Genomic DNA, 53,573 nt, shown 5'->3' with positions numbered 1-53,573 from the left:
CCAGCCCGAGCCGGGGATCGCCTTGAACCCACCCGTGCCCCAACCGCAGTTGATGAAGCAGTTTTCGACGGGCTCATTTAATCCTTTAAAAACCGCGGCTTGTCCCGTAGCGGGATTGCGAGGGAGATAGTTCAAGGTCAGCATTCAGTTTAACCATTCACGAATCAGATCGCCAGCGCCGGTCTGAATAGTGCCTATGACCACAAGAGTGATTTCTGCAAGGACCACAGTCCGCCCCGATTGCTCAACACTTGACCTCAATGCCGTGAGACGGTCAGTAAATGCTTGCGCTTCTTGATGTCTGTCAGAGTTTGAGCTTGCAGTGGATTGAAGAACCCAAAGCTTCAATTCCAACTCCGTTATCGAGCGTTTCTGATCGTCGACGATGTTCCTGTATCGAAAAAACAATACAAGGGCAGCGGCGATACAAAGAACTCCAAGTCGATTGAGTTGTTCGAGGTCCTCAACTTTCCAGGCAATGACTGTCAGGTACAACCAAGCCAACAAGACAAGAACACCTAAACCGGTGAGCAGACGGCCAATCAATGTGCGACCCCGGCGGCGACGGATTCGTCGATGAACCGGCCTTCGCGGAAGCGGGTCAGGGAAAACTCCTCGGCCAGCGGCGAGTGGCCCTTGGCCATCAACTCGGCCATCGCCCAGCCCGAGCCGGGGATCGCCTTGAACCCGCCTGTGCCCCAACCGCAGTTGATGAAGCAGTTTTCGACCGGCGTGGTCGAGAGGATGGGCGAGCGGTCGCCGGTCATGTCCACGATCCCGCCCCACCAGCGCAGCATCTTGAGGCGGCTGATGATCGGGAAGGTCTCGACCAGCGCGCGCACGGTCTCCTCGACATGGTGGAAGCTGCCGCGCTGCGTGTAGTTGTTGTAGCCGTCCGCGCCACCGCCGATGACCATCTCGCCCTTGTCGGACTGGCTCATGTAGCCATGCACGGTGTTGGCCATGACGACCACGTCCATGCAGGGCTTGATCGGTTCACTGACCAGCGCCTGCAAGGCAACCGACTCGATCGGCAGGCGGAAGCCCGCCATCTCGGCCAGCACGCCCGAATGACCGGCGACGACGATGCCCAGCTTGGTGCAGCCGATGAACCCCTTGGTCGTTTCCACGCCGATAACCTTGCCGCCGTCGCGGCGCACGCCCGTCACCTCGGTCTGCTGGATGATGTCCATGCCCATGTCCGAACAGGCCCGCGCATAGCCCCAGGCAACCGCATCGTGGCGCGCCGTGCCGCCCCGCGCCTGCCAGAGCGCGCCAAGCACCGGGTAGCGCGGCCCGTCAAGATTGATGATCGGGCAGAGCTCCTTGACCTTTTTCGGGCCGATGAACTCCGTCTCGATGCCCTGCAGCTTGTTGGCATGGGCCGTGCGCTGCCAGCCGCGCAGCTCGTGCTCGGTCTGGGCCAGCATCATCACGCCGCGCGGGCTGAACATGATGTTGTAGTTCAGGTCCTGGCTCAGGGTTTCGTAGAGGCTCCGCGCCTTTTCGAAGATCGCGGCCGACGGATCCTGCAGGTAGTTCGAGCGGATGATCGTCGTGTTGCGGCCCGTGTTGCCGCCGCCAAGCCAGCCCTTCTCGATCACCGCGACATTGCGGATGCCGTGATTGCGCCCGAGGTAGTACGCGGTTGCCAGGCCATGCCCGCCGGCCCCCACGATGATGGCATCGTAGGACTTTTTCGGCGCGGGGCTTTTCCACGCGCGTTCCCAGCCCTGGTGATGGCGGGCGGCTTCGCGGGCGATGGCAAAGGCGGAATAACGGCGCATCGACGACCTCCTGAGACTCTCGCCCCCGTTTGCGGCAGGCTGGCGTGATTTAGGATACTCTTCCCGACACCTCTTCTGCAAAATGCGACCCCGCTTCAAGTTGTCCCGGTGCAAGGGGCCACCCGCGCGCCTTTGACGGGTTTTCGCGGGCGCGCTGGCAGCTTACATGGAGGGCACGACCGGACAAGGGAGAGAGACCCAATGATATTCTGGATCGCGGCCGGCGTTGTCTCGCTGCTGGTAGCCCTGATCATCCTGATGGCGTATCTGCGCCCGCGCGAAGCCGCGACGCCCGCAGCCGCCTATGACCTGCGCGTCTATCGCGATCAGTTGAAAGAGGTCGATCGCGACCTCGACCGTGGCGTGCTGACCGAGGAAGAGGCCGCGCGCGCCCGGACCGAGGTGTCGCGCCGCATCCTGGAGGCCGACAAGGCCCTGCAACGCGCACAAGCCAAAGACGCGGCGGGGCGCGGGGGCCAGTGGCTGATCGCGACCGGTTTGGTGGCCGTGATCGCGGGCGCGGTCGGGGTCTATTACTGGATCGGCGCGCCCGGCTATCCGGACCTGCCGCTGCAAACGCGCATCCAGATGGTCGAGGAAGCCCGCGAAGGCCGCCCGCTTCAGGCCGAAGCCGAGGCGCAGGTCGATATCCGCGAAGGCATGCCCGAACAGCCCGAGCGCGAGGCGCTGGTCGTGCAACTGCGTTCGATCATGGAACAGCGCCCCGATGATGTCGAAGGCTGGACGCTGCTGGCCCAGAACGAGGCGGCGCTCGGGAATTTCGTGGCGGCCCATCGCGCCCAGGCCCACCTGATCGGTTTGCTGGACGAGGATGTGAGCGCGCAGGAATATGTCGACCTGGCCGAGATGATGATCCTCGCGGCGGGCGGCTATGTCTCGCCCGAGGCAGAGGATGCGCTGCTGCGCGCGCTGGAGATGAATTCGCGCAACGGCACGGCGCGCTACTATGCGGGCCTGATGTATGCGCAGCAGGGCCGCCCCGACCTCGCCTACCCGATCTGGCGCAACCTGATGGCCGAAAGCCGCGCCGATGCGCCATGGCTGGACCCGATCCGCCTGCAGATCGAGGAGGTCGCGGCCCTCGCCGGAGATCCGGTCTCGCTGGCCGAACTGCCCCAGCCGGGGCCGGCCACCACGGATCAGGGCATCATGCCGCCGATGCGCGGCCCGACCGACGAAGATGTCGAGGCCGCCGGCGAGATGACGCCCGAACAGCGCGCGCAGATGGTCGAGGGCATGGTCGCCAACCTCTCGGAACGGCTCGCCACCGAAGGCGGCCCGCCCGAGGAATGGGCGCGGCTCATCAACGCCTACATCGTTCTGGGCCGCGTGGAGCAGGCCCGTGCCATTTACTCCGAGGCGACAACGGTTTTCGCCGACGTGCCCGAGGCGATGGCGGTGCTGGAACCGCTCGGCGCGCGCCTGCCCGCGCCTGCCGAAGCCGGAGACGCGCCTGACGGGGCCGACGAGGCCAGCGAGTGATCTTCGACGAGATCGAGGCTTTTGCCGCCGCCCTGCCAGCGCATCGCGGGATCATGGGGCTGGACCTTGGCACCAAGACCATCGGCGTGGCCGTCTCGGACCGGATCCTTTCCGCCGCCACGCCGCTGGAAACCGTGAAGCGCAAGAAATTCACACTCGACGCCGCGCGCCTCGCCGAACTGGCACAGGCGCGGGAGATCGGGGGCCTGATCCTTGGCCTGCCGCGCAACATGGACGGCTCCGAGGGGCCGCGGGCGCAATCGACCCGCGCCTTTGCCCGCAATCTCAGCCATTTGCCTGCCTTCGCGGATCTGCCCATCGCCTATTGGGACGAGCGGCTGAGCACGGTCGCCGCCGAGCGCGCGCTGCTGGAGGCCGACACCACCCGCAAACGCCGCGCCGAGGTGATCGACGCCGTCGCGGCGGGGTATATCCTGCAAGGGGCGCTGGACCGGCTGCGCCATTTGCGCGAAGGATAAGGCCATGAGCGACGGTTTCCCCAAACGGCCCGACACGGATGCGATCTGGACGCGACAGGAGGTCGAAAGCCCCTGCGTGAAGATCTGCGTCATTCACCCCGAGGCACGGCTGTGCACGGGCTGTCTGCGCAGTATCGACGAGATCACCCAGTGGACGAAGATGGGCCCCGAGCGGCGCGCCGAGGTGATGGCGGATCTGCCGTCGCGCCGTGCGGCGCTCAGCAAGCGGCGGGGCGGGCGGGCCGGCCGGCTGAACCGGGCGACACGCGCCGATTGAGGCGCGCCGTCAGAGGCCGAACGCCTTGCGCAGCATGTTCAGCGCCATGATCATGATGAAGATCGCGAAAACGCGTTTCAGCGGCTTGGGGTCCATTGCATGGGCGAGTTTCACGCCGAGGGGCGTTGTGACCAGTGTCATGGCGATGACGGCGACGAAGGCCACGAGGTTGACCTGCCCGATGGTGAACGGCGGGCGGTTCGGCCCCTCGCCCTGGATCATCAGGAACCCCAGAACGCTTGGCACCGCAATGATGACGCCAAAGCCCGCCGCCGTCGCCACGGCGCGATGGATGGGCGTGTTGTAAAGCGTCATCAGGGGAACCCCGAAGCTGCCGCCCCCGATGCCCATCAGGACCGACAGGAAACCGACGATGGGCGAGGCGACGGCGCGCCCGACGCCCTTGGGCATCTCCTGTCCCAGGCGCCAATGCTCGCGTCCAAAGGCAAGGTAGAGGCCCACGATCACGCCAAGAACGCCGAAGATCACCATGAGGACTTCGTTGCGCAGGCCCGATGCCGCGACCACCCCGAGCGCCGCACCGATGGCTATGCCCGGACCCCAGCCTTTCAGGATGTCCCAGTCCACCGCACCCTTCTTGTTATGCGACAGGACCGAGCGGAACGAGGTGACGGCGATGGTCGCCAGCGACGTGGCAAGGCAGATCTGCATCAGGTCCGGCCTGACATATCCCAACCCCTCGAAAGCAAAGTAAAAAGCCGGCACCAGAACGATGCCGCCGCCCACGCCGAGCAGCCCTGCAATCACACCGGCAAATGCGCCGATGGCCAGAACCAGTGCAAGCATCGGCAAGAAGTCCGCGAGTTCGGGCATGTCCCCTCCTGTCCCTGTTCGGCGGCAGCAGGTAACCCATGGCGGGGGCGGGTAAAAGGCCTACCAGGGAATTTGCGTGACCGCCTGCCAGATGAGGCGCAGCGAGATCAGGATCAGAAGGATATCGAGCACGCGGCGGAACCCGTGATCGGTCATGCGCCCGAGGAAAACCTTGCCGATCGCGGTTCCGGCCAGCCCCGCGAGCGACAGGGCGATGATGACCCAGGCCCAGGCCCCGAAGGCGAAGCCAAGCGCGCCGAACACCACCAGTTTCAGGCCATGCTGCACCGTCATCAGCGCGGCGTGAGTCGCGACATGGCCGTGGCGCGGCAGGATCAGCGACTTGGTATAGCCAGCCACGAAAAGGCCCGTCGCGCCGAAGAACATCGTCAGGAAGGACGAGATCGCCCCCGTGACCAACGGCCAGGCCGACAACCAGCGCGGCGGGCGGGCCAGCACGGTCCAGATCACGAAACAGCCGATGCAAAGCTGGATGACCCAAGGCGGCAGTTCGACCACGACAAGGCCGCCAAGAATGGCCCCCGCGATGGACCCGACCGTGAAGGCCTTGAGCGCCGACCATTGCACGTGGCCCAAGAGCAGGCTCATCCGTCCGGCATTCGAGGCCAGCTGCACCGCCCCATGTACAGGGATAAGCGCGGCGGGCGGCACGAGAATGGCCATGACCGCGATCATCAGCGCACCGCCCCCGATCCCCAGCGCGGCGGTGATGAGCGAGGCGATGAAACTGGTCGCCATCAATACCCAGAAGCCAAGCGCCGAAAGGCCCTCGGGCAAGGTGGTGAGCGCCTCAAGCATGGCCAGAGCGCCTCATCGCCCCTGGGCTTCGGGGTTGATCATGTGGATCGGCTCCCCTGCCGCGAAAGCGACGATCTGGTCGTAGATATCGGCAAACTGGGTGTCCAACTCGTCCTCGGTGACGAAGCCGATATGCGGGGTGCCGATGAAATTGGGATGGTTGATCAGCGGATCGTCCGGGTCGGTCAGCGGTTCGGTCTCGAACACATCCACGGCCACGCGTCCAGGGCGACCGGCCTGAAGCGCCGCCAGAAGCGCCCCCGGCTCGACCAGCCCCGCGCGCGAGGTGTTGATGAAGCTGGCCGTGAGTTTCATCGCAGCCAGATCGGCGGCGGTGATCAGGCCCCGGGTTTCGGGCTTCAGCCGGACATGGACCGAGACGAAATCGCTGTCGGCGAAGAAGGCTTCGCGGCTGTCCGCCACGGTCTCGCCATCGGCCCTAGCTCGCGCGCGCCCGTCCTCCGAGGCCCACCAGACGACCTCCATCCCGAAGGCGCGGGCGTATTTCGCGACCTGCCCCGCGATCTTGCCGTAGCCGTATAGCCCCAGCCGTCGCCCGCTCAGCGACTGGCCGACGCCCAACTGCCAGTTACCAGCCTTGAGCGAGGCCATCTGTTGCGGGATCTGCCGCGCGGAGGCGAGGATCAGGGCAAAGGTCAGTTCCGCCGCAGCCACGGAAAACCCGCCGCCGCCCATCTTGGAACAGAGCAGCACGCCGTTGCGGGTGCAGCCCTCCACATCGACATGCGGATAGACCGAGCGCTGCGAGATCAGTTGCAGCTTCGGCAGACGGTCGAGCAGCGCGCCGGTGATCGCAGTACGCTCGCGGAACAGGACCAGGGCCTCGGCCTCGGCCAGACGCTCGGCAAGCGTGTCGATATCCTCGGTATGATCGGTCCAGACCGTCACGTCGTGACCGTCGAGCTTGGCGAAACTGGGCAGGGTTCGCAGGGTGTCGAACCAATCGTCGAGGATATGGACCTTCATCTTCGTCTCTTTTCAGTGACCTTTGGGAGGATGCGCGCGGGCGATGAGCGGCGAATAGACCTTGTCCGAGACCGGCACATCCCAGACGGCAGCCCCGCCTGTCTGCGCGAATTTTTCGACCAGATCGGGGATCGCGGCAAGGTCGGTGATCGTCTCGCCCCCCATCCCGAAGCCGCGCGCGACGGCGGCAAGGTCGGGACGGCCGAACACGGCGCCCTCGTCGGACAGGCCCTCGGCGCGCAGCTTGTGGATCTCCGAGCCATAGGCGCCGTCATTCATCACGATGGTCAGTATGTTCAGGCCATGGCGGGCGATGGTCTCCAACTCCTGGATGTGCATGAGCAGGCTGCCATCGCCATCGAACAGCACCACCGTGTCGCCGCGGCAAGCGACGGCGGTGCCCATGGCGAAGGAGATGCCGTTGCCGATGGCGCCGAACTCCCGGATCGTGAGGAACTTCTCCTGCGGGCGGGCGGGCATATGCGCAAAGAAGAAGGAACAATGGCCGGAGGAGTTCACCATCTGCCAGTCCCTGGGCAGCGCGGCGTCGAGGGCGGCGACCACAGCACGCGGGTCATGCAGGCCCGGCTCGATCTCGAAGGCGGTGCTGTCAGGCGACGCGGTGGCGATGCGCTCGGCCATCTCGTCGCTGCGCCACTCCGCCGGTCTGGAGGCCAGTGCTGCGCACAGCGCCTCGACCCCCAGCTTCGCGTCGGCGCGCAGATGCGCGTCGGCAGCCACACGGCCCTGCGACAGGCTGATCGGATCGGTGTCGATCTGGAGCACGCGGGCCTTGGGCCAGAGGGTGCCGCCATCGGCATTATGCCGCGCCAGCGAACAGCCCACCGCAATCACCAGATCGGCCCCGGCGAAGCAGTCGCGCGCAACCTCGTGGCTGAACCCGCCCGCGACGTTCAGGTTGAACGGATCGTCATGGAAGAGGCCCCGCGCAGGCAGGGTCGTGGCCAGCAGCGCATCGGTTTTCTCGGCCAGCATCCGGCAGGCCGCGCCGGCCTCGGCCTCGACCGCGCCCATGCCGGCCATCACGACGATGCGCTTTGCGTCCGACACAAGTGCCACCGCGCGCGCGATATCGTCGGGATGCGGCGGCATCGGCGACACGATGGGCGCAATCTCGGACGAGGGCGGTGGCAGATCCCCTGCCCCGGTCCAGTCGCGGTTCTGGAGGTCGAAGGGAATGCCCAGCACGACAGGGCGACGTTCCCGTGCCGCCTGGGCGAAGGCGTCGCGGATCGCGACGGGCATCCGGTCGGGCCAGTGGAGGCTGTGATAGGCGGCCCCCGTGGCGGTGACGAAGGGCGCTTGATCAATCGCCTGGTTGTACCAGCCGGATTTCAACGGCGCCTCACCCGCCAACACGACCAAGGGCAAGCGCGCCCGAACAGCCGCCGGAAGGGCTGTCATCAATTGCGTCAGGCCCGGCCCGCAGGTCACCGTGGCAAAGCCCGTTTCCCCGGTCTTGCGCGCATAGGCCATGGCGGCGGCGACGGCGCAGTGTTCGTGGCGCACGTAGATCATCCGCGTGCCGGCCTCGGCCAGTCGGGTTGCGAAATTCATGTTGGCATCGCCCAGAAGCGCGAAGCAGTCGCGCACGCCCTCTTGCGCGACGGATTTTGCGATCACATCAAAGGTTTTCACGACGCAGGCCCCATCAGGGCCGGATCGACCATCACCTCGCCCCGCGCGATCAGGCGCGCGGTGCGGATCAGCCCCGCCGATTGGAAGCTGGGGCCATCGCCATAGGTCAGGGTGACTTCCATCTCGCCCATCGGGTGTTCGATCAGCACGCGGGCGGGCGACGGTGGAATGGGTTTCACGACGCCCTCGGCCACCGTCCCCGGCATCAGCGCGCAGGAGGCGAGGCATTGCGAGCCGGTGACCGCCAGGGTCGGGTGCGTGTCCCACGGCATGAAATAGCGCGCCGCGAAATGCCCGTTGCCCTTGGGCGGCGCGATCAGGCCGATCTTGGGCGTGACGGACTTGGTCACATCGCCCATTCCCATCATCTCGCCGGCCTTGAGGCGGATCGCCTCCATCCGCGCGAAGAGGTCCTTGTTCTCGTTCAGCGCCTCGACCGTCTCGTAACCGGTCACCCCGAAATCCGCCGCCCGGGCGATCATCATCGGCATGGCGACGTCGATGCAGGTCACTTCCACCCCGTCGATCACGTCGATACGGTTGCCGGTCGGAAACATCGCCCCGGTCTTGGAGCCGACCACGTCGAGGAAGTTCAACCCCACGGGCGCCGCCGTGCCCGGCACACCATCGAGCGCGACATCGCCGCGATACTCGACCTGTCCGCCCGGTGTCTGCACCAGCGCCTCGACCGTTGCCCCGGTGTTGACCGCACGGATGCGCACCGGGGTTTCGCCGTCGCGCGCCTCGACCAGCCCCATCTCGATGGCCGCCGGTCCGACGCCCACGAGGATGTTGCCGCAGGTCGGCCCATAATCGACAAGCTCTTCCTCGACCGCGACCTGGGCGAAGAAATAGTCCACGTCGATGCCCGGCTCTTCCGATTTCGACAGCATGGCGGTCTTGGTGGTCACCGCCACGCCGCCGCCAAGGCCGTCGATATTGCGCGGGTTACCCGCGCCGACCACCTGGCACAGCACCTTTGCCAGCTGGTCCAGATCCTCGGGCAGATCCGCGCGCCGGAAATAGGGTCCGCGCGATGTGCCGCCACGCAGAAACCAGAAGGGAACGGGAGTTTGCGTCGTCATGGAAACCTCAGGTGAAGGGCCAGGGGAGATCGAAGAATTCCTGCAACAGGCCAGCCGGGAAATCACGGCCAAGCGTGCCCGCAAGGATCAGCATCAGGGCGATCCCGGCGCCGGTCAGGATCAGGGTCTGGACCCAGCCAATGCGCGCCCGAATGCGCAGGAAGGTCAGAAGGAAGATCGCCAGCGCGATGATGAAGCCGAAAAGCGCCGAGAGCCCGAGCAGAAACGCGAACCAGCCAAGCGTGGCCCATAGGCCATACGGGGCCGAGCCATCCTCGCCGCCCTGCTCGTTATCGGCAAAGAGCGCATGCGTTTCCGGCGCCCGGCGCATCTGCAAGAGCAGCAGAAGCGCACCGATCAGCGTGATGGTGCCGACCGTCAGCGGGAACACCTTGTCGCCGGTGTAGCGGATCGTGAACGCGTCCCAGAGCGCGACCGCGACATAGACCGTCAGCGCCGCCAGGAAGATCACCGGGGCGCGTTTTGCACCGGTGGGGGGCTGGTCATTGCCCAACACGTGCTTGCCCTGCTTGATGCCGATGAAGATCGAAACCGCGGTCAGGGCGAGGATCGACAGGACCAGGGGCGAGGCAATGTAGTCCAGCATGCCCTCCATCCCCGAGGAGCGCAGGCGCGCGCCGGCGATCTGGTAGACCTGGTTGGCGAAGGCCTCGGCCTGGTGCGACAGCACGAAGCCGATCAGGAAGGCCGGGCGCGAGAACTCGAACCGGCGCAGCAGGATGCCCAGCATGCCGATGCCCATCAGCGCCACCAGGTCCCCGAGGGACTGGCGCGACTGGAACGCCGCGAAGGCGATGATCATGAACAAGAACGGCGCGACCAGCGTGAAGCGGATCGTCGTCAGCTTGGCGATCTGGTTGGAAAGCAGGATGCACAGGCCCGCGCCCACGACGTTCGCGAGGGCCAGCGACCAGACGATCGTGTAGGTGATGTCGAGGTTATGGCGCACCATGTGCGGGCCGGGATCGTACCCCAGAAGCGCGATACCGCCGAGAAACACCGCCATGGACCCCGAACCGGGAATCCCGAAGATCAGCGTCGGCACGAGGCCCCCGCCCTCCTTGGCGTTGTTCGAGCTTTCGGGGCCGACGACGCCGCGGATGTCGCCCTTGCCGAATTGCGACTTGTCCTTGGAGGATTGCACGGTGAAGCCATAGGCGATCCAGTCGACGACCGAACCGCCGAGGCCCGGGATCACGCCCACCAGCACGCCGATGGCCGAGCACCGGACCGACAGCCACTTGTTGGCCCACCAATCGCGGATGCCATGCAGCCAGCCCTTGCCGAGGTCCCCGGATTCCGAGATCGCTCGGTCCTGGCGCAACAGGGCCACGATCTCGGGGATGGCGAAGATGCCAAGGCCCACGATCACGAGGCTGAACCCGTCGAGGAGGTAGGGAATATCGTAGGAGGCCATGCGCAGCGACCCGCCCGCCCCGGCCTCGCCAACCGTTCCTAGCATCAGGCCAAGGCCCGCGGCGACGATCCCCTTCAGCGGGATGCGCCCAGCGAGGATGGCCACCATCGACAGCCCCAGAAGCGTCACGGCGAGCATCGCCGGGATTTCGAAGGCGAGGATCAGGGGCCGCGCGATCAGGATGAAGGCGGTCAGGACGATCGCCCCGAGGATGCCGCCGAAGAGCGAGGATATGAACGCCGCCGACAGGGCGCGGGCCGCCTCGCCCTTTTTCGACAAGGGAAAGCCGTCCAGCACCGTGGCTTGGCTCGCCGTCGATCCAGGGATGCCAAGCAGCACACTCGCAAAGGTGTCTGATGTCGGCACCACCGCGATCAAGCCGACCATCAGCGCAAGGCCAGAGACCGGGTCCATCCCGAAGATGAAGGGCAGCACAAGGCTGAGGCCCGCGATGCCGCCGAGACCGGGAAACACGCCCACGGACAGGCCCAGCAGGACGCCCAGCACGAGGAACGCCAATTGTTGCGGTTGGAAGATCAGAACAAGCGCATCACTCAGCGCCGGTCCCGCCGTAGCGAGCAGCTCCATCACGAACATCCTTGATCAGGGTCGACCCGGGGGTCAGCAGGTTGGCAGGGCACATCGCGCCCGCCCCACCGAAAGAAGGTCGGCCCGCGCAATGGTCGCGCGGGCCGGAAGGGTAAAACACGTCAGTCGAGGGTGACGCCGTAGCTTTCCTCGAGCCAGTTGATGACGAACTCGCGGGCGCTGTCATCAACCTGCGTGCCAAGGCGGAAGGCCGCCTGCGCCGCCGCCCCCGTCATCTGCGGGTAATCGCCGAGCGTGGTTTCCGCCATTTCCGCGAAATCCGGACGCGCGATGATCTCGTTCAGCGCATCGGTATAGGCATCGACGATGGCCTGATCCGTGCTGCCCGGCAGGAAGATCATCTTCTGAGCCGGGAAGCCGGCGGTGAAGAACGCCACCCAGGCATCCCATGCGGGGCCCTCGGTTTCGCAAGCCGGCGTCGCCTCGCAGACCTCGGCGAAGGTCGGAATGTCGGGGAAGGTCGGATCGCGGACGATATTGCCTTCGTCATCCAGCGCACCCCAGGTCATCATCGGCACGGCCATACCGGCCTCGACCATCGGCATCACGGACCGCAGGTAGGCCGACGAGGTCTGGTAGTCGATATTGGCCTCGCCGCGCTCGAACATCAGGCGCCCGTCGCCGCGGCCCTCGATCCCGAAGACAGGCTCGACATTCATGCCAAGCATTTCCCAGGCCAGGTTGGCCACGAGGTCGAGGCGGGTCGCCCCCTGGCTGCCCCAGATGAAGTCGGTGTCCTGCAGTCCGGTCGCGTCCAGCCCGTCCATCAGGCCGGCCAGTTCGTCAGGCAGGTAGGCCACGCCGCCGGTGCCCGAGACGAGCACGACCTGCCAGTCGTTGTATTCGTAGCGCACGCGCGGATCGCCCAGCAGGTAGGGGAACTGCGTCGAGCCCGAGGTGCCGAAGATCAGCGTGCCGTCATCGGTGGTCTGTTCCTGGAACCAGTTGGCGCCACTGGTCGAGCCCGCGCCCGGACGGTAGCGCACGACGACCGTCGGGTTGCCCGGCAGGGCTTCGCTCAGAAGCGGGGCAAAGAAGTTCGCCCAACGGGCCGACCCGCCCGACTCCGAGAACGGGATCACGTATTCGATGGTCTCGCCTTCGAAGCTGACGCCGCCATGGGCCTCGGCAAAGGCGGTGCTCGTCATCGCGGTGCTGGCGGCCAGCATGGCCACCGCGCCGGCGATCCGGCGCGTGGTGGAAATAGTCATTCAGTAGTCCTCCCAGTTACAGCCGGGGGCTCCCTCCAGCGGCATCGGGACAAGCGCCCGTTACCGTCAAACCCGGCTTGATGCGGAAACCCTGACCTGCCAACCTTGCGCGAAGCTTTCGCCGCGTTAAGGAATCTCGTACCCATGCGGATCGTACTTATTGAAGATAATCAGAGCCTTGCGAAGGGGATCACCTATAGGTTGCAGGATTTAGGTCATGCAATCGACGTGCTTTCCGACGGTTTGGCGGCGGATGAGTTCCTGCGCGGCGGTGGCGGCGAGTTGGTGATTCTGGACATCAACCTGCCCCGCATGGACGGGCTTTCGATCCTGCGCGCGATGCGCGCGCGCGGCGATGGGCGACCGGTTCTGCTGCTGACCGCGCGGTCGGAAACCCATGACCGGGTCGAGGGGCTGGACGCGGGCGCGGACGATTACCTCGTCAAACCTTTCGCCATGGCCGAGCTGGAGGCCCGGGTGCGGGCGCTCTCGCGGCGGTTGGATCGCAACCACCGCCCTGCCCTGCGCCTTGGCCCCCTCAGCCTCGATCTCGACGGGCGGCAGGTGGCGATCGCGGGCGAGATCCATGCCCTGCCCCGCCGCGAGATCAGTGTCCTGGAATCGCTGTTGTTGGCCGAGGGGCGGATCGTGCCGAAACATGACCTGCTCGACCACGTTTACGGGACCGGCGCGGATGTCGAGGAAAGCGCGATCGAGGTCCATATCTCCAGGCTGAGGAAGCGGCTGAAACCCCATGGCGTGACGATCCGGGTGCGTCGCGGGCTGGGCTACGCCATCGGGCTCGTCGAGGATACGGCGACCCCATGACAAGCCGGTCACTTCGTCTGCGCCTGACGCTCATCATCCTGTTGCCCCTCATGGCGCTCGGCGCCGCGATTGGCATCTGGCAGGTCGAGCAGTCGCGCCAGACGGCCAGGGATGTGTTCGACCGTTCGCTTCTGACCACGGCGCTGGCCATCGTGGGCGACGTGGCGCGCTCGGGCGGCGACGCGATTTCCATCGAAACGCGCGACCTGCTCTCCGACACCTCGGGCGGGCCGGTGTTTTACCACGTCTATGCGCCCGACGGGGTCTACGTGACGGGATACTCCAGCCCCCCGGTTCCGCACAGCGAGATCATGCCCGCCGACGGGATCCAGTATTTTGACTCCGTCTATAACGGGCGCGCGGTACGGGGGCTGCGCCTCGCGGACCTTGCCACGCTGGACGGGATCTCGGGCACCTATACCTACACCGTCTGGCAGGAGGTGGCGGTGCGTGACGCGTTCCAGGCCCAGCTGATCTGGGGCACCATCGTGATCCTTGGCCTGATCCTTGGGGCGTTGGCGCTGGTGGTCTGGTTCGGCGTGGTGATCGGCTTGCGGCCGCTGGTCGATCTGGAAGATGCGATTTCGCGGCGCGGGCTGGATGACCTCAGCCCCATCCAACGCGCCGTGCCGGAAGAGGTGCAGGGCCTTGTCCGACGTCTGAATGCCCTGTTCGGGCAGGTGACACACGCCATGGAGGCCCAACGCACCCTCATTTCCAACGCCGCGCACCAGTTGCGAAACCCGATTGCCGGAGTGCTGGCGATGGCCGAGGCCGTGCGATCGGCCCCCGATGGCGAACGCGCCCGTGAACGCGCCGAGGACCTCGTCCTGTCGGCGCAACACGCCAGCGATCTGGCCAACCGGCTTCTGACGCTGGAACGCGTGCAATCGGATGCCGCGCCGTTGGACTTCGGCGACATCTCCCTGCCCCATCTCGTGCAAACGGTATTCCGCCCGCACGAGGCCGAGGCCGCGCGCCTTGGTGTGTCGCTTGGGTGCGATCTGCCCGAGGATCTGCCGCCCATCCCGGCCGATCGCGTCTTGTTGGGCGAGGCCCTGACAAACCTGATCGACAACGCGCTCAAGCACGGTGGCCCAGGTCTAAGCCGCGTCGACGTCTCCGCCACCGCGACGCGCGGGCGCGTGACGCTCTCGGTGCGCGACGATGGGCGCGGCGTGCCGCGATCCCAGCATGCAGCGGTTTTGGCCCGGTTCGGTCAGGCCGAGGCCGGCGACGGCACGGGCCTTGGGCTGTCCATCGCCGAGGCCGTGGCCGAACGGCATGGCGGCAGGCTGGCCCTGCCCCCGACCGAGCGCGGGCTGGCCGTGGACATCACCCTGCCGCTGACGCCTCAGCGCCCCACGGCATAGGCCTGCATCAGCCGCGGCGTCGCCGCGCCCTTGACCACGCCATCGGGGCGGCGGGCCACGGCGCACAAGCGCCCGGCCGCCCAGGGGGCCGAAACCTCCAGCCTGTGACCCTTGGCACGCAGGCCCGCGATCGTCGCCTCGGGGAAGGCCGGCTCGACCAGCAAATGCCCCGGCTTGGTGCCACGCGGATAGAAGCTCGCCTGCAGATGCGCGGTGTGGAACAGCGGGCCGTCGATGGCCTCTTGCAGGTTCATGCCGGAATGGATCAGCCGCAGCAGGAAGATCGTCTGCCACTGGTCCTGCTGGTCGCCCCCGGGGGTGCCGAAGGCGTAATCCGTGCCGTCCGCGCCCTGCGCCATCGAGGGCGTCAGGGTCGTGCGCGGGCGCGCGCCGGGCATCAGCGAACTTGGCAGCCCCTCGTCCAGCCAGAACATCTGCGCGCGGGTGTTGAGCGGCACGCCAAGGCCGGGAATGACCGGGTTCGACTTGAGCCACCCGCCCGAGGGCGTGGCCGAGACCATGTTGCCCCAGCGGTCGACCACGTCGATATGCACGGTGTCGCCCTTCTGGTTCGTCAGATGCTCCATCGTGGGCTCGCCGGCCCCGACGCCCGCCTCGGGCGTGGCGCGGGCGGCGCGGTCGAGGAACGCCTTGGCGAGCGCCTCATACCCCTCGATCACGCCGGGCCGTTGGTCGAGCGAGGCCTGATCGGTGATGTCGGCGCGGTGCGCGGCGTTATGGTCCGCCGACAAGAGCGTGTCGATGGGAACATCGCTCAGGGCAGGATCGCCGTAATAGGCCTCCCGGTCGGCGAAGGCGCGTTTCAGCGCCTCGGTGATCAGGTGCACCGCCTCGGGGCCGGTCGGATCCATCGCGGCGAGGTCATCCTCGGCCAGCATCTGGAGCACCTGCAGCAGCACCGGCCCTTGCGTCCAGGCCCCGCATTTCCAGACGGTCCAGCCCGCGTGATCGACGGCCAGGGGCGCTTCGTAGGTGGCCTCCCACTCGGCCATGTCCTGCCCGGTCAGCACACCCTTGCGGCGTTCGCCGGTTGCGTCGATCACACAGGCGTCTTGCAGGTAGGTGTCGATGGCCTCGGCCACGAAGCCCTGCGAATGGGCGCGGCGCGCCGCCTCGATCTGTGCCTCGCGCCCGCCCTCGGCGGCCTCGGCCTCTGCAACGAGGCGCTTCCACATCGCGGCGCAGTCAGAGTTGCGGAACAATTCGCCCGCCTTGGGCGCCTTGCCACCCGGCAGCCAGACCGGGGCGGAGGTTGGCCATTCCTCGCGGAAGACATCGGCCAGCCCGGCGATGGAGTCCGCGACGGCGGCCAGCATGGGGTGGCCGTGTTCGGCATAGTGGATCGCCGGGGCCAGCACCTCGGAGAGCGGCAGGCGGCCATGGTCGCGCAGCATCACCATCCACGCGTCGAACGCGCCCGGCGTCACGGTGGACAGCAGCCCCGAGCCGGGAATGATCTCCAACCCCTCGGCGCGGTAGTGGTCAATCGTGGCCCCGGCGGGCGCCACGCCCTGCCCGCAAATGACGATCGGCGTGTCGGCCCCGGCGGGCCGGACCAGGATCGGCACATCGCCCAAGGGGCCGTTCAGATGCGGCTCGACCACGTTCAGGACAAAGCCCGCGGCGACGGCGGCATCGGCGGCGGTGCCGCCCGCCTCCAGCATCTTCATGCCCGCGCTGGATGCAAGCCAATGCGTCGTCGCAACCATGCCGAAGGTGCCCTGCAATTCCGGACGCGTTGTAAATGTCATTGATCCTTCCCCTCCCCTGTCCCTGATTGTCGTTCGCGCAGCCGGATCAGCCGCGCCGCGATGGGCGCGCCCGAGATCACCAGCATCACGCGCGTCAAATGATGCACGATGACATAGCCCAGATCCGCGCCGACGATAATGGCGAGAACCGTCATTTCCGCCTGCCCGCCCGGCGCGAAGGCAAGGAACCCCTCGACGCCCGGGGCGAGGCCGAAGAAGACCACGATCTCGGTGAAAACCGCCGCGAGGCCCGCCAGGAGGATCACGAAGATAACCCCGGCGGTCACGTCGCGCCGCAACTCGTGCAGCGTGACGCCGACATAGCCCACGCCGATCCCGAGGCCGATCATGAACTGCGCCGTCAGGATAGCTTCGGCGGGCGGGCGGAAATGGATGACGTCGAGCATGGACAGAATGCCAGTCACAATCATCGGCCCGAGGATGGAGGCGCCGAACAGGCCGATCCTCTCGCCCCCCTTCCACCCGAGCAGGGCGGCCCCGACCATGATAAACATCTCGTGGAGGGGAAGCTCGGCCGCAGGCGCACCGATGGGATTGTCCAGCGTGACCCCGAACCCCTGCGTCAGGATGATGGGCGCCAGCGTCACGATGATCAGCACCCGCGTCGCGTGGATCAGCGACAGCGCGCGCACGTCGCCCCCGGCCTCGGCGCCGAAAATCACCATGTCCTGCAATCCACCGGGCATGGAGGCATACCAGCTTGTCGCCCAGTCGAAGCCGTAGACTTTGCGAAAGAACGGAACTCCGACCAGCCCGATCGCCGTGATGTAGAGCGGGATAAGCGCAACCGAGGCCGCCATTTGCGGCAAGCGCCCGACGACCTCGGGCGTGATCGAGGCACCCACCGCCACGCCAAGGATCGTCCGTGCGCCTACCGAGATCTGACCCAGCCCTTTTAGCGGCGCGCCGATCAGCGCGCCGACAAGGCAGGCCGCCATCGGGCCGAATAGAAACGGCAGGGGCAGTCCGAAGATCCAGAAGGCGAAGGCGCCGACGCCCGCCATGCCCAGGGTCAGAGCGCGCCGTTTCAGGATCGGGATGTCAGGCTGGGGCATGTCGGACCTTTGGCAACTCCCTCTTGCATATGCGTGTATCCAGCCGTATGCAATCGCGAACATGAACGGAATTGCCATGGCACAGGACGCCCAACAGCAGGACAGCTCTCAGGGTCACGACACCTATGCCCGACTCCTCTCGGAGATCCGGCATGGACGGCTGTCGCCCGGTGACCGGCTCACCGAGACGGAGCTTGCCGCGCGCCTCGGTACGTCGCGCACACCCGTGCGCGAGGCGATCCGCCTGCTGGAAGCCGATGGGCTGGTCGTGCACACCCCGCGCGTCGGCGCCGTGATCCGTCAGCTCGACTACGCCGAGATCACCGAGCTTTACGAGATGCGCGGCGTGCTGGAGGGGACGGCCGCCCGCTTCGCCGCCCGCGCCGCCTACCCGTCCGAGATCGACGAGATGGAGGCGATCAACGCCGAGATGGCCGCCAGCCTGTCGAATGTCGATCAGCTTTACGAGGCGAACCGGCAGTTCCACGACATCCTGCGCAATGCCGCGCGCAACCGGTTCCTGCTGCGGGCGGTCGAGGCGGTTCAGAAGACGCTGCTGATCCTCGGCCCCTCGACCATGGAGGAAGGCAGCCGCGCCGAGGCCGCCGTGGCCGAACATGCCGCCCTGATCGCGGCCCTGCGCGCGCGGGACGGAGACGCCGCCGAAGCGGCGATGCGCGCCCATATCGAGGCCGCCCACAAGGCGCGCCAGATCCAACTGAGGAAGGGAGGCCCTGCGTGAGCCAGCTCGACCAGACCCATTGGGACCTTGTGATCGTGGGCGGCGGCAACGCGGCCCTCTGCGCCGCGATCGAGGCCGCTGAGGCCGGGATGCGCCCGCTGATCCTCGAAGCCGCGCCGAAACCCTATCGCGGCGGCAACTCCCGCCACACGCGGAACTTCCGCTGCATGCATCACGGCCCCCTGTCGGTCCTGACCGGAACCTATGACGAGGAGGAGTATTTCGACGACCTTCTACGCGTGACCAAGGGCGAGACCGACGAACACCTCGCCCGGCTTGCCATCCGCACCAGCGAGGACTGCCTGCCCTGGATGGAGGCGCATGGCGTTGCCTTCCAGCCGTCCCTGTCCGGCACGCTGTCGCTCTCGCGAACCAACGCGTTCTTCCTTGGTGGCGGCAAGGCCTTGGTGAACGCCTATTACAACACCGCCGAGGACCTCGGCGTCACCGTCGCCTACGAGGCCGAGGTGACCCAGATCCATGTGCAGGATGACCGGTTCGAGGGTGTGACCGCCAGGATCGGTGGCGAAGACATGCGGATCGAAGGCAAGGGGCTGATCCTCGCCTCGGGCGGGTTTCAGGCCGATCTCGATTGGCTGGCCCGGGCCTGGGGACCGTCGGCCAAGAATTTCCTGATCCGGGGCACCCCCTATAATCGCGGCGTGCCGCTGAAACAGATGCTGGACAAGGGCGCGGACAGCGTGGGCGACCCGACGCAATGCCATGCCGTCGCCATCGACGGACGCGCGGCCAAGTTCGATGGCGGCATCGTCACGCGGCTCGACTGTGTGCCCTTCTCTGTCGTGGTGAACCGCGACGGGGACCGCTTCTACGACGAAGGCGAAGATGTCTGGCCCAAGCGCTACGCGATCTGGGGGCGGCTTGTGGCGGCGCAGCCCGACCAGGTGGCCTACGCGATCATCGACGCCAAGTCGCTGGAACTGTTCATGCCCTCGGTCTACCCGCCCGAGAAAGCCGACACTCTGGAGGGCCTCGCACAAAAACTGGGCCTGCCGGGCAACAAGCTGCGCGAGACGGTCGATGCCTTCAACGCCGCCTGCCAGCCGGGCGCGTTCCACCCGACCGAGCTGGACGGCCTGGCGACCGATGGGTTGGAACCGCCCAAGACCAACTGGGCCAGGCCCATCACCGAACCGCCCTTTTACGGCTATTCGCTGCGCCCCGGGGTGACCTTCACCTATCTCGGCCTCAAGGTCGACGACACGGCCCGCGTGTCGGGCCCGCATGGCCGCTTCGCCAATATCTGGGCCGCGGGCGAGATCATGGCGGGGTCGATCCTTGGCCAGGGCTATCTCGCCGGGTTCGGCATGACCATCGGCACGGTCTTCGGACGCATCGCAGGACAGGAGGCCGCGCGCCATGTTTGACCAAGCCCCCAAGCTGAGTGCGACCGAGGAAGCGCGCCGCCAGATCGAGATCTGCAATGCCTGCCGCTATTGCGAGGGCTATTGCGCCGTCTTCCCCTCGGCCTTTTCGCAGCGCGCCTTTTCCGATGGCGACATCACGCAACTGGCCAGCCTCTGCCACAACTGCCGGGGCTGCTACTACGCCTGCCAATATACCGAGCCGCATGAATTCGCGCTGAACCTGCCGCAGGCCCTGGCCGAGGTGCGCGTCGAAAGCTGGGAACGTTTCGCCTGGCCCGGCGCCTTCGCGCGCATCTTTCAGCAATCCGGCGCGGCGCTGTCGGCGGCGCTGGTGATCGGCATCGCGGCGCTGTTCTGGGCGTTGACGGCCCTGGCCCCGGAAAGCGGTGAAGGGTTCTATGCCTATCTCTCGCACAGCGCGATGGTGGCGATCTTCCTGCCCGCCTTTCTGCTGCCGCTGGCGGCCATCGGGATCGGCTTGCGCCGATACTGGACCGAGGTCGGGGGCGCGCGCATCCGCTGGCCGCATCTGAAAGAGGCCCTGATCGACGGCGCGAAACTGAAAAACCTGTCCGGCGGGGCCGCCGAGGGCTGCAACTTCGAGAAGGGCGACCGCTACTCGCAGGGTCGCCGCCACGCCCATCAGGCCGTGTTCTGGGGGTTCATGCTGTGCTTTGCCTCCACCTCGTCGGGCACCGTCCTGCATTACGTCTTCGACATGCAAGCGCCCTACGGGCTCTTCAGCCTGCCGAAACTGCTTGGGGTGCCGGGGGGCATCCTGCTGGTGCTGGGGGCGGGCCTGTTGATCCGTCTGAAGCTGAAGGCCGATGCAAAGCTGGGCGCCCCGCGCGTCTGGGGCGGTGAGATGGCCTTTGTCGCGCTTCTGGGGCTCACCGGGCTGAGCGGGCTTGTCCTCTACGCCGCGACGGGAACTGCGCTGGTTGCGCCGCTTCTGGCCTTGCACCTCGGAACGGTGCTGACCTTCTTCCTGACGACGCCCTATTCCAAGATGGTGCACGGGTTCTACCGCATGGCGTCGCTGGTGCGCGATGCCCAGAGGAAAGAGGCATGAGCGGCCCGCGCCTTCTGCTGATCGACGGCGACGGGATCGGGCCCGAGATCGTCGCGGCCACGCGCGAAGTTCTTGCTGCCGCGAGCGATAAATTCGGCTTGGGCCTGGCATTCGAGACTGCCGTGATCGGGTTCGACGCGCTCAGGACCGAGGGCGCGACGATCAGCGAGGCCACCATCGAGGCCGCGCGGAACGCGGACGGGATCGTGCTTGGCCCGGTCTCGCATAACGACTATCCGCCTGCGTCCGAGGGCGGGTTGAACCCCTCGGGTGTGCTGCGCAAGCGGCTGGACCTGTTCGCCAATATCCGGCCCGCCGCAACCCGCCCGTTCCTGCCACATCCCAGCAGCACTGGCTTCGACCTGATCACCGTTCGCGAGAATACCGAAGGGTTCTACGCCGACCGGTCGATGCATGCCGGTCCGGGCGAGATCATGCCCGACCCGGACATGGCGCTGGCGATCCGCAAGATTACCCGAACGGCCTGCCGCCGCATCGCCGAGGCCGCGTTCGACCTCGCCGCCACGCGCCCGGCCCGGCACGTGACCGCCGTACACAAGGCGAATGTCCTGCGCCTGTCCGACGGAGTTTTTCTAGAAGAATGCCGCAAGCTGGCCGAGGCCAATCCGGCGATCCACTACGACGAGGTTCTGGTGGATGCGATGGCCGCCTATCTGGTGCGCGATGCCTCGCGCTATGACGTGATCGTCACGACAAACATGTATGGCGATATCCTGTCGGACCTGGCCGCCGAGCTGTCCGGCAGCCTTGGCCTCGCCGCCTCTTTGAATGCGGGCACGGATCACGCCATGGCACAGGCGCAGCATGGGTCGGCCCCGGACATCGCCGGCAAGGGGTTGGCAAACCCGGCCTCGCTGATCGGATCGGCCGCGATGCTGCTCGATTGGCTAGGGCAGCGACGCGCTGATGGTGCCTTGGCAACGGCCGCTGCCGCGATCGGCCAGGCGCTGGACGCGGGCCTGTCGGACCCGGCAACCCGCACGCCGGACCTAGGCGGCTCGGCCACGACGGCGGAGATGACGCAGGCGGTGATTGCCGCGCTCTAGCCGCGCCGCGCCTTGGCGACCGCCGCGACCGTGGCGGGCAGATCCCCCTCGACAATGGCACCGGAGCCAACGCGGCCCTGGCCGGCCTGAACCGATGCAATCGCGCGGGGCAAATCCCCGACCAGCCCAAGCTCATCCAAGGTCGCGCCGCTTTCGATCATTTCGGCGGCGCGGCGGGCGCCATGGGTCAGGGTTCTTTCGAAATTGTATTCCGCGAGGCGTTCCAGGTCCAACTGCGGATAGCTTTTGGCGAGGCTCTGGACGACCTCGTCGAAACAGCCCGCGGTTTGTGCGGCAATCATCATTTCGACCGTGATCGCCTCCAGCCCTTTGACAAAGACCGAACGGACCATCTTGATCGAACTGGCCGCGCCGACCTCGCCACGGACCACGCTCGGCGCCATGGGCAGGCCCTGCAAGAGCGGTGCGGCGTCAGACGCGTGTCGACCGGAAATCAGCAAGGGCACGAGGTTGAGCTTGGGATGGACCGGCGCCATCACCGCCACGTCGACATAGCGGCCACCGGCCTGCGTGATGACCTCGGCCGCCTTGCGCTTGGTGCCGGGCGAGCACGAATTGCAATCAAACCAATAGGTTCCGGCAGCGATGCCTTCCTTTGCAGCGGTCTGGGCCGCGACGAGCGCCTGGTCTGCGGTCACGAAGCTGAAGATCACCTCGGCGTCTTGGGTCGCGGCGCCGCTGCTGTCGCACACGCGCACGGCAAAGCGTGCGCCCCGGTCGTTGATCTCCTCCGCCGTGCGCGCGTCGGTCGACTTGATGTCGAAAACACTCACCTCGCCGGGCAGTGACCCACCCCAGCCTTCGAGAACCGCAGAGGTCGCTTCGCCGAAGCCGATAAAGGCGATCTTCATGAATGCTCTCCTGTCCCGCTTATCACGCAGCTTGGCACTGCGCGCCGGGGCCGTCCAATTCTATCGGCACCCCGGACGATAAGTTTTGGCTATAGAGAGATCATGCGGCGCGCTGCGCCACCTCTGCCATCGCGCTTTCCACCAGGTCCGGCCCGCCCCCCTCGCGATGCGCGCCTTCCGATAACACCCGCTTCCAATGCCGCGCACCGGGGCAGCCCGCGAAAAGCCCGAGCATGTGGCGCGTCACCTGGTGCAAGCGCCCGCCAGCGGCCAGATGATCCTTGATATAGGGCAGCATCAACCGCGCCACATCAAGGGCTGTCCGGGCAGCGGGCGGCTCTCCGAAAATGCGGGCGTCGGCCTGCAAGAGAATATCCGCCGGGTTGTGATAGGCCGCGCGCCCGATCATCACGCCATCCATGCCCGCCGCCAGATGCTCCAGCGCCTCGTCCAGCGAACTGATCCCGCCGTTGATCGACAGGTGAAGACCGGGAAACTCGGCCTTCATCCGGTGAACCAGCGGGTAATCGAGGGGCGGGATATCGCGGTTTTCCTTGGGGCTGAGCCCCTTGAGCCACGCCTTGCGCGCATGGATCGTGACGCGCGTCACGCCCGCGGCCGATATCTTGTGCAAGAAGTCCGGCAAGACCTGTTCCGGCGTCTGCTCGTCCACGCCGATGCGGCATTTCACCGTGATCTCGACAGGGCTGGCGGCGATCATCGCCGCCACGCACTCGGCGACAAGGTCGGGGCTTTCCATTAACACCGCGCCGAATGCGCCCGATTGGACCCGGTCCGAGGGGCACCCAACATTGAGGTTGATCTCGTCATAGCCGTAGTCGCTGGCGATGCGGGTCGCTTCGGCCAGTTCCGCCGGCACCGATCCCCCGAGTTGCAGCGCCACCGGATGCTCGGCCGCATTGAACCCCAAAAGCCGCTCGCGATCCCCGTGAAGGACCGCAGGCGCGGTCACCATCTCGGTATAGAGCAACGTCTCACGGCTCATCAGGCGGTGGAAATACCGGCAGTGGCGGTCGGTCCAGTCCATCATCGGCGCAACCGACAGGCGCGCCGCGCGGCGGGTCGTCTCCCGGATGTTCGAGTTGGTCACGATCGGTCGCCCCCGTTCCATGCGCCGTGGTCCTGTGGTCGCGCTGTGTCGCATATCTTGGGGCCGGGTCCAAGATCGGCAAGGTGACCGGGATGCCGGTGCTTGGCCCCTGACCGGACGCAAAACGCCCCGCGACTTCACGCGGGGCGTTTTCTTGTAGGTCTGCAGGTCAATCAGACCTTGGCCAGAATATCGTCGACCGTCTTGCGAACCTCTTCCTTGGATTGGCCCAGCTTCTGCTGAAGCACACCTTCCATCTGTTCGCGGTCGCCCTTGGCCTCTTCGAGATCGTTGGCGGTCAGCTCGCCGTAGTGTTCACGCAGCTGGCCCTTGATCTCGGTCCATTTGCCTTCGATCTGGTCGCGGTTCATCGTCAGTCTCCTATCAGCGGCAAGGATTGATTACTGGTTCTGGGCAATATCGGTGTCTTCTTCCGGCGGCTCGATCTCGAGCGTGGGAACGGTCACTTCGGTCTCACCGACTTCGATATCCCCGGTCTCGGTCTCGAACTCGGGCATGTTGCCGCCTTCGACCGAGATTTCCGGCAGCGCGGCCTCTTCGGTCTGGTCGACATCGACAAGGTATACGGCGGCGCCGATGGCGACGATTGCGGCGACAGCGATACCAAGAATGGGTGCGGTTTTCATGGCTTAGCTCCTGTGTTGCGGTTCTGGACACTCAACACGGATGCCCCGTGAAAGGTTCCCGACTGGCAGAGGTCACGCGAAGGTTCCGCTGTACTTGACCGGCACCGTGATGAGCTGCCTTGCAGGGCGGTCGTCGCAAGGCCCGGTCAGCGTATCCGCCAGGTCGTCAGCCGTTTCGCATGCCGTGTGGCCCCATCCGAAGGCGCGGGCGAGACTGGCCCAATCCATGCCGGAAAAGGACAGATCCGGCCGGGTGCCGGTGCCCTCTTCCTGCTTGTCCTCGATCAGGCCGTAGGCATTCGACGAAAAGCTCTGCACCTGTCATCACCTGCCCCTCAGATCGCGCCCATCGCGGCGATGGCCTGCGCGACCTTGCGGAACCCGGCGATGTTCGCCCCGCGGGCATAGTCGATCCGGCCGCTCTGCCGGCCTTCGGCGGCGACGCGGTCATGGATGCCCCGCATGATCTGCTTCAACTCGCCATCGACCTCCGCGGCGCTGGAAAAGCGGCGATGGCTGTTCTGGCTCATCTCCAGCCCCGAGACGGCCACGCCCCCCGCATTCGATGCCTTGCCCGGCGCGTGGTGTAACTCGGCGCTTTCGATGACCTCCCGCGCGGCGGCGGTCAGTGGCATGTTCGCCCCTTCGGCCAAGATCTTCGCACCGTTGTCGACGATGCGTTTTGCCATCTGTTTATCCACCTCGTTCTGGGTGGCGCAGGGCAGCGCGATATTGGCCTCGTGATCCCAGGGGGCGCTGCCTTTCACGAACCGCGCGCCCCAACCCTTTGGCGGATCGGCGATGTCACGACCGGCCTGCTTACGCTGGCGCACCCAGTCGATCGCGTCTGCCGTCAGGCCATCCTCGGCCACGAGGCAGCCCGAGGTGTCCGAAAGCGTGATGACCTTGCCGCCCAAGGCGACCGCCTTCTCCGCCGCATGGGTCGCGACGTTGCCCTTGCCGGAAATCGCGATGCGCTTGCCGCCAATCTCCTGGCCCTGTTCGGCCAGCATTGCCTCGACGAAATAGATCAGGCCATAGCCCGTCGCTTCGGTGCGCATGGCAGAGCCGCCGAAACTCTGACCCTTGCCGGTCAAGGCGCCGGTGAACTCGCAATCTTGCGCCTTGTAGGCCGCGAAAAGCCACCCGATCTCGCGCGTGCCGACATTGATGTCGCCCGCGGGAACATCGCGGTCCGGGCCGATATGGTGGGCCAACTCGCGCATGAAGGCCTGGCAGAAACGCATGATCTCGGCATCGCTGCGGCCCGTCGGGTCGAAATCCGCGCCCCCCTTGCCGCCCCCCAGCGGCAGGCCCGTCAGCGCGTTCTTGAAGACCTGCTCGAACCCGAGGAATTTCAGGATCGACGGGTTGACCGTCGGGTGAAACCGCAGCCCGCCCTTGTAGGGCCCGATGGCGTTGGAATACTGCACCCGCCAACCCCGGTTGACCTCGACCTCGCCGGCATCGTTCTGCCAGACCACCCGGAACCCGATCACCCGGTCCGGCACGGCGAGACGGTCTAGGACGCGGGCATTGGCGAACTCCGAATTGGCCTTCTCGATGGTGATGACGTCGCCCGCCACATGCGCGACGGCTTGATGAAATTCGGTTTCGCCGGGGCTGAGGGCTTCGACGTGCTCCATGTAATCTTTCAGCAAATGCTCGCAGTTCGCCATGTTGTCGTGTCTCCAATTCCGACAGTCGCGCATGAAAAGGGGCGAGCGGCCCGCAAGACCACTCGCCCCTCATGAAGGGATTTCGTTTACGGCGTGCGGCCGCGGATCGCCCGGGCGACCATCGCGATCACGAACAGCGCGATGAAGATGAAGAAGAGGATCTGCGCGATGCCAGCCGACGCGCTGGCGATACCGCCAAAGCCAAACAGAGCGGCGACAAGTGCGATGACGAGAAAGGTAAGTGCCCAACCAAGCATTGGATTATCTCCTGTTCAGTTACTGAGGAGACAACCCGGAGCGGTGCCGGTGGTTCCCGGAAAACCTAGAAAACCGCCAGTTGTTTCAGAAGCCGCGTCACGTCTTCCGTGCGGAACGGTTGCGCAAGGACATGTACGCCGCTCGTCGCAACCGCGTTATCCGCGCCCGGCCCCGTCAGCGTGCCATCGCCGTCGAACACCACCACCGGAACACCGCCATCCGCCCAGGCACGGACATGGTCCGTGGACAGAATGTCTGGCACGCGTCCCGCGACGAAGGCAATCTGGATATTGCCACGCGCCACATCGGCCAAAGCCGGGACGACATCGACCTTCGTTGCACCGGCGGAGATCAGGATATCCTCAAGGTCCTGCGCCACGAAGGGGTCGGGATGCACGATCAAGCAGCACTGCTCTAGGGTGGACTGGTACGTCATCGAACGCCTGACACAGAAGGGAACGCGGTGCCCGGTTAATTGTTACGTCGGGATACGGCGCTCTTGCCGCCAAGCGATACTGCCTGACATGCATGAAAACACAAGTGACGCTGACAATTCTTTCGCTCGATGGGGTTGCGGGGGTGTATCGGCGCGCTGAAACGCGCAAACGCCCGGGGAATTTGCCGGGCGTTCAAGGTTTTCAACGGGTTGTCGGTTTGGCCTACACCGATTGCTTGTTGGCCCGGGGGCCAAGGATCAGCCACAGGATGAACCCCAGAAGCGGCAACAGGATGATGAGCAAAGCCCACAGAACCTTTTTCCCGGTCGAGGCCGAAGATCCGATCACCGAGATCAGTGCCCAAAGGTCGAGGATGAGGAGGATGAAGCCACCGATTCCCGTCAATTCCAACATGTCTGTCTCCTCTTCAATTTGCGTGTTCAAGTTCCGTACAGGACTTCAGCACGCGCGCGCCGTCGTCCTGTTCGATCATGAAGGCGGGTTCGTCCTTCGACGCGTTGCGCGAGACCTCTGTTCCCTTGATCTGGTGGGTCACGTCGCTGTCGAAGCGTTCGACAATCTCGCCGGTCCCTTCACCATTACCCCAGTTCCATTTCACCCGATCACCGACGGAAAACCTCATGGCGAGACCTCGTCGATCGCCATGACGCAGACCTGCGAGGGGTCGATACACTCCGTTTCAGCATGCGTGATGCCCGCCATGCCGAGCGACACGAACGCCATCAGGCACAGGGCCGAGACAGCCACGAAACTGCCGAAGGCGATACGGCGAAGCGCGATCTGCGGCGTGTCGGCGGGGCCGGGTTTGCTAGCAAAGTTCATTGTAACCTCCGTTCACGACCCCAACGTGGCAGGGCCATCGAGGTTCCCCGCGCACCCTGACAAGGATCGAAACCGCCTTATTTCGCGCCGTGAGTGTCTTCGTCCAGGGTCGGCTCCACCTCGGCCTTGACCTGCCCCCAGGCAAGCAAGGCGAAGACCAGCGTGCCGCCAAAGATGTTCCCGGCCAGGATGGGCAGGAACACATCGCCAATCGCGGCGCCGATCATCAACCGGCCATCCAGCAGCATGACCCACACCTCGACCGCGCCCGCGATGACGTGGGTGAAGTCACCCGCCGCGATCAGCCAGGTGAACAGGACGATGATCCAGACCTCGTTGCCGCTCTGGCCCGGCATCATCCAGACGATGCCCGCCACAAGCACACCCGCAGGAATGGCGCGCAGAAAGGCTTCGAGCGGCGGAAAACCCGTGGCATGGGCCGACAGGTCGAAAATGGCGGCACGCAGCTCGGGCGAGAACGCCTCGGCATGCACGAAAAACGCACCGGCCAGCGCAGCGCCGGTCACGTTGGCCACAAGGACGATCCCCCATAGCCGCAGAACGAGGACCACGCAGCGCTTCGAGCGTTCGGCGACCAGGGGCAGGATGGTCGTGATCGTGTTCTCGGTAAACAGCTGCATCCGGCCGAGGATGACCATAAGGAAACCGAAACTGTATCCGAGGTTTTCGACCAATGGGCGCCAGCTTGTATCCGGCAAATGGCTACGGAACACGGCCTCGGCCAAGACGGAGAACGAGATCAGGATACCCGCCGCCAAACCCGACCAGATCAGCGATTTCGTGGGCCGTTCCAGCTCTTCATCGCCGTCACGACGGACCACTTCGTAGATCATCTTGGAATTGAGGCGCGTCGCCTCGCGAATGGCTTGTTCTTGTTCCAAAGTCTTTCTCCGTTACCCGATTGCAAACGCGCCGGCGGTGATGGCTGTTCCCGATGCGCACGGCCTGTCGGAATGAAAAAGGCCCCGGCTGTGACACCGGGGCCTTCTACGCGGTGACAGGTGGATCAGATCGCGACGTCCATCTTCTCGGTCGAAGCAAAGAACATCGCCTGGCTGACGGCGGCGCGCACCTGTTGTTCCGAATAGGGCTTGGTGATCAGGAAGGCCGGTTCGGGCCGCTCGCCCGTCAGCAGTCGTTCGGGGAAAGCGGTGATGAAGATGACCGGACGGTCCCCCAGTTCCGCCAGCAGCGTGTTCACCGCGTCGATCCCCGAGGATTTGTCGGCAAGCTGGATATCGGCAAGGATCAGGTCCGGCACCCTGGCCTTGCCCTTGGCGATCGCGTCGTCACGGGTACGGGCCGTGTCGGTCACGTTGTGGCCCATGCCGGTGACGATCGACTTGAGGTCCATCGCGATGATGCCTTCGTCCTCGATGATCAGGATGTCACCTGTCACCAAGTCGCCCATTTCCTCCATGGCCCGAGAGACAAGACCTTCGGCCTCGTCCGTCGACACATCCATGATCGCGCCGATGGCGTCATACCCGAAACCTTCGACCGAGTGCAGAAGCAGCGCTTCGCGGCTGTTGGCGGTCAGGCGGCTCAGCCGTTCATGCGCGCGCGCCTCGCGCGGGTCGCCGGGCGTCACCTCGCCCGCCAGATCGCCCTCGACCGGCGCGCCAGAGCTCGACCAGAGGCCGTGGAAGGTGTGAAAGAGCCCCACCTTCACCGACGGCGCGTTTTTCAACAGGTTGGGGTCCGCAACGATGACTTCAAGCGCGGCAAGCGCGTAGCGATCCCCGGTATCCTGCTGCCCGGTCAGTGCGCGCGCATAACGGCGCAGATAGGGCAATTCGGCCACAAGCTGGCTGCTGACATCCGGGGTAGACGATGCGGTGGTCATGTGTGTTCTCCTGTCCATGTATTTTTTATGGAACCAACTGCGCCCGAGTTGGTTCCATGCAAGAGCGAATTTTTGGAAAATCGACGGACTCCATGGCACAACAGCAGAAAAAGTCGAGCATCGACAAGCAGATAGACGAGAACCTCAAGCGCGTCTTCGATCAGACGCTGAACGAGGAACTTCCCGAGAAATTTCTCGACCTGATCTCTCAGTTGAAGGCGAAGGAAAGCGCCGATGGGGGGGCCGAGAATGGAAAGTGAGACCAGCAAGGGCAATGATCCCCGCGACGAGATCGTCGAGCATCTTGGTGCTTTGCGCGCGTTTGCACGCTCGCTGGCGCGCAATCCCGCCACGGCGGATGACCTCGTGCAGGACACGATCGTGAAGGCATGGTCGAACATCGACAAGTTCAAACCTGGCACCAACATGCGCGCCTGGCTGTTCACGATCCTGCGCAACACCTACTATTCGCTGCACCGCAAACGGTCGCGCGAAGTGGCGGATGTGGATGGTGAAATCGCCGGCCAGATGTCGGAAAAGCCGGCCCATGACGGACGCCTCGCACTTGGAGAATTCGCCGAGGCCTTCGCGACCCTGACCGACGAGCAGCGCGAAGTGCTTCTCCTCGTCGGTGCGTCGGGCTTTTCCTACGAGGAAGCGGCCGAGATGTGCGGCTGCGCGGTCGGCACGATCAAGAGCCGCGCCAATCGCGCCCGGAAACGACTGGCCGAGGTGATGCAGCTTGAAGAAGGCGACGCCCTCGAGATGACGGACGCCGCGACGATGGCCGTCGTGAACGGTCGGCCTGCTGCATGAACGCGGCCAATATGCGGCGCACGCGCCGCTTCCGGAGCCTGCGCACGCGCCTTGTTGTCGTGCTCAGCCTTGCGATCCTGCCGCTCGGCCTGCTGGCCGTGCAGCAGACACGGGCCGTGATTTCCGACGCCCGGGAACTCGAGGAACAGGATATCCTGTTGCGCACAGGCAGTGCTGCGGGTGCGGAACAGGCCTTGCTCCGCCGCGCCTACGGGGCTGCGCATGCCCTGGGCCTTGCCGCGATGGAACTGACCGAGGATGACGCCGCCTGCGATGCGCTCATGCGCCGCTTTGTCGACTCCTCTGCCGCGTTCAGCTTTGCCGGTGTTGCCAATGCCGATGGCCTGTTGTCCTGCACCAGCGGCGGTTCGATGGACATCTCGGACGCGACGGGATGGCTCGACATGGTGGAACGCCCCGAACCAAGGGTGTCGGTCAACCGCGAAGGCCCGTTTTCGGGGCAGTCGGTGATGGTCGTCACCATGCCGATCATCGATCCCGAAACCGATGATTTTCAGGGCGCGGCTTATGTGTCCCTGCCCCACAGCCTGACCGATACCTTGCTGCAAGCGGGCGTGGACGGTGTCATCCTTGCGCTGATCGACAACGAGGGCAATGTCCTGTCAGCCAGCACCGGCATCGACGACGTGGGCGTTTTCGAGGACCTCAACGTGCGCCCGATGGAATACGGACCGGCGAATGACGGCACCACCTTCACCATCGAGCTTGAGGACGGGACCGAACGCCTTGCCGCGCTGGTTCCCCTGATCGCGGATCGCATCTACGTGCTGGGGCTTTGGACGTCGGCGCGCGCCGAATACAGCGTACCCCTCTTCGGAGAGGCGGCGGCGACTGTCCCGATCCTGATCTGGGTGGTGGCGCTTGTCGTGGCGGTGATGGCCATCGATCGTATGGTCCTGCGCCATCTGACCGAGTTGCGCCGCCGCATGGCGGGGTTCTCGATCGACGACCCGTCCGACAGTTTCGCCATTCTCGACCGCCCGCCCGCCGAGATCGGGCAGATCGCCGGGACCTATAACCGGATGGTCGACCGTCTCTTGGCCGACCGGGCCGAGATGGAGGAAAACCTGCGCGAAAAGGAGTTGCTCCTGCGCGAGGTGCACCACCGCGTGAAGAACAACCTCCAGCTCATCGCGTCGATCCTGAACATGCAGTTGCGCAGCGTGCCCGACGGGATCGCGCACAAGGTGCTGCGCCGCGTTCAGGCGCGGGTGATGAGCCTCGCGACGATCCACAAGGCGCTCTATACCGGCACGCAGATGTCCACGGTCCGGGCCGATCGCCTGTTGCAAGAGGTCGTTCAAGCCGCGTTCAATGTCGGGGTTCCCTCCGGACAGCAGATCAAGACCAGCTTCACCTCGGACGATATCCAGCTTGTTCCCGACCAGGCCGTGCCACTGGCGCTGTTGGCGAACGAGATGGTGACGAATGCCACCAAGTATCTTGGGCGGCCCGCATCTGGACGCCCCGAGATCGAGGTGCGCATGTATCGGACCGAAGGCTTTCAGGTGCATCTCGTGGTGGAAAACACCGTTGGAGAGCCGGTGCAGGAGGTCGAGGGCAGCGATGGCACGGGCCTTGGGGCGCGCCTGATCGAAGGCTTCGTCGCGCAATTGGGCGGCGAGATGGACCTGACCGAGACGGAAGAGCGTTACAGGGTCGAGATAAGCTTCATCAAGTTCCGGCCGGATCAGGAGGATGGCACCGCCGACGCCGATGATACCGACCCCGACCCGGCCACGGAACGGGAGGACAGCGCCGCCTGATCGTTCCGCAAGAAAGGGACCACCGCAGATGCTCGACCCGACCAACCAACACAACACAGGGACAGACCCTGCGGTGACCCCGATCACGGAGTTCGAGCTGTTGCTGACAGCCGCAGAGGCGTGGCCCGCCTTCGAGCGGCTTTGCCTTGGCGCGCAGCGCTCGATCCGGGCCTGTCTCAGGGTATTCGACCTGACCACTGCCTTGCGCAGCCACGAGGCGCGCGAGATCGGCGAAACCTGGGTCGACCTCTTGCTGCACGTTTTGAACAAGGGCGTGGATGTCGAAATCGTCGTGACGGATTTCGACCCGATCCTTGCCACGGACGATCACCGCCGCAGTTGGTCGAGCGCGCGGCAACTGGCGGCGGTCAACGAATTGGCCGATGGCGGGACATTGCGTTTCCAGATCGCCATGCATCCCGCGCGCGTGGGGCTGGTGCCGCGCAGCCTGTTCAATCCCAAGATCGGCAACGAATTGCAGGAGAAGGACCCCGATCCCCTGACCCCGCATCTCGCTCGCAAGGCGGAGAGCGGGAAACTCTCGCTCGTGCCAGCCACCCATCACCAGAAACTGGCCGTGATCGACGGGGAACAGCTCTATATCGGCGGCCTCGACCTGAACGAGCGCCGCTTCGACGACACGCAGCATGATCGCCCGTCGGAAGACACGTGGCAGGACATACAGGCCATCGTGCGTGGCCCCGTCGTTGCAGCGGCCGAAGCGCATCTGCGCGGTTTCCGTGCCGTGACCGAGGGGCGGGCCGATCCGCCCCCACCCGCGCCGGGGTTCCTGCGCACGCTGTCGGCCAAGCGCGCGGTAGAGTTGATCCATATCGCGCCGCAAACCGTGCTGGCCGAGATCGAGCAGGCGCATGTCGACGCGATCGGGCGGGCACAGTCGCTCATCTACCTCGAAACCCAGTTCTTCCGGCACAAGCCGCTGGCGCAGGCGCTGGCCGATGCCGCGCGCGAAAAACCCGGGCTTGCATGTGTACTGGTCATGCCAGGCGCGCCCGAGGACGTGGCCTTTGACGGCAACCGCCGCGCAGATGCCGCCCTGGGCGCGCAGAAAACCTGCGAGGCGCTGGACCTGCTGACAGACGCGTTCGGGGACCGCGTGGCCATAGCCTCACCGGCGCAGCCGCGCCCGGCGAAGGCCCCTGATGCGCCGGACGCCATCGCGGGCGCGCCCATCGTCTACGTCCATTCCAAGCTGTCGATCTTCGACACGCGGGAAGCGATCCTGTCCTCGGCCAATCTGAATGGCCGCAGCCTGCGCTGGGATACCGAGGCGGGCTTGCACCTGACCCTCGCGGACCGGGTGGCGGAAGCGCGCAGGCGCGCGCTGGCCCATTGGCTGGGTGCAGAGGCCCCGACCGAGCCAGAGCTTTCGGACGGCCCGGCCTTTGTCGCGCGTTTGCGCCAGATGCTGGATCAGAACGCGGCGCAATCTCCGCAGGATCGGCGTCACTTCCTCGTGCCCTATGATCGCGACCGCGACCGGGAGCTTGCCCGCCCGATCCCCGGCGTGCCCGACGAGATGGTCTGAGAAACCCGGCTCACAAAGAAAAAAGCCGCCATGCTTGGACATGGCGGCTCAGTCGAGGGAACAATGGGCGGGCGCGGCGCCCCTAATTCGGGGACAGGGCGGGCACCGCGCCCGGGGCCAAAGCGAAGCTGGAAAATCGGGGACAGATTTGCTTCGCCTTGTTGTTAGGTGAACGCCGCCAAGGCGCTGTGGTTCCCAAGTTTTTTTCACCACACCATGCGATTGGCGCGACGCTCGACGGTGGCGATCTGGCCCTGCCCGCTCCGGCAGCCTTCGGCGGCGGCCACCAGCGCCGAAAATAGCGCCCGGTGACGATGGGCATAAAAGATATGCTCGGGGTGCCACTGCACGCCGAGGGCAAACGGGTCGCGGGTCCGTTCGATGGCCTGAACCATGCCGCCACTGTCACGCGCGCTCACACGCAGGCCCCGCCCCAAGGCACGGACCGACTGCCGGTGAAGCGCGTTCACGCGCATGGGCGAGGTTCCCGTGATCCGGGCCAGCCGGCTGCCGGAGTCGATATGGACCTCGCGGCGTGGCAGAACCGTCTTGTAGCGGCGCGACGGGTATTCGGCATAGGCATCCTGATGCAGCGTGCCGCCCAGCACGACGTTCAGCATCTGGGCCCCGCGGCAGATCCCCATGACGGGGCATTTCTCCTCCAGCGCGTCTTCGAGAATGCGTTTTTCCATGGCATCGCGCTCGGGGTCTAGACGCGCCTCGACGGCGAGGGTCCCTTTATAGAGCGTCGGCGCAATGTCGTCGCCGCCACCGATCAGGACACCATCCACCTTCGACAGGTCCACGTCATCCTCGGTCTGCCATTTCACGGCGCGCCCACCGGCCAGCCAGATATTCAGCGCCATCAGCGGGAAAATGCGCCATCCGGTCCGGCGTGACACCGTCACGCCGATCCTCGGCTTGTCCTGTCGGGAATTCATGAGACGTCCCTCTCGCTGGTGGTATCGAGGATGGTGGCGACCTCCTTGTGCCACGGCTTGCGCCCGAGTTTGGGCAGGCCGGTCCAATCCCCGCGCGCCTTGCGCAGCGCAGTCAACAGCGGCGCGTCGGACGCGACCGCCTCGACGGTATTCCAACAATCCCAAGCCGCCATCACCGACCAGCCGTCTTCGTCGATGCGGCAGTCGGGCAAGCGAAAATGATAGGCCGGACGCGGTTTGACGGCGGTCAAACCATGCACGGCATCGTTGACCTTATCCTCGTCGATGCCCTTGAAGATCGGCAGCATGTCGAGACCATGATCGCGCGTCGGCGCATGGTCGAGGTACAGGTCGATCAGCGCATCGAGCGTGTCGGGGACACCCCCTGCCAAGGCATCGACAAGGCTGTCGGGATAGGGCTGCACGAAAGGCAGCACGCGGCGCGACACGTCGATCGGGTCCTTCGCGCGAAAGTGCTCTTCCAACAGCGCGTAGGAGGTCAGCACCCGCCCCAGGTGATCCGCCGTTTCCTCGGCGATCTCGACATTGAGGTGCAGGCCGAAGCCCAGCAGGATCCCGTCCCGCGACCCGATGGCGCCTGCGTCGCGCAGCGCCGCGGTGCCATCGTTGAAAAGAGGCAGGTGCCTGGGATCGAACGGTTCGGTGACCAATTCGACCGGAACGACCTCGCGCATCAGGTGTTCGGCGGCCTCGCCCAACTCTGCGATCTTGTCGTCAAAGCGCGTGTCCAGGTAGACCTCGCACGCGCCGAACTCTTTCGTTTCGCACACCCAGCGGCGCGCATCTGACTGACGCGCCGTGCCATCGACCGCGTCGGCGAAGACCAGCGCGGCCTCGGCCTCGGTCAACCCGGCGAATTCAAGCTCGAGTCCGATATGCCGTGTCCGCGCCGACGTGCCCGCGTCTGTCTGCTCGTTTTTCTGTGTCATGGCTGTCAAACGCCAGTCGGGCGGATTGGTTCCTTGTGAAATTACCGTAGCGGGAACCTGTGCGCGGGCCGCACGTTTGGACACCTGAACAGGAGGTTACAGATGACACATGCGATTACCCTGCAGGCGGTTGTGCCGCTGACCCACGATACGCGTCATTACGTGTTCAGCCGACCGCCGGAATATGACTTCACGCCTGGCCAGGCGACCGATGTGGCGCTTGATCGGGACGGCTGGCGCGAGGAACAGCGCCCCTTCACCTTCACCGGCGCCCCGGAGGCCAATGTCCTGACCTTCACGATCAAGAGCTATGCCGACCACGATGGCGTCACCAAGCGCTTATGGGAGTTGCAACCGGGCGACCGCATCGTGATCGAAGAGCCATGGGGCGCGATCCATGACGCCGGGCCGGGCACGTTCATCGCTGGCGGTGCGGGCATCACCCCGTTTCTCGGCATCTTGGGCGACCGCGCCCGGTCCGGCACGCTGAAAGACTGTCGCCTGATCTTCTCCAACAAGACCGAGGCCGACATCATCCTGAAACCCTACTGGGACACACTGAAAGACCTTGACGTCGATTACCTTCTCAGCGCGCCCGAGGATGGCTCCCCCGGTCAAAAGCCGGATGGGGATACGTTGGACGAACTGATCGGTGATTGGGACCAGCGGTTCTACGTGTGCGGCCCACCTCCGATGGAAGAGGCGGTCGTCGACCACCTGAAAAAGCGCGGTGTGTCCAGCGACCGCATTATCCAGGAAGAGTGACACGGAAAGGCCGGGGCAAATCCCCGGCCTTTCCTTTTTTTCTCAGTGAGAGCGTAGCGCCTCGATCAACTCGTCCTTGTCCATCTTTGACCGGCCTTCGATCCCGATCTCCTGCGCACGGTCCATGAGGTCGTCCTTCGTCCAGTCCTCGTAGGGCGGGGCCTTGCCGCCTTTTTCTGAGGGCGATTGCCCATCATTGGCCTGCGCATTGGCGATACGTGCCGCCTTTTCCTTGGACATGCCCTTGTCGCGCAGCGCCTCGTAGGTGTCTTCGTCCTTGATACTGGGGTTGGATGTGCTGTCTGCCATTTGATCCTCCGGAGACCTGTTGCGTTCTCCGGATCAACCCGGCCATCACCCGCACGGTTCCCATTGCCTTGGAACCGCGCGATGATCCACGCGTTGGCAGTTCACTCTTGCAAAGGGGCGTCATGGCCTATCGCGCTTTGATCCTGAAAACCCTGTCCGACATGCGGGCCAGCTATTGGTTCGTGCCGTCCTGCCTCGTCCTCGGGGCGGCGGCGCTGGCGGGCGGGATGCTGTGGCTCGACACGCATGCCGCGATCCTTGACACCCTCATGCCAAGCAACATGACCGATACGCAAATCGACGGGGCGCGCACCGTCCTGTCGGTGATCGCGCAATCGGTGATCGGCGTGGCGGGCGTGATGTTCTCGATCACGATGGTCGCGGTGTCCTTCGCCTCGGGCAATTTCGGGCCGCGGCTGATCGGGAATTTCATGCGCGATCGTGGCAATCAATGGGCGCTTGGCATCCTGATCGCCACCTTCGTCTACACGCTGATCATCCTGCGCAGCCTTCAGGCCAGCGTGGATGGCGGTGTCGACGGGTTCGTGCCGCAACTGTCGCTCATGCTGGCGATGGGGTTGGCGATGCTGTCGGTCTTCGTGGTGATTTTCTATGTCCATCACGTGCCGGAAACGATCAACGTCTCGAACATCGCCGCCGGGCTGGGGCGGCGGTTCTGCGTGGCGATGGAGGCGACCGCCCATGATCACGGCACCGCACCGCCCCCACCCATCGCACGGGGCGAAGGAGAGGACATCACGCTGCACGGCGTCGGGTACGTGCAGCGCCTCGACCTCGACGTATTGGACGACATTGCAAAGGACAGATCCTTGACGATGGAGCTTCTGGCGCTTCCGGGCGGCTTCGCGCATGCAGGCAACCCGGTGCTGCGCGTTTCTGCCCCGGTCGACGACGAGACGCGTGCAGCGCTTCGCTCGGCTTTCGCCCTTGGCCCTGCCAAGACCGAGGACCAGAACCTGATCTTCCTCGCCGAACAACAGGTTGAGATGCTGGCCCGCGCGCTTTCACCCGGCATGAACGATCCGCATACCGCGATCAATTGCATGAACTGGATGGCCGCCGGCTTGGCCGCCGGGGCGGTAAAGGGCGACCACTTCGGCATCCAGAGCCGCGAACGCCTCCGCGTGGAGGTTCTGGATTGGGACATCCTGCTGCAAGAGACCTTTGGCGCGGCCTGGGTCTATGCCAAGGACGACGCGCTGGCCCGCAAGGCCTGGGACGATGCCTTGGATCGCCTGGAACACGGGCCGTCGAACGCCCTGCAAACGGCGGTTGCCGATCTGCGGGCACGCTGCCTCGGATAGTCAGCCCGTAGCGCCCTGCCCGACCCGGGCCCGCATCGGACCGGCAATGCAGGCCACCGCAAGGATCAAGCCCGTGACCGTTGCGATCATGCCCGCCGCGCTGACCGAGGCCGAAAAGCCCAGCCAGATCGGCCCGTAGCCCGCCAGCACATATCCCAGCACCGCCGAAACGGTGGCGAAGACCAGGCTCCACCCCACCTGCGCGCCGAGTGAATTCGTCATCAGCCGCGCGGCCGCGGGCGGGCAGATGAACATCGCGATCACGATGATGGACCCCACGGCGTCGAAGGCCGCCACCGCCGCGATGGCGGCGGTCGAGACCAGCGCGAGGCCGATGATCGACACCGGCATGCCGAGAGAGCGGGCAAACCCCTCGTCGAAACTGGTCAGCTTGAGCGGACGCCAGAACAGCCACGTCAGCAAAGAAATGAGCGCCGCCACCAAAGCGATGCGTGGCAACTCGGGCGGCAATCCTGCAAGCGCCGCGGCATCCGTCAGGGAGGACCAGCCGGTCGCGTCCAGCCAGATCAGCGACTCGAGGTTGCCCATCAGCGCATGCTCCACGTCGAGATGGACCGCCGAGGTGTCGGATTGCTCCAGCAACAGCACGCCGCCTGCGAAAAGCGAGGTGAAGGTCACGCCCATCGCCGCGCCGGGTTCGATCCGGCCAAGCCTGCGGATCGCCTCGATCAGGACAACCGCGACCAGCGCCGCCACCGCGGCCCCGATCATCATCGGCATGGCCGCCACCGTTCCGGTCACGAGGAACGCCGCGACGATCCCCGGCAGGACCACATGGCTGATCGCATCCCCGATCAGCGCCTGCCGCCGCAGGATCAGGAAATTCCCCGGCAAGGCGCAGGCGATCGAGGCCAGAACGCCGATCAGGATCGGCGTCAGCGACAATTGGACGAATTCGGCCCCCATCATGCAGACCCTGCGACAACGCGCAGCCCGCCGATCCGGGTGTCAAAATCCTCGATCTCGTCCGGCGTGAACACGTCTTCGATCGGGGTCAGGCCGTCATACCGCCCGGTCAGGGCCGTATCATGATGCACGGCGCGCGCCACCTCCCACCGTCTTTCGTCACGGGCGATCTTTGCGGCCTGGGCCAAGCCATCCTCGGTGGCGACGCCATCGGGGCGGATCAGCCCCTCTCCCTTCAGGATGCGCAAGGTCAGCGGGTCATGGATCGGCTCGGACCGCGACAGCGACAGCAGGCCCTGGCGGCGGTGCACCCGGGTCTGGAACCGCCGCCGCGCCTGAAAGGCGGCCGCCACGCCGCGCGCCGGCGAGAAGAAAAGCGACAGAACAAAGAGCGCGGCAGACACCAGCACGATGATCGGCCCGGTCGGCAGATCCGGGGCCGAGGCGGACAGCGCCGCGCCGACATAGCCCGCCACGGCGCCCACCCCTCCGGCAAGCCACACCACGCGATCCGCGCGTTCGGTCCAGAACCGGGCCGTGACCGGCGGGATGATCAGCATCGCCACGATCAGGATCAGCCCCACCAGCTTGAGGCCGATCACCGTCACCGCCATGACCAGCCCCATCATCGCAAGGTCGACGCGGCGCAGGTTCACGCCGCGCGCTGCTGCATATTGTGCATCGAAGGCCACCAGCGTCATGGGCCGCCGCAAAAGCCAGACCAGCCCCACCACGACGCTGCCCGCCACCGCAATCAGGATCGCGTCCTGTCGCAGCATCCCCGCGGTCGAGCCGAGCAGGAAGCTCTCCAACCCGGCCTGGCGGCCCGCGCTCATGCTCTGGATTATCGTCAAGAGAACGATCCCAAGGCCAAAGAAGGAGGACAGCACCGCCCCGATGGCCGCATCCTCGGGCAGGCGCGTCTTGCGGCTGATCCATTCGACGGCCAGCAGCCCCAGCCAGGCGCTGATGGCAGAGCCAAGCAGCAAGCCAAGGAGGCTGCGCCCATCGCCCCCCATCAAGACCATGGCGATAAAGGCCAGGCCAACACCCGGCAGGGTCGCATGGGCCACCGCGTCAGAGACCAGCGCGCGCTTGCGGAGAAACAGGAAGGCCCCGGCGGCCCCCGCCGCAAAGCCCAGCAAGGTCGCCCCGATCGCCACCAGCCCGGCATTGTAACCGGCTTGCAAGGTCAGTGCGGCCCAGATGCCCTGCATCCCGCTGCCTCAGCTTGCCGAAAGCGCGAGGCGGTCAAGCTGTGTTGCCGCAAGCCGCCCGCCATAGGCCTTGGTCAGGGTTTCGGGCGTGAAGGCCTCGGCAATCGGCCCTTCGGCCACCCGGCGCAGATTGATCAGCAGGACATGATCGAAATATTGCGGCACGGTCGACAGGTCATGGTGCACCGCGATGACGGACCGACCCTCGTCCTTCAATGACTTGAGAACATCGATGATCGCGCGCTCGGTGGCGGCATCGACCCCGGCAAAGGGCTCGTCCAGCAGGTACAGGTCGGCCTCCTGCGCCAAGGCCCGGGCAAGGAACACCCGCTGCTGCTGGCCGCCGGACAGTTGCCCGATCTGGCGATCCGCGAAATCGGCCATGCCGACCCGGTCGAGGCAGGTGCGCGCCTGGTCGCGATGCCCGCCCGTGATGCGCCGCCACAGGCCCAACCGGCCATAAAGCCCCATCAGGACCACGTCGATGGCGGTGGTCGGGAAATCCCAGTCCACACTCGCCCGCTGCGGGACATAGGCGATGCGATCGCGCACCTGGTCGACGGGGCGTCCAAAGACCGTCACCTCGCCCGAGACGCGCGGGATGAGATCCAGCGCCGCCTTGAGGAACGTGGATTTGCCGGCCCCGTTGGGACCGACAATCGCCGACATCCGACCGGCCGGAAAGGTCGCATCGAGGGAGAACAAGGCGGGTTTCTCGCCGTAGGTCACCGTCAGCCCGCGCACCGCCAGGGGACTGCGGGGATCGAGGCCGCCCTCGGCGCCGCTTGGGTCAGATGCTGTCATGTCCGGCTCGATCCTTTTCAGTTCATGCCCAAATGGCCCGCGAACCCGGCATCGGGCGCGCTGCCGCCAAGGGCGCGGGCAATCGTCGTGACGTTGTGGTCGATCATGCCCAGCCACGTGCCCTCGTAGGTGCCCGGCTCGCCCATGGCGTCGGAGAACAGCTCGCCGCCGATGACGACCTCGTGCCCTTGCGCGGCAGCCCCTTCGATCAGGGCGCGAATATTGCGATCCGAGACGGAGGTTTCCACGAAAACCGCGCCGACCTCACGCGCGACGATCATGTCGACCAGTTCGGCGATCCGCTGCAAGCCTGCCTCGCTTTCGGTCGAAATCCCTTGGATCCCGACCACGTCGAAGCCATACGCCTCGCCGAAATAGCTGAAGGCGTCATGGGCCGAGATCAGGACCCGCGACGCTTCGGGCACCGACCCGAGCACATCTTCCGAATATTCGCCGAGGGCGGCGAGTTGCTCGAGATAGGCGTCCGCGTTGCGGTCGAACTCCTCGGCATGGTCCGGGCTGACCTCGGTCAAGGCCGTGGCCACCGTCTCGACCACGTAGGACCATCGCGCCGGGTCCATCCAGACATGCGGGTCGAACCGGTCGGCATAGTCTTCATTGGCAAGGCGCATCTCGACCGGGACACCTTCGCCCACGGCAACGACCGGCTGGCGTTCGGCCAGATCGAGCAAAAGCTGCTCAAGCTGCGCTTCGAGGTAGAGCCCGTTCCAGAGGATCAGGTCGGCCCGGCTGAGCGCGACGATATCCGAGCGCGTCTGGCGATAGGCATGGGGGTCGACACCCGGCCCCATCAGCGCGCTGACCTCGACCACATCTCCACCGACAACGCGGGCGACATCGGCGATCATTCCCGTGGTCGCAACCACGTTCAGCCGCTCTTGTGCGGCGGCAACGAATGGGAAACTCGCGGCACAGGCCGCCACAAAACCGAAGAACGTTCTTCTTAGCATCGTCAGTCAGACCTTTTCACGAAGGACGCCGCCCGAGATCGGAGGGGGCGTCAACGCCGTCGACATGAATATGAGAACCATTCTCACGCCGGTCAAGGAAATTGCGAATGATTTGCAAAAACACTTCAAAGCCCCGGGCAACAGGTGCCTGCCCCATTCGACATGGTGTGAGTCAACCGGGCTGCAAGGCCGGATTTCAAATGCGCCAGAGACGCGGCGTCGTATCAGGCCATTACATCCTGCATCGAAAAACATTCCCGCACTGGAATGTTTGTTGATCTGCGTCAACCATCTTCATCCGCAATCATCATAAAGACGAACCGACATGCCTGAGGAGACCGCCATGACGACCACCCGCCGCCAGTTCATGAAAACCACCGCCGGTGCGGCGGGCCTGACGCTCGCCGCGCCCGCGCTGCTGCACGCGACGGGCGCCCGCCTGCCCCGCCTTGCCATGCAGTCGCCCGGGTCCGGCCCCGGCATCCTGATCTCCCACGCCTTGGCCATCGGCGCCTTCGAAGATGTGGCCGACGAGGTGGCGTTCAGCCTGTGGCGCACGGGCGACGAGATGCGCGCGAACCTCGTGTCGGGGGACGTGCCGGTCACCGTGGTGCCGACGCAGGGCGGCGGCAGCCTCTATAACCGGGGGTTCGGCGTTCAGCTTGTCTGCACGCTGACCGACGGGCATTGCGGCCTCGTCGCGCGCGACGTCGAGAACCCGCAAGTGCCTGACCTGCGCGGACTGCGCGTAGTCGTTCCGGCCTTCAACGATTTCACCGGGCACATGATGCGCCTCGCGCTGGCCCATCACGGCGTCGGTTTGGACGAGTTGGAGCTGATCCCGGCCACGACCCAGATGGAGGCGGGGCAGGTCTTTCTCGCAGGGCGTGCCGATGCGGCGCTGCTGGCCGAACCCGGCGCCAGCGCCGTTCTGGCACGCGGCGCCGCAGACGGGCAGACCCTGTATCGCGGCCGGCAGATGCGTGACGAACTGGGCGAGATCACCGGCTTGCGCGCCTCGCTGCCGCAGGCCGCGCTGGCGATCCGATCGGATTTTGCCGCCGACCATCCGGGTCTTGCGGAGGCGCTCTACGAAGGGCTGTTTGCCGCCGCGACCTCGTTGAACGCCGATCCGGCCACGGCCGCCGCCAATGCCGCCCCGCGCCTCGACCGGCCGGCGCCGATCCTCGAGACCGCCATTCCCTACTGCAACATCACCGCGATCCGCGCATCCGAGGCCCGGCCGGTGATCGAGGCCCTGTACCAGGCCCTTCTGGACGCCGACCCCGGCATCCTGAACAATGCCATGCCCGATGACGGGTTTTACGCGATCTGATGCGGGCGGGCCTCAAAGCCCTCGGCGCGCGGGCCGACCGCCTGCGTGTCCCGCCCGAGGAACTGGTGGAAACCGGGCTTGTCCTGCTGGGCCGCTGGCTTTGGCGAGTGGGACCCGGGATCATCGGTGTCGCGCTGTTCCTTGGCCTGTGGCAGTTGGGGAACCGCGCCTATGGCAGCTTCATCCTCCCCTCGCCGCTTGAAACGGGCCGCGCCATTCTCGGCGTTCTGTCCTCGCCCGAGGGCTGGGGCCTGATCGCGGGAACGGTGGCGCGTGTGGGGCTGGCCCTGGGGTTTGCCGCGCTCATCGGCGTGGGGCTGGGCCTGGCATCGGGGTATGCCCGGCTGCTGCGCGGGATTCTGGCGCCGGTCTCGACCATTCTGCTGGGCATGCCGGCCACGGCCTGGGTCATCCTGACGATGATCTGGTTCGGGCCGTCCCATGCCTCGATCGTCTTTACCATAGCCATGGTGACGACCCCGCTCCTCTATATCGGGACGGTCGATGCGGTCCTCACCCGTGACCGGCGGCTGGAGGATATGGCCGCCGCGTTCGGCGCCGGGCCATGGCGGCGGTTTTCCAACGTCGCCCTGCGCCAGATCCTTGCCACCTTGGCCCCGGTGACGGGGATCACCCTGGCGCTCGGGTTCAAGGTGGCGATCATGGCGGAACTGGTGGCCAATGTCGCCGGGTTGGGCGGGGCCCTGGCCACGGCGCGCGCACATATGGATATCGACCGGGGGCTTGCCTATGTCGCGATGACGGTCGCGGCCTTGTTGTCGGTCGAGTACGGGTTGATCCGCCCGTTCCAGCGACGCGTCGGGCAGTGGAAACGCGGGGGCCTGATATGAGCAAGCTGGTCCTTGTGACGGTCACCCACGCTTTCGACGGGCGCACCGTGCTGCGCGACGTGTCGCTGGTCACCCAGCCGGGCGAAATGGTGGCGCTGGTCGGCCCCTCGGGCAGCGGGAAAAGCACCCTGGCGGCGATTGCGGCAGGCATCCTGCGCCCGCAATCGGGCCGGGTGATGCGGCTCTACCAGCGGCACGGGATGGTGTTTCAGCAATCCCGCCTGCTGCCCTGGGAAACCGCGCGCGGCAATATCGCCTTTCCTCTGCTCATGGACGGGATGAACAAGGCGGAGGCGACCGCCCGCGCCGAAGAGGCCGCCTTGGCGGTGGCGTTGCTGCCAAGCGACCTCGACAAGATGCCGGACCAGTTGTCGGGCGGGATGCAGGCGCGGGTGGCGATTGCCCGGGCCCTTGCGGTCAAGCCGGACTTCCTGATCTTCGATGAACCTTTCGCGGCGCTGGACCCGGCCCTGAGACGGCGCATGCAGGACCTCGTGATCGACCTGAGCGCGCGTTACGGCTTTGGCGGGCTGTTCATCACCCACGACCTGTCCGAGGCGGCGCGGGTCGCCGACCGCATCGCCGTGCTGGACCGCAAGGGCGACGGGATCATCGGCGCACTGACCCCCGAAGGCACGCCGGGCGCGCGGCGCGAGGCCGATATCTTCGCCTTCGTGCAGCGAGAGATGACGGGAAATCCGCTTCTGGCCGATCTCGTCAACGTGGACGAGCGCGCGTTGGATTACGACTGCGCCTGCGACACGCTTGGGCCACGGCGCTGCTGTTAGGCCGGTCTAGGCCGATGCGGCCGCGTGGAGCAGTTCGATCAGATAGTCGGCATTGGCGGTCGTCTCGGCACCCTGCCGCAAGGTGATCCCCACTGCGCCCGACATGTACCCCGCGCCAAGATCGAAGGTGGCCAGGTTGCCCGAGGACAGTTCGCGCGCCACCACGCCGCGCGAGATGAACCACAGCATGTCCGTATCCAGCAGCAAAGGCAGCGCCAGGTTCGGCGACACGGTTTCAAGGATCGGGCGCAGATCGGCGAGGCCTTGCGCCGCAAGAAACCCGTCCACGATCTTGCGGATGATCGACTCGCGCGTCGGCAGAATGACCGGACTGGCGCGAACGGCCTCGGCCACGTCGCTCTTCAGGCCGGGATGCCCCGCCCGGGCCACCAGCTCGATGGAATCCTCGTAGAGGAACGCAAAGCGCAACCCCGCCATCTCGGAGGCTTCGGGCATGCGCCCCACCATCAGGTCGATATCCCCCCGCCGCAGCCGATCCAGCAGGTAACCATGCGGCCCGGTGGTGACCGAGATCACGCTTGAAGGGCGATCCTGCGCATAGCGCCGCGCGACATCGGGAAAAAGGCTCGCCGCGACGGTGGGTAGCAGCCCGACGGACAATGTCTCGGTCGCCCCGTCGCCCGAAATCGCCTGAAGGCCACTTTCAAGGCTGTGCACCGCGTCAAGCGCGTGGCGTCGAAACAGGGTGCCCGGCACGGTCAGGGTCATCTTGCGCCCCGTGCGGTCGAACAGCGGATGGCCGACGATGCGCTCGATATCGGCGAGCGTCTTGGACAAGGCAGGCTGCGAAACATGCAGCCGGCGCGCGGCAGCGCTGACCGTTCCCGCCTCGGCAATTGCGAGAAAGACGCGGACATGACGCAGGCTCAAGGCATGAGGTATAACCATTTGTTATGGGTAGCGCCGATATTTCTATTTTCAATCACGAATGCGCCACGCCATACCTGCCTTCGGGAGGATTTTCACGCATGCAACCAGTGGCGATCGCATCGGCGCACAAGACCTGTCGCACAGCTTCGTGTGGCCTCTGCGCCGTGGGACAAGACCGGAGACCGCGCCGATGAACCAAAGACACGACACCGGAATGAAGGTGCGGCGGCGCGTGCTGGGCGACGATCATGTCGACCGCGCCGAGGCGCGCACCAGTGCGTTCGACGCCCAGTTCCAGAGCCTGATCACCGAGGCCGCGTGGGGCCATGTCTGGGCATCTGACGGGATCAGCGACCGCGAACGCTCGATGCTGACCATCGCGCTTCTGGCGGCGATGGGGAATTTCGAGGAGATCCCCATGCATGTGCGCGCCACGGCCCGCACCGGCGCCACGCCGCGCGATATCGCCGAGGCGCTCCAGCATGTTGCGATCTATGCCGGCGTGCCCCGCGCGAACCACGCCCTGAAACTCGCCAAGGCAACCTACGATGACATGGAGGCAGCCGAATGTCGCAAGGAAGACTGATCCCGCGGGACCGCTCGGCGCATCCGGTCGCCTACGATCCCCAATACAAGACGAGCGTCACCCGCTCGCCGTCCCTGCCCCTGTTGTCGCTGGAGTCCACGCCGACCGAGGAAACCGGCCCGCGCTTCGGCCATTCCGATCTCGGCGCGCTGGACCACGACCTGATCCGCAACTGGACCAAGGGCAAGGCCGAAGCCATCGGCGAGCGCATTCTCGTGCATGGCCGCGTGACGGACGAGACCGGGCGCGGCATCCCCGGCGCATTGGTCGAGGTCTGGCAGGCCAATGCAGGCGGACGCTACCGCCACAAGAAGGACGGCTACCTCGCGCCGCTCGACCCGAATTTCGGCGGCGCCGGACGCTGCCTGTCCGACGAAAGCGGCGCCTATGCCTTCTTCACGATCAAACCGGGCGCCTACCCCTGGCCCAACCGTGGCAATGACTGGCGGCCTGCGCATATCCATTTCGCGCTGTCGGGCCCGTGTTTCGGCCAGCGCCTGATCACCCAGATGTATTTCGAGGGCGACCCGCTGATCCATCGCTGCCCCATCGCGGCCACGGTCAAGGACCGCGGGCAACTCGACAGTCTCATGGCGCCCCTCGACATGAGCCAGGCGCGTCCGCTCGATCACCTCGCCTATCGCTTCGACATTGTCCTGCGCGGGCGGCGTCAGGCGTGGTTTGAAAACCGTCCGGAGGGGATGTGACATGGTGCAGAAACTGACCCAATGGCGCGAAACGCCGTCGCAGACCGCTGGTCCCTACGTTCATCTTGGCCTGATGCCGACCTGGGCGGGCAATGCCGGGGCGTATGAAAAGGAACTCGGCCAAAGCCCGATTGCCGAGGGCGCAAAGGGCGAGGTCATCGAGATCGCCGGTCAGGTGCTGGACGGCACCGGCTGGCCGTTGCGTGACGCGCTGATCGAAAGCTGGCAGGCCGACGCAGCGGGGCGTTTCCCCGGAACCGAGGGGGCCGATCCGGCGGTCAGCGGCTTCTGCCGCTTCGCCATCGATCCCGAGAGCGCGGAATTCACCCTGCGCACGGTCAAGCCCGGCGCGGTCAGCCTACCCGATGGCCGGGTTCAGTCGCCCCATATCGCGCTTTGGATCGTGGCGCGCGGGATCAACATGGGCCTTCAGACCCGCATCTATTTCGAGGATGCCGACCGCGATGCCGATCCGGTCCTGTCGCGGATCGAACAGCGCGACCGGGTCGAGACCCTGATCGCCAAGCCGCAGGGCGATGGCCGCTATCGGTTCGACATTCGCCTGCAAGGGCCGGGCGAAACCGTGTTCCTGGACATGTAAGGCGACCTGGCGCGATGTCCCTTTCCCCCCTCGACAGCCCGATGTGGCAGGATCTGTTCGGCAGCGCGATGGCCCGCGACTGCCTCGGAGACGACGCGCTCGTCGCCGCCATGATCCGTGTCGAGGTGGCCTTGGCCGAGGCCTGCGAAGCGCAAGGCCTGACACCGGATGGCAGCGGCGCACGGATCGCCGTGGCGCTGTCCGACGCCTCCCTGTCGCCCGCCGACCTGGCCGAGGGGGCCGCGCGGGACGGTGTGCCGATCCCTGCCCTTTTGGCCGCGCTGCGCGCGCGGCTCGACGCGCAGGGGGCCGACGCGCTCCATTGGGGCGCAACGTCTCAGGATATCGTGGACAGCGCGACCGTGCTGTGCCTGTGCGACTTCGCGGACCGGATGGGCACCGAGGCCGACGCCGTGCTGGACCGCCTCGCCGATCTTGCCGGGGCCGAGGCGGAGACGGTGATGCTGGCCCGCACGCGCACGCAAGGGGCCGTGCCCACCACCTTCGGCGCCGTGGTGGCCGATTGGGGGATGGGATTGGCCGACGCCAAGGACCGGCTGGCCGAAGCCGCCACGCGCCTGTGCGACCTGTCCCTGCATGGGGCCGCCGGAACCGATGGCGCCCTCGGGGACCGGGCCGACGCGATCCGCGAGGATATGGCTGGGCGGCTTGGGCTCAAGGCCAACCCGGCCCCGTGGCACCGTCAGCGCACCCGCATCTCCGATCTCGCTGCCGCATCCGCCGCCGTCGCGATGCAGGCCGGACGGATCGGGGCCGACCTCGCCCTTCTCGCCGCGACGGGCATCGGGGAACTGCGCCTCTCGGGTGGCGGATCGTCAGCCATGCCGCACAAGGTGAACCCGGTGCGCGCCGAGGCGGCGCAGTCGCTTGCCCGTTTCGCGGCGCATCTTCAGGGCGCGGTGACCGAGGCCGCGCTCCATGTCAGCCAGCGCGACGGCGCAGCCTGGGGGCTCGAATGGCTCTCGCTGCGGCCGCTCTGCGGGGCCTCGGCGGCAGCCCTCGACAACATCGCCCGCGCGCTCGACGGGTTGCAGCCGAACCGCGAGGCGATGGCACAGAACCTCGCCGACGCCGGTATCGGCCCATTCTCGGAACGGCTGACCTACCTGCTTGCCGCCCATATGCCACGCAGCGACGCGCGCGACGCGATGGCCGGGGCGCTGGCCACCGATAACCCCGTCGCGGCGCTCCGCGCCGCTCATCCCGAACTCGACTGGACCGACGCGATGGACCCGTTGGCCGCCGCAGGCCATGCGCCGCGCCTGGCCCGGACTTTCGCCGCATCAAGAGGACACATGACGTGAAGACACAGGTCGCCATCATCGGCGGCGGTCCTGCCGGGCTGCTGCTGTCGCAACTTCTGCACCTAAGCGGGATCGACTCGGTCGTTCTGGAGCGCCGCTCGCGCGACTACGTGCTGGGCCGCATCCGCGCGGGCGTGCTGGAATCGGGCAGCGTGAAGGTTCTGACCGAGGCGGGCGTGGGCGACCGCCTTGCCGCCGAGGGTCAGCCGCATGACGGGGTCGAATTCAGCTGGCATGACGAACGCCTGCGCATCGACCTCGAGGCGCTGACCGGGACCACCGTCACCGTTTACGGCCAGACCGAAGTGACGCGCGACCTCTATGCCGCGCTGGACGCCCGCGGGGCCGAGGTGATCCACGAGGCCGAGGTGCTGCGCATCGAAGGGGTCGAGACGGATGCCCCCGTCGTGATGTACCGGCAGGACGGCGCGGAACACCGGCTTGAGGCGCGCTTCGTCGCGGGGTGTGACGGGTTCCACGGCCCGTCGCGCAAGGCCATGCCGGATGGCGTGCGGCAGGAATTCGAGCGCGCCTACCCGTTCGGCTGGCTGGGCCTGCTGTCAAAGACGCCGCCCGCCGCGCCCGAACTGATCTATGCCGCCCATGAGCGCGGCTTTGCCCTGTGCTCCATGCGCTCCGACGAGGTCAGCCGCTACTACGTGCAGGTGCCGGTCGAGGAAAAGGTCGAGGATTGGACGCCCGAGCGCTTCTGGGACGAATTGCGCCGACGTATCCCCGCCGACGTGGCCGACGGCATGGTGACCGAGGGCGAGGTGCTGGAAATGTCCGTCGCGCCGCTACGGTCCTTCGTGTCCGAACCGATGCGCCATGGATCGCTGTTCCTGGCGGGCGACGCGGCCCATATCGTGCCGCCAACCGGGGCCAAGGGCCTCAACCTTGCGGTCTCGGACGTGTATTACCTGCACCGGGCGCTGGACCGGTTCTTCAACAACGGCACGGCAGATGGGATCGACAGCTATTCCGAGACGGCGCTTGCCCGAGTTTGGAAGGTTGAACGCTTCTCGTGGTCGCTGACCCAGATGATGCATGATTTCCCGCAACTCGGGGCTTTCGAGAAGCGGATGCAGAAGGCCGAGTTCGACTACCTCGTCCGCTCGGAAACCGCCCGCAAGGGACTTGCGGAAAACTATATCGGGCTGCCTTTCTAGGCCCGGCAGACGTCTGAAAATCCAAGGGAGGATGACATGAAGACCAAGACGACGCTTTCGGCCCTCGCACTGGCCGCCGCGATGGCAAGCCCGGCCGCCGCGCAGGACTATACCCTGACGCTCCACCATTTCCTCGGAGAACGCTCGCCCGCGCATCGTCAGATGCTTGTGCCCTGGGCCGAGCGGGTCGAGGAACTCAGTGGTGGTGCCGTCGATATCGAGGTTTACCCTTCGATGACGCTCGGCGGCCGTCCACCGGAACTGGCCGCGCAGGCCCGTGATGGTGTGGTGGACATGATCTGGACCCTGAACGGCTACACGCCGGGTCTCTTCCCGCGCACCGAGGTGTTCGAACTGCCGACCGTGTTCCTGAACGATCCGGCGGCGGCCAACCTCGCCATGGGCGCCATGTTCGACGAATACCTTGCCGATGACTACGCGGGCCTCGAAGTCATGTTCCTGCACGCCCATGCCGGCAACGCCTTCCATATGGTCGATGACGAAGTGCGCAGCCCCGCGGATCTCGAGGGCATGAACCTGCGCACCCCCTCGCGCAGCGGTGCTTGGGTGATCGAAGCCCTCGGCGCCAACCCCGTCGCCATGCCGGTGCCGGAACTGCCGCAAGCCCTGTCGCGCGGCACGGTCGATGGCGCGCTGATCCCTTGGGAAATCATCCCGCCGCTGCGCCTGCAGGAGCAGACCGAGTACCAGGTCGAAGGAACCAACATGGCCCGCTTCGGCACCTCGATCTTCCAGGTCTCGATGAACCAGGCCACCTGGGACAGCTTGCCCGAGGATATCCAGGCCGCCTTCCGCGAGGCGTCGAACGAGGCCTGGCTGCAAGAGGTCGGTGATATCTGGCGTGCGTCCGACGACTTCGGCATCAACATGGCGACCGAGGCCGGCAACACGCATATCGTGCTGTCCGAGGAAGAGACCGAGGCCATGATGGCGCCGCTGGCGGGCGTCGTCGACCGCTGGATCGAAGAGGTCTCTGGCTCGGGCGTCGACGGCGCAGCCTTGGTCGAGGCCGCCCGCGCGGCCATCGACGCGGCAGGGAACTGAACCGATGGGGACGACGGGTACACCGCTCTGGCGAGGGCTGACACGAGCCATCGACACATGGGCCCTGCTCGGCGGGCTCGTGCTCGTCGTCCTCGTTTGCGTGAACGTCTGGTCGGTCTTGGGCGGCGCCTTGGGCATCGCCTTTGCCGGTGACGTGGAACTGACAGAGATGGGCGTAGCGGCCGCCGCCTTCGCCTTTCTCCCCTTCTGCCAGTTGCACCGGCAGAACGTGCGCGCGGACCTCTTCACCGAGAAGGCCGGACCGGGCCTGCGTCGGGCGCTCGACAGCATCGGCTCCGCCATCGCGCTCGGCTTTGCGGCGCTGCTGCTCTGGCGGATGTATTTCGGTCTCGTGGACCAGATGACCTACAGCTATTCCAGCACCATCCTGCAAATTCCGATGTGGTGGGTCTATGTTCCGATCCTCGTCTCGCTCGGCCTGTTGATCCTGGCCGCGGCAATGACCCTTTTCGAAGATATTCAAGGGGAACAGTGATGGACCCGATCACGCTTGGCGCGTTGGGCCTCGCCGCCCTTATCCTTCTGCTCGTCCTGCGCATTCCCATCGCCTACGCGATGATCCTGGTCGGCGCGGTCGGCACCACGATGCTGAGCGGGCCGAATATCCTGCTCGCGCAGCTCAAGACACTGGCCTATGGGCAGTTCTCGATCTACGATCTGTCGGTCGTGCCGATGTTCGTCCTGATGGGCGCGCTGGCGGTGAAAACGGGACTGAGCCAGGACCTGTTCCGCGCCGCAAACGCGTGGTTCGGCTGGATGCGCGGCGGCACGGCCATGGCCTCGATCGCGGCCTGTGCCGGCTTTGGCGCGGTCTGCGGCTCGTCGCTGGCCACCGCCTCGACCATGGGCAAGGTCGCCCTACCCGAGTTGCGGCGCTACAACTACTCCCCTGCGCTTGCCACCGGCTCCATCGCGGCGGGCGGTGTGCTGGGCATCCTGATCCCGCCCTCGGTTGTGCTGGTGATCTACGCCATCATCGTCGAGGCCAATGTCGTCACCATGTTCATGGCGGCGCTGATCCCCGGCATCCTCGCCGTGATCCTGTTCCTGCTGACCATCGCCATCTACGTGCGGATCCGGCCCGACGCAGGCCCCGCCCATGGCGCGGGCAGCCGGGCGGAGTTCATGGCCGCAACGCGCGGCATGATCCCTGTCCTGATCGTCTTCGGGATCGTCATCGGCGGCATCTATGCCGGCCTCTACACCCCGACCCCGGCGGCGGCCATCGGCGTCTTCGTCGTGTTCGTCTTCGGGATGGTGAAGAAGCAGCTCACCCGGAAAGGCATCCTCGACTCGCTGCGCGAGACGGCCTCGACCACGGGCATGATCTTCCTGATCCTGCTGGGTGCGGAACTGCTCAAGATCTTCATGTCGCGTGCGGGCGTTCCGCAATTCGCCGCCGATTGGGCGGTGAACTCGGGGCTCACGCCGATGATGGTGCTGCTGATCCTTCTTCTGGCGCTGATCCTGCTGGGCTGCCTGATGGACTCGCTGTCGATGATCCTTCTGGTGCTGCCGTTTTTCTGGCCGGTGCTGGTGGCGATGAACGGCGGCGATTACCAGCCCGCCGACGGATCGGGCTATGGCATGTCGACCGAGCACCTGAAGATCTGGTTCGGGATATTGGCGCTCGTCGTGGTGGAACTGGGCCTGATCACGCCGCCGGTTGGGATGAACGTCTTCGTCATCTCCTCGCTGGCGCGCGATGTGCCGATGTCGACCACGTTCCGGGGCGTGGCCCCGTTCTTCGCCTCCGAGATCGTGCGGGTGGGCATCCTGATCGCCTTCCCGTCACTGACCCTTGGATTGCCCCTGTTGTTGCAGGGCTGAACCGGGTATCTCCGGGAAAAACTGCGGGAGGAAACCATGACCAACCCAGCCATCATCTGTGTCGCGATCACCGGCTCGGTGCCCACCAAGGCAGACAACCCGGCGGTCCCGGTCACCATCGCCGAGCAGGTTGAATCCACCCACGCGGCGTTCGAGGCCGGCGCGTCCATCGCCCATTGCCACGTGCGCGACGACGAGGGCAAACCCACCTCGGACCCGGAGCGTTTCGCCAAGCTCAAGGAAGGGATCGAGGCCCATTGCCCCGGCATGATCGTGCAACTCTCGACCGGTGGCCGCTCGGGCGCGGGGCGTGACCGGGGGG

Annotated in this window: 60 protein-coding genes (2 of these 60 cut by a window edge); 27 read left to right on the top strand and 33 right to left on the bottom strand. The window is 65.8% G+C overall.

Features of this window, described 5'->3' with window-relative positions; genetic code table 11:
• The 3 genes in view from KUV65_RS02535 to KUV65_RS02525 are tightly spaced (each overlapping or abutting the next) and all read right to left on the bottom strand, a layout consistent with a single transcriptional unit that may run on beyond the window.
• Positions 1 to 144: the 5' portion of a hypothetical protein gene (locus KUV65_RS02535; protein ID WP_222187287.1), read on the bottom strand. Its footprint begins 117 nt before the window's first position; only the first 144 of its 261 coding nucleotides appear in the window; the start codon lies at positions 142 to 144; its stop codon lies off the left edge, out of view.
• A complete protein-coding gene (locus KUV65_RS02530; RefSeq protein WP_222187286.1) occupies positions 145 to 546 on the bottom strand; it encodes a hypothetical protein in 402 nt (133 codons plus the stop codon).
• Positions 543 to 1,787 carry a sarcosine oxidase subunit beta family protein gene (locus KUV65_RS02525; protein ID WP_222187285.1) on the bottom strand — a complete coding sequence of 415 codons (1,245 nt, stop codon included), beginning with the start codon at positions 1,785 to 1,787 and terminating at the stop codon, positions 543 to 545. The genes KUV65_RS02530 and KUV65_RS02525 overlap by 4 nt, the downstream gene beginning before the upstream one ends.
• A 201-nt stretch (positions 1,788 to 1,988) precedes the next feature.
• Here KUV65_RS02525 and ccmI point away from each other — a divergent pair, with 201 nt between their 5' ends.
• The 3 genes from ccmI to KUV65_RS02510 are packed head-to-tail and all read left to right on the top strand — an operon-like array spanning position 1,989 to position 4,046.
• Positions 1,989 to 3,290, top strand: a complete 1,302-nt coding sequence (ccmI, locus tag KUV65_RS02520; RefSeq protein ID WP_222187284.1) for a c-type cytochrome biogenesis protein CcmI — start codon at positions 1,989 to 1,991, stop codon at positions 3,288 to 3,290.
• Positions 3,291 to 3,343: 53 nt separating this feature from the next.
• On the top strand, positions 3,344 to 3,769 hold the full coding sequence (gene ruvX / locus KUV65_RS02515) for a Holliday junction resolvase RuvX (RefSeq protein WP_222189553.1): 426 nt from the start codon (positions 3,344 to 3,346) through the stop codon (positions 3,767 to 3,769).
• Positions 3,770 to 3,773: 4 nt separating this feature from the next.
• On the top strand, positions 3,774 to 4,046 hold the full coding sequence (locus KUV65_RS02510; RefSeq protein ID WP_222187283.1) for a DUF1289 domain-containing protein: 273 nt from the start codon (positions 3,774 to 3,776) through the stop codon (positions 4,044 to 4,046).
• Between the two features lie 9 nt (positions 4,047 to 4,055).
• Here KUV65_RS02510 and KUV65_RS02505 read toward each other — a convergent pair whose 3' ends face one another.
• The 7 genes from KUV65_RS02505 to KUV65_RS02475 form a co-directional block, all read right to left on the bottom strand.
• Positions 4,056 to 4,880 (bottom strand): sulfite exporter TauE/SafE family protein, encoded by an 825-nt coding sequence (locus KUV65_RS02505; RefSeq protein WP_222187282.1) that lies wholly within the window; start codon positions 4,878 to 4,880, stop codon positions 4,056 to 4,058.
• Positions 4,881 to 4,940: 60 nt separating this feature from the next.
• Entirely contained in the window at positions 4,941 to 5,699 is a 759-nt protein-coding gene (locus tag KUV65_RS02500; protein ID WP_222187281.1) for a sulfite exporter TauE/SafE family protein, read from the bottom strand.
• Between the two features lie 12 nt (positions 5,700 to 5,711).
• Positions 5,712 to 6,686 carry a D-2-hydroxyacid dehydrogenase family protein gene (locus KUV65_RS02495; protein ID WP_222187280.1) on the bottom strand — a complete coding sequence of 325 codons (975 nt, stop codon included), beginning with the start codon at positions 6,684 to 6,686 and terminating at the stop codon, positions 5,712 to 5,714.
• Positions 6,687 to 6,698: 12 nt separating this feature from the next.
• Positions 6,699 to 8,345 carry a thiamine pyrophosphate-binding protein gene (locus tag KUV65_RS18170; protein WP_222187279.1) on the bottom strand — a complete coding sequence of 549 codons (1,647 nt, stop codon included), beginning with the start codon at positions 8,343 to 8,345 and terminating at the stop codon, positions 6,699 to 6,701.
• Entirely contained in the window at positions 8,342 to 9,430 is a 1,089-nt protein-coding gene (locus tag KUV65_RS02485) for a 4-oxalomesaconate tautomerase (protein WP_222187278.1), read from the bottom strand. Before KUV65_RS02485 ends, KUV65_RS18170 begins: the two co-directional genes overlap by 4 nt.
• Before the next feature lie 7 nt (positions 9,431 to 9,437).
• On the bottom strand, positions 9,438 to 11,456 hold the full coding sequence (locus KUV65_RS02480) for a tripartite tricarboxylate transporter permease (RefSeq protein ID WP_222187277.1): 2,019 nt from the start codon (positions 11,454 to 11,456) through the stop codon (positions 9,438 to 9,440).
• Between the two features lie 122 nt (positions 11,457 to 11,578).
• On the bottom strand, positions 11,579 to 12,688 hold the full coding sequence (locus KUV65_RS02475) for a tripartite tricarboxylate transporter substrate-binding protein (protein WP_222187276.1): 1,110 nt from the start codon (positions 12,686 to 12,688) through the stop codon (positions 11,579 to 11,581).
• Between the two features lie 144 nt (positions 12,689 to 12,832).
• Between KUV65_RS02475 and KUV65_RS02470 the strand changes: the two genes are divergently transcribed.
• A complete protein-coding gene (locus KUV65_RS02470) occupies positions 12,833 to 13,516 on the top strand; it encodes a response regulator transcription factor (protein ID WP_222187275.1) in 684 nt (227 codons plus the stop codon).
• On the top strand, positions 13,513 to 14,889 hold the full coding sequence (locus tag KUV65_RS02465; protein WP_222187274.1) for a sensor histidine kinase: 1,377 nt from the start codon (positions 13,513 to 13,515) through the stop codon (positions 14,887 to 14,889). Before KUV65_RS02470 ends, KUV65_RS02465 begins: the two co-directional genes overlap by 4 nt.
• Here the strand turns inward: KUV65_RS02465 and KUV65_RS02460 are convergent.
• Together KUV65_RS02460 and KUV65_RS02455 are read right to left on the bottom strand one after the other, a co-directional pair.
• Positions 14,871 to 16,661, bottom strand: coding sequence for a gamma-glutamyltransferase family protein (locus KUV65_RS02460; RefSeq protein ID WP_222187273.1), 1,791 nt, complete (start codon positions 16,659 to 16,661; stop codon positions 14,871 to 14,873). The genes KUV65_RS02465 and KUV65_RS02460 overlap by 19 nt on opposite strands.
• Positions 16,658 to 17,737, bottom strand: a complete 1,080-nt coding sequence (locus KUV65_RS02455) for an AbrB family transcriptional regulator (protein ID WP_222187272.1) — start codon at positions 17,735 to 17,737, stop codon at positions 16,658 to 16,660. Before KUV65_RS02455 ends, KUV65_RS02460 begins: the two co-directional genes overlap by 4 nt.
• A gap of 76 nt (positions 17,738 to 17,813) precedes the next feature.
• Between KUV65_RS02455 and KUV65_RS02450 the strand changes: the two genes are divergently transcribed.
• From KUV65_RS02450 to KUV65_RS02435, 4 genes are read left to right on the top strand one after another with little or no spacing between them, the layout of a single operon-like run.
• Complete coding sequence (locus KUV65_RS02450; protein ID WP_222187271.1) at positions 17,814 to 18,479, top strand: GntR family transcriptional regulator; 666 nt, start codon at positions 17,814 to 17,816, stop codon at positions 18,477 to 18,479.
• The gene (gene tcuA / locus KUV65_RS02445; RefSeq protein WP_222187270.1) at positions 18,476 to 19,867 is read left to right on the top strand and encodes an FAD-dependent tricarballylate dehydrogenase TcuA; all 1,392 of its coding nucleotides are present in this window, start codon (positions 18,476 to 18,478) and stop codon (positions 19,865 to 19,867) included. Before KUV65_RS02450 ends, tcuA begins: the two co-directional genes overlap by 4 nt.
• Complete coding sequence (gene tcuB / locus KUV65_RS02440; protein WP_222187269.1) at positions 19,860 to 20,939, top strand: tricarballylate utilization 4Fe-4S protein TcuB; 1,080 nt, start codon at positions 19,860 to 19,862, stop codon at positions 20,937 to 20,939. The genes tcuA and tcuB overlap by 8 nt, the downstream gene beginning before the upstream one ends.
• Complete coding sequence (locus KUV65_RS02435; RefSeq protein ID WP_222187268.1) at positions 20,936 to 22,006, top strand: isocitrate/isopropylmalate dehydrogenase family protein; 1,071 nt, start codon at positions 20,936 to 20,938, stop codon at positions 22,004 to 22,006. The genes tcuB and KUV65_RS02435 overlap by 4 nt, the downstream gene beginning before the upstream one ends.
• Here the strand turns inward: KUV65_RS02435 and KUV65_RS02430 are convergent.
• From KUV65_RS02430 to KUV65_RS02370, 13 genes are all read right to left on the bottom strand, one after another.
• Complete coding sequence (locus KUV65_RS02430) at positions 22,003 to 22,878, bottom strand: NAD(P)-dependent oxidoreductase (RefSeq protein ID WP_222187267.1); 876 nt, start codon at positions 22,876 to 22,878, stop codon at positions 22,003 to 22,005. The two genes, KUV65_RS02435 and KUV65_RS02430, sit on opposite strands and share 4 nt — an antisense overlap.
• Before the next feature lie 100 nt (positions 22,879 to 22,978).
• Positions 22,979 to 24,010, bottom strand: a complete 1,032-nt coding sequence (dusA, locus tag KUV65_RS02425) for a tRNA dihydrouridine(20/20a) synthase DusA (protein ID WP_222187266.1) — start codon at positions 24,008 to 24,010, stop codon at positions 22,979 to 22,981.
• Positions 24,011 to 24,162: 152 nt separating this feature from the next.
• A complete protein-coding gene (locus KUV65_RS02420; protein ID WP_222187265.1) occupies positions 24,163 to 24,360 on the bottom strand; it encodes a CsbD family protein in 198 nt (65 codons plus the stop codon).
• Between the two features lie 30 nt (positions 24,361 to 24,390).
• A complete protein-coding gene (locus KUV65_RS02415; protein ID WP_222187264.1) occupies positions 24,391 to 24,636 on the bottom strand; it encodes a hypothetical protein in 246 nt (81 codons plus the stop codon).
• Positions 24,637 to 24,708: 72 nt separating this feature from the next.
• Positions 24,709 to 24,954: a hypothetical protein gene (locus KUV65_RS02410; RefSeq protein ID WP_222187263.1), complete on the bottom strand. Its 246-nt coding sequence runs from the start codon at positions 24,952 to 24,954 to the stop codon at positions 24,709 to 24,711.
• 17 nt (positions 24,955 to 24,971) lie between these two features.
• The gene (gdhA, locus tag KUV65_RS02405; protein WP_222187262.1) at positions 24,972 to 26,315 is read right to left on the bottom strand and encodes an NADP-specific glutamate dehydrogenase; all 1,344 of its coding nucleotides are present in this window, start codon (positions 26,313 to 26,315) and stop codon (positions 24,972 to 24,974) included.
• An 86-nt stretch (positions 26,316 to 26,401) separates the two neighbouring features.
• Positions 26,402 to 26,572, bottom strand: coding sequence for a DUF1328 domain-containing protein (locus KUV65_RS02400; protein WP_222187261.1), 171 nt, complete (start codon positions 26,570 to 26,572; stop codon positions 26,402 to 26,404).
• Between the two features lie 65 nt (positions 26,573 to 26,637).
• Positions 26,638 to 27,009 carry a hypothetical protein gene (locus KUV65_RS02395; protein ID WP_222187260.1) on the bottom strand — a complete coding sequence of 124 codons (372 nt, stop codon included), beginning with the start codon at positions 27,007 to 27,009 and terminating at the stop codon, positions 26,638 to 26,640.
• Positions 27,010 to 27,232: 223 nt separating this feature from the next.
• Positions 27,233 to 27,424 carry a PLDc N-terminal domain-containing protein gene (locus KUV65_RS02390; RefSeq protein WP_222187259.1) on the bottom strand — a complete coding sequence of 64 codons (192 nt, stop codon included), beginning with the start codon at positions 27,422 to 27,424 and terminating at the stop codon, positions 27,233 to 27,235.
• Positions 27,425 to 27,437: 13 nt separating this feature from the next.
• Complete coding sequence (locus KUV65_RS02385) at positions 27,438 to 27,653, bottom strand: hypervirulence associated TUDOR domain-containing protein (protein WP_222187258.1); 216 nt, start codon at positions 27,651 to 27,653, stop codon at positions 27,438 to 27,440.
• Positions 27,650 to 27,853, bottom strand: a complete 204-nt coding sequence (locus KUV65_RS02380; RefSeq protein WP_222187257.1) for a hypothetical protein — start codon at positions 27,851 to 27,853, stop codon at positions 27,650 to 27,652. The genes KUV65_RS02385 and KUV65_RS02380 overlap by 4 nt, the downstream gene beginning before the upstream one ends.
• Before the next feature lie 77 nt (positions 27,854 to 27,930).
• On the bottom strand, positions 27,931 to 28,755 hold the full coding sequence (locus KUV65_RS02375; protein ID WP_222187256.1) for a formate/nitrite transporter family protein: 825 nt from the start codon (positions 28,753 to 28,755) through the stop codon (positions 27,931 to 27,933).
• A gap of 125 nt (positions 28,756 to 28,880) precedes the next feature.
• Positions 28,881 to 29,720: a response regulator gene (locus tag KUV65_RS02370; protein WP_222187255.1), complete on the bottom strand. Its 840-nt coding sequence runs from the start codon at positions 29,718 to 29,720 to the stop codon at positions 28,881 to 28,883.
• A gap of 92 nt (positions 29,721 to 29,812) precedes the next feature.
• Here KUV65_RS02370 and KUV65_RS02365 point away from each other — a divergent pair, with 92 nt between their 5' ends.
• The 4 genes from KUV65_RS02365 (at position 29,813) to KUV65_RS02350 (ending at position 33,872) form a co-directional block, all read left to right on the top strand.
• Positions 29,813 to 29,980, top strand: a complete 168-nt coding sequence (locus tag KUV65_RS02365; protein WP_222187254.1) for a NepR family anti-sigma factor — start codon at positions 29,813 to 29,815, stop codon at positions 29,978 to 29,980.
• The gene (locus KUV65_RS02360; RefSeq protein WP_222187253.1) at positions 29,970 to 30,536 is read left to right on the top strand and encodes an RNA polymerase sigma factor; all 567 of its coding nucleotides are present in this window, start codon (positions 29,970 to 29,972) and stop codon (positions 30,534 to 30,536) included. Before KUV65_RS02365 ends, KUV65_RS02360 begins: the two co-directional genes overlap by 11 nt.
• Entirely contained in the window at positions 30,533 to 32,323 is a 1,791-nt protein-coding gene (locus KUV65_RS02355) for a sensor histidine kinase (protein ID WP_222187252.1), read from the top strand. The genes KUV65_RS02360 and KUV65_RS02355 overlap by 4 nt, the downstream gene beginning before the upstream one ends.
• A gap of 73 nt (positions 32,324 to 32,396) precedes the next feature.
• Positions 32,397 to 33,872, top strand: coding sequence for a phospholipase D family protein (locus KUV65_RS02350; protein WP_222187251.1), 1,476 nt, complete (start codon positions 32,397 to 32,399; stop codon positions 33,870 to 33,872).
• A 206-nt stretch (positions 33,873 to 34,078) separates the two neighbouring features.
• On the opposite strand, the gene KUV65_RS02345 is transcribed toward KUV65_RS02350, so the two are convergent.
• The gene (locus tag KUV65_RS02345; protein ID WP_222187250.1) at positions 34,079 to 34,813 is read right to left on the bottom strand and encodes a gamma-glutamyl-gamma-aminobutyrate hydrolase family protein; all 735 of its coding nucleotides are present in this window, start codon (positions 34,811 to 34,813) and stop codon (positions 34,079 to 34,081) included.
• Positions 34,810 to 35,763, bottom strand: coding sequence for an amidoligase family protein (locus KUV65_RS02340; RefSeq protein WP_222187249.1), 954 nt, complete (start codon positions 35,761 to 35,763; stop codon positions 34,810 to 34,812). Before KUV65_RS02340 ends, KUV65_RS02345 begins: the two co-directional genes overlap by 4 nt.
• A gap of 102 nt (positions 35,764 to 35,865) precedes the next feature.
• Between KUV65_RS02340 and KUV65_RS02335 the strand changes: the two genes are divergently transcribed.
• Complete coding sequence (locus tag KUV65_RS02335) at positions 35,866 to 36,528, top strand: FAD-binding oxidoreductase (protein ID WP_222187248.1); 663 nt, start codon at positions 35,866 to 35,868, stop codon at positions 36,526 to 36,528.
• A 42-nt stretch (positions 36,529 to 36,570) separates the two neighbouring features.
• Here the strand turns inward: KUV65_RS02335 and KUV65_RS02330 are convergent, their stop codons facing one another.
• Positions 36,571 to 36,837, bottom strand: a complete 267-nt coding sequence (locus tag KUV65_RS02330) for a DUF7218 family protein (protein ID WP_222187247.1) — start codon at positions 36,835 to 36,837, stop codon at positions 36,571 to 36,573.
• A gap of 122 nt (positions 36,838 to 36,959) precedes the next feature.
• On the opposite strand from KUV65_RS02330, the gene KUV65_RS02325 reads away from it, so the two are divergent.
• Positions 36,960 to 38,162 carry a DUF2254 domain-containing protein gene (locus tag KUV65_RS02325; RefSeq protein ID WP_222187246.1) on the top strand — a complete coding sequence of 401 codons (1,203 nt, stop codon included), beginning with the start codon at positions 36,960 to 36,962 and terminating at the stop codon, positions 38,160 to 38,162.
• Here the strand turns inward: KUV65_RS02325 and KUV65_RS02320 are convergent, their stop codons facing one another.
• The 4 genes from KUV65_RS02320 to KUV65_RS02305 are packed head-to-tail and all read right to left on the bottom strand — an operon-like array spanning position 38,163 to position 42,081.
• On the bottom strand, positions 38,163 to 39,092 hold the full coding sequence (locus tag KUV65_RS02320) for a metal ABC transporter permease (protein ID WP_261331570.1): 930 nt from the start codon (positions 39,090 to 39,092) through the stop codon (positions 38,163 to 38,165).
• Positions 39,089 to 40,306, bottom strand: coding sequence for a metal ABC transporter permease (locus KUV65_RS02315; protein WP_222187245.1), 1,218 nt, complete (start codon positions 40,304 to 40,306; stop codon positions 39,089 to 39,091). The genes KUV65_RS02320 and KUV65_RS02315 overlap by 4 nt, the downstream gene beginning before the upstream one ends.
• Positions 40,307 to 40,315: 9 nt before the next feature.
• Positions 40,316 to 41,110, bottom strand: a complete 795-nt coding sequence (locus tag KUV65_RS02310; protein ID WP_222187244.1) for a metal ABC transporter ATP-binding protein — start codon at positions 41,108 to 41,110, stop codon at positions 40,316 to 40,318.
• 17 nt (positions 41,111 to 41,127) lie between these two features.
• Positions 41,128 to 42,081 (bottom strand): metal ABC transporter solute-binding protein, Zn/Mn family, encoded by a 954-nt coding sequence (locus KUV65_RS02305; protein ID WP_222187243.1) that lies wholly within the window; start codon positions 42,079 to 42,081, stop codon positions 41,128 to 41,130.
• Positions 42,082 to 42,424: 343 nt separating this feature from the next.
• Here KUV65_RS02305 and KUV65_RS02300 point away from each other — a divergent pair, with 343 nt between their 5' ends.
• Genes KUV65_RS02300 through KUV65_RS02290 form a run of 3 tightly spaced genes read left to right on the top strand, consistent with a single transcriptional unit; the run spans position 42,425 to position 45,056 of the window.
• The gene (locus tag KUV65_RS02300; RefSeq protein WP_222187242.1) at positions 42,425 to 43,417 is read left to right on the top strand and encodes an ABC transporter substrate-binding protein; all 993 of its coding nucleotides are present in this window, start codon (positions 42,425 to 42,427) and stop codon (positions 43,415 to 43,417) included.
• A complete protein-coding gene (locus KUV65_RS02295; protein ID WP_222187241.1) occupies positions 43,417 to 44,268 on the top strand; it encodes an ABC transporter permease in 852 nt (283 codons plus the stop codon). The genes KUV65_RS02300 and KUV65_RS02295 overlap by 1 nt, the downstream gene beginning before the upstream one ends.
• The gene (locus KUV65_RS02290; protein ID WP_222187240.1) at positions 44,265 to 45,056 is read left to right on the top strand and encodes an ABC transporter ATP-binding protein; all 792 of its coding nucleotides are present in this window, start codon (positions 44,265 to 44,267) and stop codon (positions 45,054 to 45,056) included. Before KUV65_RS02295 ends, KUV65_RS02290 begins: the two co-directional genes overlap by 4 nt.
• Before the next feature lie 6 nt (positions 45,057 to 45,062).
• Here the strand turns inward: KUV65_RS02290 and KUV65_RS02285 are convergent, their stop codons facing one another.
• A complete protein-coding gene (locus KUV65_RS02285; RefSeq protein WP_222187239.1) occupies positions 45,063 to 45,965 on the bottom strand; it encodes a LysR substrate-binding domain-containing protein in 903 nt (300 codons plus the stop codon).
• Positions 45,966 to 46,137: 172 nt separating this feature from the next.
• Here KUV65_RS02285 and pcaC point away from each other — a divergent pair, with 172 nt between their 5' ends.
• The 9 genes in view from pcaC to KUV65_RS02240 are tightly spaced (at most 36 nt apart) and all read left to right on the top strand, a layout consistent with a single transcriptional unit that may run on beyond the window.
• Positions 46,138 to 46,533 (top strand): 4-carboxymuconolactone decarboxylase, encoded by a 396-nt coding sequence (pcaC, locus tag KUV65_RS02280; RefSeq protein WP_222187238.1) that lies wholly within the window; start codon positions 46,138 to 46,140, stop codon positions 46,531 to 46,533.
• The gene (pcaH, locus tag KUV65_RS02275; RefSeq protein WP_222187237.1) at positions 46,515 to 47,240 is read left to right on the top strand and encodes a protocatechuate 3,4-dioxygenase subunit beta; all 726 of its coding nucleotides are present in this window, start codon (positions 46,515 to 46,517) and stop codon (positions 47,238 to 47,240) included. Before pcaC ends, pcaH begins: the two co-directional genes overlap by 19 nt.
• 1 nt (position 47,241) lies before the next feature.
• Positions 47,242 to 47,841: a protocatechuate 3,4-dioxygenase subunit alpha gene (gene pcaG, locus KUV65_RS02270; RefSeq protein ID WP_222187236.1), complete on the top strand. Its 600-nt coding sequence runs from the start codon at positions 47,242 to 47,244 to the stop codon at positions 47,839 to 47,841.
• Positions 47,842 to 47,855: 14 nt separating this feature from the next.
• Positions 47,856 to 49,166: a lyase family protein gene (locus KUV65_RS02265; RefSeq protein WP_222187235.1), complete on the top strand. Its 1,311-nt coding sequence runs from the start codon at positions 47,856 to 47,858 to the stop codon at positions 49,164 to 49,166.
• Positions 49,163 to 50,335, top strand: coding sequence for a 4-hydroxybenzoate 3-monooxygenase (pobA, locus tag KUV65_RS02260; RefSeq protein WP_222187234.1), 1,173 nt, complete (start codon positions 49,163 to 49,165; stop codon positions 50,333 to 50,335). The genes KUV65_RS02265 and pobA overlap by 4 nt, the downstream gene beginning before the upstream one ends.
• A gap of 36 nt (positions 50,336 to 50,371) precedes the next feature.
• Positions 50,372 to 51,400, top strand: coding sequence for a TRAP transporter substrate-binding protein (locus tag KUV65_RS02255; protein ID WP_222187233.1), 1,029 nt, complete (start codon positions 50,372 to 50,374; stop codon positions 51,398 to 51,400).
• A gap of 4 nt (positions 51,401 to 51,404) precedes the next feature.
• Complete coding sequence (locus tag KUV65_RS02250) at positions 51,405 to 51,896, top strand: TRAP transporter small permease (protein WP_222187232.1); 492 nt, start codon at positions 51,405 to 51,407, stop codon at positions 51,894 to 51,896.
• Positions 51,896 to 53,251, top strand: coding sequence for a TRAP transporter large permease (locus KUV65_RS02245; RefSeq protein ID WP_222187231.1), 1,356 nt, complete (start codon positions 51,896 to 51,898; stop codon positions 53,249 to 53,251). Before KUV65_RS02250 ends, KUV65_RS02245 begins: the two co-directional genes overlap by 1 nt.
• A gap of 36 nt (positions 53,252 to 53,287) precedes the next feature.
• Positions 53,288 to 53,573 carry the 5' end (the start) of a 3-keto-5-aminohexanoate cleavage protein gene (locus tag KUV65_RS02240; RefSeq protein WP_222187230.1) on the top strand. The gene runs 551 nt beyond the window's last position, so the window shows 286 of its 837 coding nt (coding positions 1–286); the start codon lies at positions 53,288 to 53,290; its stop codon lies beyond the right edge, outside the window.

It is taken from the genome of Maritalea mobilis (genome assembly GCF_019800885.1).
Classification (GTDB): domain Bacteria; phylum Pseudomonadota; class Alphaproteobacteria; order Rhodobacterales; family Rhodobacteraceae; genus Roseibacterium; species Roseibacterium beibuensis.
Note: the sequence above shows the minus strand (reverse complement) of the source record. Positions and strands in the feature narration are given on the sequence as shown.

What these genes read in the sequence shown, in the direction of transcription:
- KUV65_RS02525 (WP_222187285.1), bottom strand. Translation starts at nt 1,787, where the DNA reads ATGCGCCGTTATTCCGCCTTTGCCATCGCCCGCGAAGCCGCCCGCCAT.
- ccmI (WP_222187284.1), top strand. Translation starts at nt 1,989, where the DNA reads ATGATATTCTGGATCGCGGCCGGCGTTGTCTCGCTGCTGGTAGCCCTG.
- ruvX (WP_222189553.1), top strand. Translation starts at nt 3,344, where the DNA reads ATGGGGCTGGACCTTGGCACCAAGACCATCGGCGTGGCCGTCTCGGAC.
- KUV65_RS02510 (WP_222187283.1), top strand. Translation starts at nt 3,774, where the DNA reads ATGAGCGACGGTTTCCCCAAACGGCCCGACACGGATGCGATCTGGACG.
- KUV65_RS02505 (WP_222187282.1), bottom strand. Translation starts at nt 4,880, where the DNA reads ATGCCCGAACTCGCGGACTTCTTGCCGATGCTTGCACTGGTTCTGGCC.
- KUV65_RS02500 (WP_222187281.1), bottom strand. Translation starts at nt 5,699, where the DNA reads ATGCTTGAGGCGCTCACCACCTTGCCCGAGGGCCTTTCGGCGCTTGGC.
- KUV65_RS02495 (WP_222187280.1), bottom strand. Translation starts at nt 6,686, where the DNA reads ATGAAGGTCCATATCCTCGACGATTGGTTCGACACCCTGCGAACCCTG.
- KUV65_RS02485 (WP_222187278.1), bottom strand. Translation starts at nt 9,430, where the DNA reads ATGACGACGCAAACTCCCGTTCCCTTCTGGTTTCTGCGTGGCGGCACA.
- KUV65_RS02480 (WP_222187277.1), bottom strand. Translation starts at nt 11,456, where the DNA reads ATGGAGCTGCTCGCTACGGCGGGACCGGCGCTGAGTGATGCGCTTGTT.
- KUV65_RS02475 (WP_222187276.1), bottom strand. Translation starts at nt 12,688, where the DNA reads ATGACTATTTCCACCACGCGCCGGATCGCCGGCGCGGTGGCCATGCTG.
- KUV65_RS02470 (WP_222187275.1), top strand. Translation starts at nt 12,833, where the DNA reads ATGCGGATCGTACTTATTGAAGATAATCAGAGCCTTGCGAAGGGGATC.
- KUV65_RS02465 (WP_222187274.1), top strand. Translation starts at nt 13,513, where the DNA reads ATGACAAGCCGGTCACTTCGTCTGCGCCTGACGCTCATCATCCTGTTG.
- KUV65_RS02460 (WP_222187273.1), bottom strand. Translation starts at nt 16,661, where the DNA reads ATGACATTTACAACGCGTCCGGAATTGCAGGGCACCTTCGGCATGGTT.
- KUV65_RS02455 (WP_222187272.1), bottom strand. Translation starts at nt 17,737, where the DNA reads ATGCCCCAGCCTGACATCCCGATCCTGAAACGGCGCGCTCTGACCCTG.
- KUV65_RS02450 (WP_222187271.1), top strand. Translation starts at nt 17,814, where the DNA reads ATGGCACAGGACGCCCAACAGCAGGACAGCTCTCAGGGTCACGACACC.
- tcuB (WP_222187269.1), top strand. Translation starts at nt 19,860, where the DNA reads ATGTTTGACCAAGCCCCCAAGCTGAGTGCGACCGAGGAAGCGCGCCGC.
- KUV65_RS02435 (WP_222187268.1), top strand. Translation starts at nt 20,936, where the DNA reads ATGAGCGGCCCGCGCCTTCTGCTGATCGACGGCGACGGGATCGGGCCC.
- KUV65_RS02430 (WP_222187267.1), bottom strand. Translation starts at nt 22,878, where the DNA reads ATGAAGATCGCCTTTATCGGCTTCGGCGAAGCGACCTCTGCGGTTCTC.
- dusA (WP_222187266.1), bottom strand. Translation starts at nt 24,010, where the DNA reads ATGGAACGGGGGCGACCGATCGTGACCAACTCGAACATCCGGGAGACG.
- KUV65_RS02420 (WP_222187265.1), bottom strand. Translation starts at nt 24,360, where the DNA reads ATGAACCGCGACCAGATCGAAGGCAAATGGACCGAGATCAAGGGCCAG.
- KUV65_RS02415 (WP_222187264.1), bottom strand. Translation starts at nt 24,636, where the DNA reads ATGAAAACCGCACCCATTCTTGGTATCGCTGTCGCCGCAATCGTCGCC.
- gdhA (WP_222187262.1), bottom strand. Translation starts at nt 26,315, where the DNA reads ATGGCGAACTGCGAGCATTTGCTGAAAGATTACATGGAGCACGTCGAA.
- KUV65_RS02400 (WP_222187261.1), bottom strand. Translation starts at nt 26,572, where the DNA reads ATGCTTGGTTGGGCACTTACCTTTCTCGTCATCGCACTTGTCGCCGCT.
- KUV65_RS02395 (WP_222187260.1), bottom strand. Translation starts at nt 27,009, where the DNA reads ATGACGTACCAGTCCACCCTAGAGCAGTGCTGCTTGATCGTGCATCCC.
- KUV65_RS02390 (WP_222187259.1), bottom strand. Translation starts at nt 27,424, where the DNA reads ATGTTGGAATTGACGGGAATCGGTGGCTTCATCCTCCTCATCCTCGAC.
- KUV65_RS02385 (WP_222187258.1), bottom strand. Translation starts at nt 27,653, where the DNA reads ATGAGGTTTTCCGTCGGTGATCGGGTGAAATGGAACTGGGGTAATGGT.
- KUV65_RS02380 (WP_222187257.1), bottom strand. Translation starts at nt 27,853, where the DNA reads ATGAACTTTGCTAGCAAACCCGGCCCCGCCGACACGCCGCAGATCGCG.
- KUV65_RS02370 (WP_222187255.1), bottom strand. Translation starts at nt 29,720, where the DNA reads ATGACCACCGCATCGTCTACCCCGGATGTCAGCAGCCAGCTTGTGGCC.
- KUV65_RS02365 (WP_222187254.1), top strand. Translation starts at nt 29,813, where the DNA reads ATGGCACAACAGCAGAAAAAGTCGAGCATCGACAAGCAGATAGACGAG.
- KUV65_RS02360 (WP_222187253.1), top strand. Translation starts at nt 29,970, where the DNA reads ATGGAAAGTGAGACCAGCAAGGGCAATGATCCCCGCGACGAGATCGTC.
- KUV65_RS02355 (WP_222187252.1), top strand. Translation starts at nt 30,533, where the DNA reads ATGAACGCGGCCAATATGCGGCGCACGCGCCGCTTCCGGAGCCTGCGC.
- KUV65_RS02345 (WP_222187250.1), bottom strand. Translation starts at nt 34,813, where the DNA reads ATGAATTCCCGACAGGACAAGCCGAGGATCGGCGTGACGGTGTCACGC.
- KUV65_RS02340 (WP_222187249.1), bottom strand. Translation starts at nt 35,763, where the DNA reads ATGACACAGAAAAACGAGCAGACAGACGCGGGCACGTCGGCGCGGACA.
- KUV65_RS02335 (WP_222187248.1), top strand. Translation starts at nt 35,866, where the DNA reads ATGACACATGCGATTACCCTGCAGGCGGTTGTGCCGCTGACCCACGAT.
- KUV65_RS02330 (WP_222187247.1), bottom strand. Translation starts at nt 36,837, where the DNA reads ATGGCAGACAGCACATCCAACCCCAGTATCAAGGACGAAGACACCTAC.
- KUV65_RS02325 (WP_222187246.1), top strand. Translation starts at nt 36,960, where the DNA reads ATGGCCTATCGCGCTTTGATCCTGAAAACCCTGTCCGACATGCGGGCC.
- KUV65_RS02320 (WP_261331570.1), bottom strand. Translation starts at nt 39,092, where the DNA reads ATGATGGGGGCCGAATTCGTCCAATTGTCGCTGACGCCGATCCTGATC.
- KUV65_RS02315 (WP_222187245.1), bottom strand. Translation starts at nt 40,306, where the DNA reads ATGCAGGGCATCTGGGCCGCACTGACCTTGCAAGCCGGTTACAATGCC.
- KUV65_RS02310 (WP_222187244.1), bottom strand. Translation starts at nt 41,110, where the DNA reads ATGACAGCATCTGACCCAAGCGGCGCCGAGGGCGGCCTCGATCCCCGC.
- KUV65_RS02305 (WP_222187243.1), bottom strand. Translation starts at nt 42,081, where the DNA reads ATGCTAAGAAGAACGTTCTTCGGTTTTGTGGCGGCCTGTGCCGCGAGT.
- KUV65_RS02300 (WP_222187242.1), top strand. Translation starts at nt 42,425, where the DNA reads ATGACGACCACCCGCCGCCAGTTCATGAAAACCACCGCCGGTGCGGCG.
- KUV65_RS02295 (WP_222187241.1), top strand. Translation starts at nt 43,417, where the DNA reads ATGCGGGCGGGCCTCAAAGCCCTCGGCGCGCGGGCCGACCGCCTGCGT.
- KUV65_RS02290 (WP_222187240.1), top strand. Translation starts at nt 44,265, where the DNA reads ATGAGCAAGCTGGTCCTTGTGACGGTCACCCACGCTTTCGACGGGCGC.
- KUV65_RS02285 (WP_222187239.1), bottom strand. Translation starts at nt 45,965, where the DNA reads ATGGTTATACCTCATGCCTTGAGCCTGCGTCATGTCCGCGTCTTTCTC.
- pcaC (WP_222187238.1), top strand. Translation starts at nt 46,138, where the DNA reads ATGAACCAAAGACACGACACCGGAATGAAGGTGCGGCGGCGCGTGCTG.
- pcaH (WP_222187237.1), top strand. Translation starts at nt 46,515, where the DNA reads ATGTCGCAAGGAAGACTGATCCCGCGGGACCGCTCGGCGCATCCGGTC.
- pcaG (WP_222187236.1), top strand. Translation starts at nt 47,242, where the DNA reads ATGGTGCAGAAACTGACCCAATGGCGCGAAACGCCGTCGCAGACCGCT.
- KUV65_RS02265 (WP_222187235.1), top strand. Translation starts at nt 47,856, where the DNA reads ATGTCCCTTTCCCCCCTCGACAGCCCGATGTGGCAGGATCTGTTCGGC.
- KUV65_RS02255 (WP_222187233.1), top strand. Translation starts at nt 50,372, where the DNA reads ATGAAGACCAAGACGACGCTTTCGGCCCTCGCACTGGCCGCCGCGATG.
- KUV65_RS02250 (WP_222187232.1), top strand. Translation starts at nt 51,405, where the DNA reads ATGGGGACGACGGGTACACCGCTCTGGCGAGGGCTGACACGAGCCATC.
- KUV65_RS02245 (WP_222187231.1), top strand. Translation starts at nt 51,896, where the DNA reads ATGGACCCGATCACGCTTGGCGCGTTGGGCCTCGCCGCCCTTATCCTT.